We start from the raw sequence: 57,202 nt of genomic DNA on the forward strand, positions 1-57,202 counted from the left end.
TCGGTGACACGAGAGGCGGCGGACGGCATCCCACCCCGTGCGCGCCCGGATCTTCCCCCCGGACACGCCTCGTCCCGGCTCGGCACCGCGAACACTCCGCGGTCACCCCGGCACCATGGCCGGCTCGGACACCTCGGCCTCTCAGCCGTCGCGACGTCCTCCGCCTGCGGGGCACCTCGGGGTCCGGTCGCCGGGCGGGCGACCGTGAACGGCCCTCAGCCCACCGCCGCGTAGCGCTCGTACACCTCTTCCTCGTCCAGAGGGAGCAGGCCCGCCCCGCGCTCGTACTCGGTACGCGCGGTCTCCAGCAGGCGACGCCACGAGGTGACCGTCGGCCGGCGGCGCAGCAATGCGCGGCGCTCCCGCTCGGTCATGCCACCCCACACGCCGAATTCGACGCGATTGTCGAGCGCATCGGCGAGGCACTCCGTGCGTACCGGACATCCGGTGCACACTGCCTTGGCCCTGTTCTGCGCTGCTCCTTGAACGAACAGTTCATCCGGATCGGTAGTGCGGCAGGCCGCCTGCGCACTCCAGTCGGTTACCCAGCCCATACCGGCGCCGTCCTCTCCCGAATCGAGGCTCCCCCACGGCGGCAGCGGCATATTCACCGCCGCCAGTTGAGGACGTTACGGAAGGTGGGCACAGCGCAACACCCCCTTCGGGCCCAATCTTGAATGGCCCGAACGGACTATGCGTAAGCGGCAGATCACCCGGGGGAGTGAGCTGAGGACATGCGTGATGATCCCGGCAAACCGGGACAGTTCAGTTGAGTCACAACGGACGCCGGGTGACACACAAGGCTGATTCGGACACGCCCTCCACAACAATCGTGGAACGTCCGGAACGATTCGGGGTCGCCGGACGTATTGATACGTAGCCGCACTGCTGTGACAGTTGAGAGCAGCTTAGGCCAAGGCATATACGCGTGTCCGGCGAATGAGAACGTAGGCTGCCCTCATGCCAAAGAAGCGCTCGGGCGGTGGTCTGTCCCCTACGCAGCAGGCCGCCAAGTTCCTCGGTGTCAGCGTGCTCGCGGGCGCCGTCATGGCCGGAATCGCCCTGCCCGCCGCCGGCGCGCTCGGCCTCGCGGCCAAGGGTTCGGTCCAGGGATTCGACGACATTCCGGACAACCTGAAGAGTCCCGCGCTGAGCCAGCGGACGACGATCCTGGACAGCAAAGGCGGTCAGATCGCGACGGTCTACTCGCGCGACCGCACGGTGGTCGACCTCAAGGACATGTCGCCGTACATGCAGAAGGCGATCGTCGCGATCGAGGACTCGCGCTTCTACCAGCACGGCGCGGTCGACCTGAAGGGCATCCTGCGCGCGGTCAACCAGAACGCGCAGAACGGCGGAGTGGCCCAGGGCGCCTCCACCCTGACCCAGCAGCTGGTGAAGAACTACTTCGTGGAGGAGGCCGGCGACGACCCGACGAAGGTCGCGCAGGCCACCCAGCAGACCATCGGCCGCAAGATCCGCGAGCTGAAGTACGCGATCCAGCTGGAAGAGAAGCTGGGCAAGAAGAAGATCCTCGAGAACTACCTGAACATCACGTTCTTCGGCGAGCAGGCCTACGGGGTCGAGGCCGCCGCCCAGCGCTACTTCTCCAAGCACGCCAAGGACCTGAACCTCCAGGAGTCGGCGCTCCTCGCGGGCATCGTCCAGTCGCCCAGCCGGTACGACCCGGTGAACGACGAGGAGGAGGCCACCAAGCGCCGCAACACCGTGCTGCAGCGCATGGCCGAGGTGCACGACATCTCCCAGCAGGAGGCCGACAAGGCCAAGGCGGCCAAGCTCGGACTGCACGTCAGCGAGCCGAAGAACGGCTGCATCACGGCGGTCGCGGGCGCCAGCTTCTTCTGCAAGTACGTGGAGAACGTCTTCAAGAGCGACCCGGTCTTCGGCAAGACGCGGGAGGCCCGCGCCAAGGTCTGGAACCAGGGCGGTCTGACGATCCGTACGACGCTCGACCCGCAGGCCCAGGAGTCGATCCAGACCTCGATAAAGGATCACGTCAACAAGTCCGACAAGGTCGCGGCGGCGGGCACCCTGGTCGAGCCCGGCACCGGCAAGATCCTCGGAATGGGCCAGTCGAAGCCGTACGGCTACGGGAAGAACGAGACCGAGTACAACTACTCGGTGAACTACGGCATGGGCGGCTCGAACTACGGCTTCCCGACCGGTTCGACGTTCAAGCCGTTCGTGGCCGCGGCGGCGCTGGAGCAGGGCAAGCCGGCGACGCAGCAGTACTCGTCGCCGAACAAGATGCCGTACCCCAGCCCCGTGCAGACCTGCAGCAGCAAGCCCTGGACGAACCAGTCGAACGAGATCGTCCCGAACGAGAGCGCCTCCGAGGTCGGTCCCTACCGGCTGAAGGAAGCGATGGCGAAGTCGGTCAACACCTACTTCGTGCAGATGATCTCCGACATCGGCCTCTGCCCGGTGATCAACCAGATCGACAAGCTCGGCGTCGTGCAGGGCAACGGCGACAAGCTCCCCCAGGTGCCGTCCATCGCCCTGGGCGCCAAGGGCATCTCGCCGCTCACGATGGCCACGGCGTACGCCGCCTTCGCGTCCCGCGGCATGTACTGCACGCCGATCGCCATCGAGTCGATCAGCCAGCAGGTCGGTGAGCGCGAGAAGTCCCTCGAAGTGCCCAAGTCGACGTGCTCGCGGGCCATGTCGGAGAAGACCGCGGACACCGTCAGCACCCTGCTGAGCGGCGTGATCGACTCCGGCACGGGCCAGCAGGCCGGCCTCACGGACCGCGCCAACGCCGGTAAGACCGGTACCACCGACGAGCGCAAGAACGCCTGGTTCGTCGGCTACACGCCGAACCTGTCGGGCGCCGTCTGGGTCGGCAGCGCCTCCCAGCGGGTCCACATGGTGGGCATCTCGATCGGCGGCGTCTACCACGACAAGGTCTACGGCGGTGAGGTCCCCGGACCGATCTGGCGGGACCTGATGACGGGCGCGCTGGTCGGCAAGGACGCCCCGTCCTTCAACAAGGTCGACATCCCCGACCTCGACAAGGACAAGGACAAGAACCGCGACAAGGGCCGCGACGACGGCGGCAACGGCGACCAGAACGGCACTCCGGGCGGCACCGTCAACGGCGCCACCACCCTCGGAAACACCATCAGCGGCCAGAACGACGGGGGCGGTGGGACCATCCCGACGCCTTCCTTCTCCATTCCCGAGGGATTCATCCAGGGGACCAGCAACAGCGGTACCGGGAACGGCGGGAACGGCAACGGCGGCAATGGGGACGGCGGCCAGCGCTGACCCGTAGGCCCTGACGTCCCGGCGTCCCGACGTCGGTCAGGGAAAAGGGCACCTTCGTGGCGGAGGAAGCGGCACACGCGCTTCCCACTTCGCCTCGAAGGTGCCCTTTCCGCAGCCTGCCGACGTACTCGCACGCCACGCACCGCACCCCGCTTGTGGGATGACGACCCCCGCGACGGTGCGGCCCGGCTGCGGATCAGCCCGCGAGCAGCTGCTTCACGATGGCGGCGACACGACCGCCCTCGGCCTGACCGGCCACCTTCGGGTTCACGATCTTCATGACCTGGCCCATGGCACGCGGCCCCTCGGCGCCCGCGGCCTTCGCCTCCTCGACCGCCTGCGCGACGATCTGCTGGAGCTCCTCGTCGGACAGCTGCTTGGGCAGGTACGCGGCGAGCACCTCGCCCTCCGCCCGCTCCCGCTCGGCCGACTCGGCACGCCCGCCCTGCGCGAAGGCCTCGGCGGCCTCACGGCGCTTCTTGGCCTCGCGCGTGATCACCTTCTGCACTTCGTCGTCGGAGAGCTCGCGCTTGGTCTTGCCCGCGACCTCCTCGTTGGTGATCGCGGAGAGGGTGAGCCGGAGCGTCGAGGAGCGCAGCTCGTCGCGCCCCTTGATCGCGGCGTTGAGGTCTTCCTGCAACTTCGACTTGAGCGTGGTCATGCCGCCAAGTGTCGCAGGTGCGGTGAGGTGGCCGCCCGTTGATTTCGCAGCGTGCCCGCCGGTCCCCCAACGCCCTCCCGGCAGAAGCCACGCGCTTTCGTACGGGGTTGTCCACAGGGGGGCACGCGGACTTGGCGGGGTCTGACACGATGGACGTATGCGCGCGCGATACGGAGTACCCCTGGGAATCACGGCGGTGGGCGCCGCCGGTCTGCTCTACTCGGCAGGGTTCGAGGCCCGTTCCTTCCGCCTCCGGCGGGTGACGGTCCCGGTCCTGCCCCCGGGCATGCGACCGCTGCGCGTCCTGCAGGTCTCCGACATCCACATGGTCGGCGGGCAGAGCAAGAAGCAGCGCTGGCTGCGTTCCCTGGCCGGCCTGCGGCCCGACTTCGTGATCAACACCGGGGACAACCTCTCGGACCCCGAGGGCGTGCCCGAGGTCCTGGACGCGCTGGGCCCCCTGATGGAGTTCCCGGGGGCGTACGTCTTCGGTTCGAACGACTACTACGGCCCCAAACTCCGCAACCCCGCACGGTACTTGTTCGAGAAGGCCCAGGGCCGTCACGGACTGAACGGCAACAAGCCCGCGGTGAGCGCCATCCACAACCCGTGGGAGGACCTGCGGGACGGCTTCGACACCGCGGGCTGGCTCAACCTGACGAACACCCGGGGCACGCTGAAGATAGAGGGCTCCGAGATCGAGCTGACGGGCCTCGACGACCCGCACATCAAGCGCGACCGGTACGCACGCGTGGCCGGCGGCCCGTCCGAGTCCGCCGACTTCTCGATGGGCGTCGTGCACGCCCCGTACCTGCGCACCCTGGACGCGTTCACCGCCGACGGCTATCCCCTGGTCCTGGCGGGCCACACCCACGGCGGCCAGCTCTGCCTCCCCTTCTACGGCGCCTTCGTGACCAACTGCGACCTGGACACGGACCGCGTCAAGGGCCTCTCCACGCACACGGCGGAGGGCCGGACCTCCTACATGCACGTCTCAGCGGGCTGCGGCACGAACCGCTACACCCCGGTCCGCTTCGCGTGCCCGCCGGAGGCTTCGCTGCTCACGTTGGTGGCCCGCCAGTAGGGAGCGCGGGCGACGCGGGGCGGGACCGCTCCGCGGCCCGCCGGGGCACCTTCGGAGGACGCCCGCCGATCGTCCCGTACCGGAGCACGGGCAGCACAGCTAGCGGCCGGCCCGCCCCCTTGTACTGAAGCTCGCCCCGCTGCACTGGAGCCCGCTCCCCTGCACGGGAGCCAGCTCCGCGCTCGGTCCCGCCGGGCAGCTCCCTCCGCACCACTCCACTCCGACGACACCCACTCGCCGCATCCCATATCGCCCGATTCGACCGATCCGCTTAGCGTGGGGCCATGATCACCCCCATGCCCCGGGACATACCCGATCTCCCCGCGATACCGGGTATCTCTCCGCCGTTCGTCTCCTTCGTCCCGGCGACGGCGGTCGCCACGCCCACGCGCCGCCCGTTCACGGCGGTCTTCCGCATCCTGGTGGCGCTCGCGGCGGCGGCGGGCGTGGCCATCGACGTGAAGCTGGGCAGCCCGGTCCGGGTGCTGAGCTACTTCACCATCCAGACGAACCTGCTGGTCGCGCTGGTCTTCGCGGCATCGGCCCGGCGGGCCTGGTCGGCCCGGCGCCCCCTGCCCGGGGTCCTGACGGGCGGCACGCTGATCTACATCTCGATCACGGGCCTGGTGTACCACCTGCTCCTGGCGAACGAGTCGAGCCCGTTCTCCATGACCGGAGGAGGCGACACGCTCTCCGGCTGGCATGCGGCGGCCAACCATCTCCTGCACACGGTGACCCCGATCGCCGTGGTCCTCGACTGGCTCCTGCTGACACGACCGGCCCCGCTGGCGTTCCGGAACGCGGTGACCTGGCTGCTCTACCCGCTCGCCTACCTGGTCTTCTCCCTGGCCCGCGGGGCGGCGATCCCGCCGGGAAACCCGGTCCGCTACCTGTACCCCTTCGTCGACGTGGAGCGCCACGGCTACGCCGGCGTCCTCGGCAACACCGCCATCCTCGGCGTGGCCTTCTACGCCCTGGCCCTGCTCATCGTCGCGGTCGACCACGTCCGCCCGGACCCGGTCCGACGCCGCGTACGAGGCCTCGAAAACCGGATTTCGTCTCCGGGCACCAGTGGGCTAAAGTAAACGACGTCGCCGCGAGAGCAGCGACGATCGGGGTGTAGCGCAGCTTGGCAGCGCGCTTCGTTCGGGACGAAGAGGTCGTGGGTTCAAATCCCGCCACCCCGACAGCTAAATCACCGGAAGGACCCCCTGTACTCGCTTGAGTACAGGGGGTCCTTCTGCTTCTGCGGGCACTCCTGGGACGGCCCGGCGCCTGAGAGTCGTCGGCCAAAGGGCGACCGCCCTGACCTCCGGGGGCGGCCTGCCTCAGTCCGCCCCCATCACCCATCCCCCGTCCCCTCCCTCAAGCCTCCAGCCAGGTCCTCCGGTGGCGGGCGACGGTGTGGATGCGTGTGACCTGGGCCGGGGTCCAGACGCCGGTCAGCGGGGCCAGGGAGGAGACCTCGCGTTCTCGGTAGACCCTCACCCGGAGCTGGGTCGCTTCGACCTTCAGGTCGGTGATGCCGACGAAGACGAGGACCGGGTCGACCGGGACGGTGAAGCCGCAGTAGTGGCCGAGGACGCGTTGGACCCGCTCCGCTTCGGATCGGCTCCTGCGGGCGTACGGCCGGGGGTCCCCGTTGTCGACCTTCACGGCGTCGTCGCCGACCCAGACCGGCTTTCCCGGGTGGTCCTTGGTGTTGATGCTGAACACTCCGCCGGGCCCGATCAGGAGGTGGTCGAGGTCCACGTCCCCGGGCAACGGGATGGAGTGCAGGACGTACCATCCGTGCCGGCGCAGCCGGTCGAGTTCGGCGCCGACGCGGCGTTCGCCCCCCGCGCCCTTGCGCCACGAGTCCCCGTCGGCCGGGCGCCCGAGTATGCGGCCCAGGGCCCGTGCGACGGGACCCGCCGAGGACTCGTCGATCCTCGGCCGGCGTGCCGTGCCGGGCGCGTTCTCCGCCAGGTCGTCGAGTGGGGTCAGGGGTGGGAGAGGCGGAGTCAGGGGTGGGTGGAGCGGGGCCATGGGAGTCGTGGAGGCCGTGGGGCTCGTGGGGGTCATGAGGTGGGGCGTCGCCGCCGCCTCCGTCTCCGGCCCTGCATCCCGTACCGGCCCTGCCTCCGATGTCGGCGCCGCCGGCCCTGCCTCCGGTGTCGGAGCGTTGCGCAGGCCGCCCTGGCGGCCGCGGAAGTCCGGCACCGCCCGGCGGGACGGTGCGCCCCCGTGCGATGCCGACCCTTCGGAGAACGGTGCACCCCCGCGGGACAGCACTCCCCCGCGGAACGGTGACTCCGCACGCGACGGTTCCCCCTCGGGGGAGGGCCCGCCCCTGCGGGACGACGCTCCCTCACGGAGGGGTGCTCCCGCGTGCGACGGGGCTTCCGTTGCCGGTGAGTCCGGCCGGTTTCCCGGTAGGTGCGGTGCGAGGACGGACGTCACCGGGCCCAAATAGTCCGTGAGCAGGACGGTGATCGTGCCCGTCGTGCGGTCGGCCCAGCCTGCCGCCGTGCCGTCGGGAAGATTGGCGTAGAGACGGTCGTGTCCGAACCGATTCCATCGAACGACCGTGAGCTGAAGCATGGTTGCCCCCTCTGGCCTCGTCGGTGCCGATGTCGCCATGGCAGCAGCGCGGGGAGGACGCGCACAAGGGCGCGCTGGGGGCGGGCGGTTCCCCGCCCGGGGACCCGGGCGTGCGGGCGGGAGGAGAACGTACTGGGCAGGGGCCCCGTCGCACGGTGGCGACCGGGCCCCCCGCCGTGCCCCCTCAGGCGAACTGCCCCGGCCGGTAACCGCCCGCGGGCTGCTGGATCATGACGTTGCCCCGGTTGAAGGCGTTGATGAGGGAGATGACGCAGACCAGAGTGGCGAGTTGCTCCTCGTCGTAGTACTTGGCGGCGTTCGCCCAGCACTCGTCGGTGACGCCGCCCGCCGCGTCGGCGATGCGGGTGGCCTGTTCCGTCAGTTCCAGGGCGGCGCGCTCGGCGTCGGTGAACACCGTGGCCTCCCGCCAGGCCGCGACCAGGTTGAGGCGTACCGACGTCTCGCCGGCGTGTTCGGCGTCCTTGGTGTGCATGTCGGTGCAGAAGCCGCAGCCGTTGATCTGGCTGGCGCGGAGCTTCACCAGTTCCTGCGTCGCGGCCGGCAGGGTCGAGTCGGCGAGCGCCTTGCCCGCCGCGTTGAGGTGCTTCCCGAACTTCGCGGCGACCGGGCTGGCGAAGAGGTTCAGACGGGCTTCCATGGCTTCTCCTATGTCACGTGTGCCGCACATGCGGTGGCTTCCCGTGGTGCTTCAACCCCTTGGACGGGACGGACCCCGCCCGTTGTGACATCACCGCCTGTGACCCGCGTCTCGCCCCGGCGGACCGAGCGGCGACGGGCGGGTCTCATCCGGCACTGGAACCGCCCGCGCCCGTGCGGCAGTCTTCTCTCCCGTGGTGAACCTTCCGTCTCCGAGCGCCTCGCCCGACACCGCCGCCGCTCACATGGTGGTGGCCGGTGACGACGCCCTGGCGCACCGGCTGGCCGCCGAGTTGCGCGGGGTCTACGGCGAACAGGTCACCCTCGTCGTACCGCCCGCGCAGCGGAGCGTGCGGCCGCCGGTGGTCGGGCGGACGCGGGCCACCGCCCTGTTCGACCGCGTCTCCGCTGCCGTCAACCGGGCCTCCGGGACCGGCAACGGGAACGGCAATGGGGGGAACGGGGGCGGGGACGGCGCCGCCCTCGCGGGTGCGCGCGTCGGCGAGCCGCCCGGTTCCGAACGGGTGCTGGAAGCAGCGGAGTTGACCGAGGACGTGCTCGGCGACGCCGGGGTCGAGCGGGCCGCCGCGCTGGCGCTCGTGTACGACGACGACGAGACCAACATCCGTGCCGCCCTCACCGCCCGACGGCTCAACCCGCGGATCCGGCTCGTCCTGCGGCTCTACAACCGGCGCCTCGGACAGCACATCGAAGCCCTCCTCGACCAGGCCTCCGCCCTCGCCGGAGCCCCGCTCCGCACCGGGGCACCGGGGCCCGGCAGCTCAGGAGACCCCGGCGGTCCCGGCGACCCGGGCCGTGACGTGTACGACGCGTCCACCACCGTCCTGTCCGACGCCGACACCGCCGCCCCCGCGCTGGCCGCCACCGCCGTGGCCGGCACCAGCAAGGTCGTCCAGACCGACGGGCTGATGCTCCGCGCGGTCGAGCGGCCACCGCCGGCCCCAGGCGAGGTCGCCGATCCCGGACTGTGCACCCTCGCCCTGCTGTCCGCGACGGCCAACGACCCTGCCGGCGCGGATGGTTCGGAAGGCAGCGGATCCCAAGGACCTCAACTGCTGCCCGACGAAGGGGCGGTGGCCGGCGCCACCGGGCGCGGCACCGTCGTCCTGGAGAACGTCTCGTACGCCGGTCCCGAACTGTCCTCCGGTCGCGGCGTCGTCCCGTCCTTCGGTTCGCTGCTCTCGCGGCGGCTGCGCTGGTCGTTCGCCGGCCTCGTCGCGTGCGTGGTCGGGCTCGCCGTCGCCTCGATGCTGGTCACCGGCGAGAGACCGCTCCAGGCGACGTATCTGACGCTGCTCGATCTGTTCGCCATCAACGACCCGGCCATAGGCGAGCCACTGGGGCGCCAGATCCTCCAACTCTGCTCCGGCATGGTCGGGTTGCTGCTCCTGCCGGTGCTGCTGGCCGCCGTTCTGGAGGCGCTCGGTACGTTCCGCAGCGGGTCCGCGCTGCGCAAGCCGCCGCGCGGTCTGTCCGGGCACGTGGTGCTGCTCGGCGTCGGCAAGATCGGCACCCGCGTGCTGGCCCGGCTGCGGGAGCTGCACATCCCCGTGGTGTGCGTCGAGGCCGATCCGGAGGCACGTGGGCTGGCACTCGCCCGGCGCCTGCGCGTGCCGGTCGTGCTGGGCGACGTGACGCAGGAAGGCGTGCTGGAGGCCGCCAAGATCCGCCGGGCCCACGCGCTGCTGGCGCTGACCAGCGCGGACACCACGAACCTGGAGGCCGTGCTGTACGCCCGCAGCGTGCAGCCCGACCTGCGCGTCGTCCTGCGGCTGTACGACGACGACTTCGCGACCGCCGTGTACCGCACCCTGCGGGCCGCGCATCCCGGCGCGCTCACCCGCAGTCGCAGCGTGTCCCATCTGGCCGCGCCGGCGTTCGCCGGGGCGATGATGGGCCGGCAGATCCTCGGGGCGATTCCGGTCGAGCGGCGGGTGCTGCTGTTCGCCGCGATCGACGTGGGCGGCCATCCGCAGTTGGAGGGGCGCACGGTGGGTGAGGCGTTCCGGGCCGGGTCGTGGCGGGTCCTCGCCCTCGACACCGCGCCCCGGGGACAGCGCCGGGCGGCTTCTGCGGCCTCCTCGCGCGGCCCCAGTCTGGTGTGGGACCTGCCCGCCACCTACGTCCTGAAGCCCGAGGACCGTGTGGTCCTCGCGGCGACCCGACGCGGCCTCGCGGAACTGCTCGGACGGCGTCCCCGGCGGCGGGCCGGGACGTAGCCGGGTCGCCCCTGGGCGGGCGTAGCCGGGTCACCCTGGGCGAGCCGTGGCCGAGCCGCCCAGGGCGCATCCGTAGCCGTGCCCCAGCCAGAGCCACAAGGCACGAGGCACAGCTACAGCGGCGAGGTACAGCTCCAGCTCCGCCTACTTCCCCAAGTACCTCTCCGCGAAGTCCAGTTCCAGGCGGACCTGCTTGATGCGTTCGTCGACGACCAGGGAGCCGTGGCCCGCGTCGTAGCGGTAGACCTCGTGCGGGGCTTCGCGGGCGGCGAGGCGGGTGACGTAGTTGTCGATCTGGCGGATGGGACAGCGGGGGTCGTTCACGCCGGCCGAGATGTAGACGGGGGCCTTCACCGCGTCGACGTAGGTCAGCGGGGAGGACGCCTCGAAGCGCTCGGGGACCTCTTCCGGGGTGCCGCCGAGCAGCGTGCGGTCCATCGCCTTCAGCGCCTCCATCTCGTCGTGGTACGCCGTGACGTAGTCGGCGACCGGGACGGCGGCGATGCCGAGCGTCCACGCGTCGGGCTGCGTGCCGAGGCCGAGGAGGGTGAGGTAGCCGCCCCAGGATCCGCCGGTGAGGATCAGCCGCTCGGGGTCGGCCAGACCGGAGTCCACCGCCCAGGCGCGGACCGCCTCGATGTCCTCCAGCTCGATGAGGCCGACGCGGTGCTTGAGCGCGTCCGTCCAGGCACGGCCGTAGCCCGTGGAGCCGCGGTAGTTGACCCGGACCACCGCGTAGCCGTGGTCGACCCAGGCTGCCGGGCCCGCCGCGAACGAGTCGCTGTCGTGCCAGGTCGGACCGCCGTGGATGTCGAAGACGGTGGGGAGCGGACCGGTGGTGCCGGCCGGCTTCTGGATCAGGGCGTGGATGCGGCCGCCGGGCCCCTCGACCCAGACGTCCTCCACGGGGACCGACCCCGGGGACTTCAGGCCGGGCGGGTCCAGGACGACCGCGCCGGTCGTGGAGCGGACCGCCGACGGCTCGGCCGCCGAGGACCACAGGTACTCCACGGTGCCGTCGGGGCGCGCCGTCGCTCCCGAGACCGTGCCCGGCGGGGTCGGGACCTCGGTCAGCTCGCCGGTGGCGAGGTCGTACCGCCAGAGGTCGCTGCGGGCTTCGAAGCTGTGGGCGACGAGGAGGGCCGAGCCGTCCGGATACCAATCGGCGGCCACGTCACCGGGGAGGTCGAGGGCCAGGTCGGTCTGCTCGCCGGTCGACACGTCCCACACCAGGGGCTCCCAGCGGCCCCGTCGCTGATGTCCGATGAGCAGTCGGCTGTCCCCGTCCACCGGGGCGAAGCCCAGCACTTCGAGTCCCAGCTCGACGGTGCCGTCCTCGGTGTCGTCGAGCTCGGCGACGGCGGAGCCGTCCGGGCGCAGCACCCGCAGCGCTGAGTGCATCGCGTCGCCGTGCTCGGTGTGCTCGATCGCGATCAGCGAGCCGTCGTGCGCGAGGTCGCCGACGCCGGCCGACTCGCGGTGCCGGTAGATCTCCACCGGGGACTCGCCGGCCCGCGCCAGGTGGATCGTCGAACCGTCGTCGTCCGTCGAGCGTCCGACCACGGCCGTCCGTCCGTCGCGGCCGATGGCGAGGCCCGCGGGGTACGAGGCGTCGAGATCGGGGACGGCCGGTTCGTCGGTCTCGCCGTCGACCAGGGGGGCCTCGAAGGGGCGGCGGCGCCAGATGCCGAACTCGTCGCCGTCCTTGTCGTCGAACCACCAGATCCACGCGCCGTCGGGCGAGAGCACGCCGTCCGTCGTGCCGTTCGCCCGGTGGGTGACCTGGCGCTGCTCCCCCGTCGCACGGTCCCACGCGTACAGCTCGTACGTCCCCGTCGCGTTCGAGACGAACAGGGAGCGGTGCGGGGCGTCCTCCGCCCAGTCCGGCAGCGACACCCGGGGTGCCCGGAAGCGCTTCTCCCAGTCGGGCATGTCGGCCTGCTGCTGCTCGGTGGACCTGCTGCTCTCAGTCATGGCCCCATAGTGCCTGGCCCGGGCCGCAGCGCGCCGACGGGATCCCCAGCCTGTGGACAACTCCCCCGCCGCCGAGCACCACGCCTCCCGGCCGCGGACCGGACCGTGCCCCGCCGATGTCACGTCCCCGCAGGTCAGACGCTGTGTCAGTGGCGGGATGCAGACTTCTGGCATGACCGATCTGCGCACCACCGTCGAGAGCTACTGGGCCGCGGCCGACGCCCGGGACTGGGAGGCCTTCGCCGGCCTGCTCGCCGAGGACGTCATCTACACCCTGCCCCAGACGCGGGAGCGCATCAGCGGCAGAGAGCGCTACGTCGCGTTCAACCGCGAGTACCCGGGCGACTGGCACGCGCGGATCGAGCGGGTCGTGGCCGAGTCCGGTCACGCCGTCTCGTGGATCCGTCTCACGGTGGGCCCGGAGGAGATGCAGGCGGTCACGTTCTTCACCGCCGGCGAGGACGGCAGGATCACGACGGTCACGGACTTCTGGCCCGAGCCGTACGAGCCTCCGGCGGGCCGGGAGCGTCTCGTGGAGCGCTACTGAGCGGGCCCCACGGCCGAGTGCCGCGGGGCGGCACCGTACCGTGGACGATGTGTACCGGTTCCTGCTGACGCCCCGCTGGTGGGGGATCAACGTCTTCGTGCTGTTGGCCATCCCCTTCTGCATCTTCATGGGGTCATGGCAGTTGGGGCGCTTCGAGGACCGGGTGCAGGACCACCGGACGGCGGACAAGGCGGCCTCGGCGGCCAAGACGGACCCCGCCAGGCCGCTGGCCGGCATGCTGCCCGTGACCACGCAGACGTCCGGCAAGCAGACCCTCGCGACGGGCCGGTACGGCGAGCAGCTCCTCGTGCCCGACCGCGAACTGGACGGCAGGCAGGGCTTCTACGTCCTGACGCTGCTGCGTGTGGACGGCGGCAAGGCACTGCCCGTGGTCCGCGGCTGGCTGCCCGGTGCGGCCGACCCGGCGAAGGCCCCGGCCGCCCCCGGCGGCGAGGTCACCGTGACGGGCGCGCTGCAGGCCTCCGAGAGCCCCGGCTCGAACGGGGTCAGCACGGCCGGCGGACTTCCCTCGGGGCAGACCGCCGCGATCAGCGCCGCGTCCCTGGTGAACCTGGTGCCGTACACCCCGTACGACGCGTGGATCACCCTCGACAAGGCCGACGCCGGCATGAAGGCGGTGCCGCCGGCCGCCCCGCAGAACACGGGGCTCGACCTCAAGGCGTTCCAGAACCTCGGCTACACCGGCGAGTGGTTCGTCTTCGCGGGCTTCGTCGTCTTCATGTGGTTCCGTTTGCTGCGCCGCGAGGTGGAGTTCGCCCGCGACGCCGAGCTGGGCCTGTTCCCGGACGCCGGCCCCGAGGAGGGCGACGCCTCCGGATCCGCGTCCGTCCCGGAGACGGGTGCCGGCGACACCGACGGCGAGGGCGAGGTCACCACGGTCGACCGTGACGGAAACGGTGCTCGTGACGAAGCCGCCGCGGACGCCACACCCTCCACCACCGCGTAGCGACCGCGCGGGCCCCCGGAGGGGACGCCGGGCCCGTCCCGCGACCGCCGCCGGCCCGTGAACGCGAAGGCCCTTCGCACATCCGCCGCCGGGCGGGTGCAAAGGGCCGTCTGTCGAGTCTCGGGCGTCTGCGCCGTCGACGCCCGCGAGGGCGCCGGGCCCGTCCGCCGGTGTCCGCCGACGAGCAGCGGGTTCCCGCGCCGGCCGGTGGCCGGACGCCGCCACTGGTGGCGGCGACCGGTCAGGCGGACGTCAGGATTCCGGTGTGGATGACCGTGCCGGCGCAGGCGTTGGACACGCTCACCGAGGCCCCCGCGCCTCCCGTGGCCGCCGTGCTGGACACGGTGACGCTGCCGTCCTGCACACCGTCCTCGGTGTAGAGCTGCGGCGCGGCACCGACTCCCTCCGACGACGTGCCGCCGGTGTCGGTGGCCCCCTCGGTGGGCGTCGGGTCCGGGGACGGCGGGATGGTCGGGCACGTCTCCGAGGGCACCCAGGCGAACTTCACCACGTACGAGCCGCCCGGCTGCAGGACCAGGGAGGTCACCTCCGCCGAGGGGTCGGGCAGCCCGCCGGCCGCGTCGCCCGCGACGTGCGTCGCCACGCCGACCTTGCTCTGCTGCGCCGCGCCCTGGGCGGTGGCGTTGAAACTGCCCGCGCCGGTGACCGTGCAGGCGGTGGTGGACACGTTCGAGACGGTGAAGGAGCCGTAGACGGCGCCCGCGGCGTCCGGACCGGCGGTGGCGCCGGCGGCTCCGCCGAGCTGCTCCGTCGTGCACGCGGCCGCGCTCAGGGCCGACGCCGACGGGTCGGCACCGCCCGTGGCCGCACCGCTGCCCGCGCCCTTGCCCTTGTCCGGCTTCTCGGTCCGGCCGCCGGAGTCCTTGCCCTTGGACGTGCCGCCCGAGCCGCCGGCCTGCTTGCCGTCGCCGGTGCCCGTGCCCTTGTCCTGGCTCGCGCCGCCCTGGGCGGCGGAACTGTTGGCCGCGTTGGACGGGTTGACGTCCGACCCGGAGGAGTTGGAGACGTGCACCGCCGCCGGGATCGCCGTGCCCATGAAGAGCGCGGCGGCGGCCATACCGACCACGGCCTGGCGCTTGCGGGCCCGCCGGGCCGGCACGGCGCGGCGCAGGTGGGCCAGGGTGCCGTCGGTGGGTTCGATCGTGTCGACCGCCTGGTGCAGCAGTCGGCGCAGCGCCAGCTCGTCCGAGCCGAACCCCTCGGCTGCCGGGCCGTCCTGCCCGTGCGTGTCGGGCTGTTCGTCTGGGCCGTGGTTCACAGTTCCGTTCCCAGCGTGCGATTGCTTGTGCTCGGGTTCCGGGCGCCCCGGGTCGCCGGGACGCCACCGATCGTCGGAGGCGCTCATGCCTGGGCCTCCATGGCGACGCGGAGCGCGGCGATACCGCGCGAGCCGTACGCCTTGACGGAGCCCAGGGAGACGCCGAGGGTCTCGGCGACCTGGGCCTCCGTCATGTCCGCGAAGTAGCGCAGGACGAGGACCTCGCGCTGACGGCGCTGGAGTCCCTTCATCGCCTTGATCAGCGCGTCGCGCTCCAACTGGTCGTAGGCGCCTTCCTCGGCGCTCGCCATGTCGGGCATCGGCTTCGAGAGGAGCTTGAGGCCGAGGATGCGACGGCGCAGGGCCGAGCGCGACAGGTTGACGACGGTCTGCCTCAGGTAGGCGAGCGTCTTCTCCGGGTCCCGCACGCGCTTGCGCGCCGAGTGCACCCGGATGAAGGCCTCCTGGACGACGTCCTCGCAGGAGGCGGTGTCGTCGAGGAGGAGTGCCGCCAGACCGAGGAGCGAGCGGTAGTGCGCCCGGTACGTCTCGGTGAGATGGTCGACGGTCGTGCCCGCCGCCGCGATGTCCTCGGCGCCGTCACGCTGGTCCGGAATGCGGGTAGGCCGCGTCGCAGGCATGGGCGCGATCACCGGCATGCCGCCGGGCGCGCCGGGGCTGCGGAGTCGGCGGGGTGGACGCAGGGCGGTGCCCCTCGTCTGTACCGCGGTGAATTCGAGTACCTCTGCCACGCCAGTTGGACACACGTCCCCCCTGGAGGGTTGTACGCGACGGGCGTCACATTGGCGACGGATGTCATCTTGGCCTGAACACCACCTTCCGGTACGCCCGTTGGACCGCCCGCCGGAACGCCGTACGGCGTGCGCGACGATGCACCAGATGCCCTCATGCGTACCAGCTCTTCCCCTGTGCCCCGTTTGTCCGCTGCCCCGTCGCCCCTGAACGGCGACCGCAAAGACGCTCCCCGCCCTCCGCGCGGTTGCGGAGAGCGGGGAGGAAATCTTCGGACGCCGACACGGGTCGGTTCAAGTGGTCCGGACCATTAAATTGATCACTGAACCAACGCAGATCCTACAAAGGTCTCCCGGAACGGCCACCAAGATTCCGGCTGGTGGACGCCCGGGACGCAGAACCTGCGGAACGGCGCGGGTCCGGACGTCCGGGGTCAGGCGCCGACGATCTCCGCCGCCACCAGCTCCGCGATCTGAGCGGTGTTCAATGCAGCACCCTTGCGCAGGTTGTCGCCGCACACAAACAGTTCGAGGGCCGTCGAATCGTCCAGGGCCCGGCGGACCCGTCCGACCCACGTGGGATCGGTGCCCACCACGTCGGCGGGAGTGGGGAACTCGCCCGCGGCGGGGTTGTCGAACAGCACGACACCGGGCGCGGTGGCCAGAATCTCCCGCGCCTTGTCGACGGTGACCTCGCCCTCGAAACGGGCGTGGACGGTCAGGGAGTGCGTGGTGACGACGGGAACGCGGACACAGGTCACGGCGACCTTCAGCTGCGGCAGCGCGAGGATCTTGCGCGTCTCGTTGCGGACCTTCATCTCCTCCGAGGACCAGCCGTCCTCGGCGAGCGACCCGGCCCAGGGCACCACGTTCAACGCGACCGGCTCCGGGAAGGGGCCCGTGTTGTCACCGACGGCCCGGCGTACGTCACCGGGGCTCGTGCCCAGTTCCGTACCGGCGACCAGGGACATCTGCTGGCGCAGGGTGTCGATGCCCGCGCGGCCGGCGCCACTCACGGCCTGGTACGAGGAGACGACGAGTTCGCGCAGCCCGAACTCGGCGTGCAGCGCGCCGAGCGCCACGATCATCGAGAGGGTCGTGCAGTTCGGGTTCGCGACGATCCCGCGGGGGCGCACGCGCGCGGCGTGCGGATTCACCTCGGGGACGACGAGGGGCACTTCCGGGTCCATCCGGAAGGCGCCCGAGTTGTCGACGACGACCGCGCCCTTCGCGGCGGCGATCGGTGCCCACTGGGCGGCCACGTCGTCCGGGACGTCGAACATGGCGACGTCGACCCCGTCGAAGGACTCCTCCGACAGGGCCACCACCTCGACCTCCTCACCGCGCACGGCCAGCTTGCGGCCGGCGGAGCGCGGCGAGGCGATCAGACGGATCTCGCCCCAGATGTCCGCGTGCTGGGACAGGATCTGGAGCATGACCGAGCCGACGGCTCCGGTCGCACCCACGACCGCGAGCGTCGGTCGTCCGGTCATCGCCCGGTGCCTCCGTAGACGACGGCCTCGTCGCTGTCGGAGTCGAGCCCGAAGGCGCTGTGCACGGCGCGGACGGCTTCGTTCACGTCGTCGGCGCGGGTGACGACCGAGATGCGGATCTCGGAGGTCGAGATCAGCTCGATGTTGACGCCGGCGTCGGTGAGGGCCTCGAAGAAGCCCGCCGTGACACCCGGGTTCGTCTTCATGCCGGCGCCGACGAGGGAGATCTTGCCGATCTGGTCGTCGTAGCGCAGCGACTCGAAGCCGATCACGCCCTTCGCCTTCTCCAGGGCGTCGATGGCCTTGCGGCCCTCGGTCTTGGGGAGGGTGAAGGAGATGTCCGTCAGGCCCGTGGTGGCCGCCGACACGTTCTGCACGATCATGTCGATGTTGATCTCGGCGTTGGCGATGGCGCGGAAGATCGCGGCGGCCTCGCCCGGCTTGTCCGGGACGCCCACGACCGTGACCTTGGCCTCGGAGGTGTCGTGCGCGACACCGGAGATGATGGCCTGCTCCACCTTCTGGTCCCCTTGCTGGTTCTGTGCGCTGCTGACCCAGGTGCCCTGGAGCCCACTGAAGGACGAGCGCACGTGGATCGGGATGTTGTAGCGGCGGGCGTACTCCACACAACGGTGGAGGAGCACCTTGGAGCCGGACGCGGCGAGCTCCAGCATGTCCTCGAAGGCGATCCGGTCGATCTTCTGCGCCTTCTTCACCACACGCGGGTCGGCGGTGAACACACCGTCCACGTCGGTGTAGATCTCGCACACCTCGGCGTCGAGCGCCGCGGCCAGCGCGACGGCCGTGGTGTCGGACCCGCCGCGGCCCAGCGTGGTGATGTCCTTCTTGTCCTGCGAGACGCCCTGGAACCCGGCGACGATGGCGATGTTGCCCTCGTCGAGCGCCGTACGGATACGGCCGGGGGTGACGTCGATGATCCGGGCTTTGTTGTGGACCGAGTCGGTGATGACGCCTGCCTGGCTGCCGGTGAAGCTCTGGGCGCTGTGGCCCAGGTTCTTGATCGCCATGGCCAGCAGGGCCATCGAGATCCGCTCGCCGGCGGTCAGCAGCATGTCGAACTCTCGTCCGCTGGGCATCGGAGATACCTGCTCGGCGAGATCGATCAGCTCGTCCGTCGTGTCGCCCATCGCGGAAACGACCACGACCACCTGGTGGCCGTTCTTCTTCGCTTCCACGATTCGCTTGGCGACGCGCTTGATGCCCTCGGCATCGGCTACGGAGGAACCTCCGTACTTCTGCACGACAAGGCCCACGTGCGCTCCTCGCTCAATCCGTCTCTGCACCGCACAACTGCGGTCGGCTCAGTCTAACGAGCGGCCGGATTTCCCTTCCGAGGTATCGCATCGTGAGATGTCCCGCTCACGACGTGATCACTCGGGATGTCAGGTCAGCAAGGGACATCCGGCCGCTCCGAGACGGCACCTGCCCGTCCTTCGGCCCGGCCACTCCGAAAGTGCCCGGTGTCACATCGCGGCGGCACCGGGTGCGGGCGGACGAGCGGGCTACTTGACGGTGCGCAGGCCGAGCGGGCCGGCGATCTCCTGGGCCATGACCTGACCGGCCTCCTCCGCGAGGGCGTCCTCGCCGAGGTCCTGGTCGGTGTCGAGGCCGTTCAGGTCGTCGAGGGGCTGGTTCAGGCGGACGTGCGCCACCAGCGACTGGAGGGCGCGCAGGGCCCCGGAGGCGGTGGAGCCCCAGTTCGAGAAGTAGGAGAACTGCCACCACCACATGGCTTCCGTGGTGCGGCCGGCGCGGTAGTGGGCCATGCCGTGGCGCAGGTCGGCGATGACGTCGGCGAGGTCGTCGGAGATACGGCAGGCGACCGGCGCCTTGCGGGGCTCGTAGGGGTCGAAGACCTCGGAGTAGACGTCGATCGGCTCCAGCATCACCGCGAGCCGCTCGCGCAGCCCGTCGACGTCCGCCTCGGGACCCAGGTCGGGCTCGTAGCGCTCGTCGGGGACGATGTCCTCGTGCGCGCCGAGACGGCCGCCCGCGAGGAGGATCTGGGACACCTCCAGGAGGAGGAAGGGCACGGCCGAATCCGGCTCGTCGCCCTTGGCCACCTCGGTGACGGCGACCAGGAAGCTCTCCACCTGGTCCGCGATCTGGACCGAGAAGTCGTCGGGGTCGGGGCTCGTCGCGTGCAGCGTGGCGTCAGACATCTAGGAGTCGTCTCCCCTCGAAGGCACGGCCGAGCGTGACCTCGTCCGCGTATTCCAGGTCGCCGCCCACCGGGAGGCCGCTGGCCAGGCGGGTGACCTTGAGGCCCATGGGCTTGATCATGCGGGCGAGGTACGTGGCGGTGGCCTCGCCCTCCAGGTTCGGGTCCGTCGCCAGGATCAGCTCCGTGACCGTGCCGTCGGCGAGACGGGTCAGGAGTTCCCTTATCCGCAGGTCGTCCGGGCCGACGCCCTCGATCGGGCTGATCGCGCCGCCGAGGACGTGGTACTTGCCCCGGAACTCGCGGGTCCGCTCGATCGCGACGACGTCCTTCGGCTCCTCCACCACACAGATCACCGTGAGGTCGCGGCGCGGATCGCGGCAGATGTTGCACAGCTCCTCCTGCGCGACGTTGCCGCAGGTCGCGCAGAAGCGGACCTTCGCCTTGACCTCCATGAGGCACTGCGCGAGCCGGCGGACGTCCGTCGGCTCGGCCTGGAGGATGTGGAAGGCGATCCGCTGCGCGCTCTTGGGACCGACGCCGGGGAGCCGCCCCAGTTCGTCGATGAGGTCCTGGACCACGCCTTCGTACAACGGACTGCCTTTCCGAGTGCTTCGGTACCGCCTGGTTCCGTCTTACGTCTTTTCCCTGTGCGTACGGTAGTTGGCCGCCGCCGGTCTTAGAAAGGCAGACCGGGAATGCCGCTGCCGCCGCCGAGCCCCTGGGTGAGCGGGCCGAGCTTCTGCTGCTGGAGCGCCTGGGCGTTCTCGTTGGCCGCCTGGACGGCCGCGACGACGAGGTCGGCGAGCGTCTCGGTGTCCTCGGGGTCGACCGCCTTCGGGTCGATCACCAGACCGCGGAGCTCTCCGGAACCCGTCACGGTCGCCCGGACCAGACCGCCTCCCGCCTGGCCTTCGACCTCCGTCCGCGCCAGTTCCTCCTGGGCGTTCGCCAGGTCCTGCTGCATCTTCTGGGCCTGCTGCAGCAACTGCTGCATATTGGACTGGCCACCACCGGGAATCACGATCAGCTCCTGGTTTCGAGTACGGCTGTACGGACCGTTTTTCCTGTCCAGCACGAGCCTACGTGGTCGACCGGCCCGTCGCCCAAGCACTCTTTCGAGTGAGACCGTCTTGACGCCTATACCTGATCAAGGCCCTCTTCCGGGCGGAAAAGCGGTGAAACCCGGTCCATCGCCACCCATTGGGCGGTAGGAAGGGGGCGGCGCATTCGTACCACGCGTCACCTGGCGTCACGCACGGTCAGCTTCGTCGGCCGCGCCTGCGCGCTCCGCCGGTGCCGTCGTGCGCCGGCGTCCGCCGTCTTCGGGTGCCGGCGCCGTTGTCGTCAGTCGTCGTCACCGCCGTCAGTGAGGGAGTGCCGGGTGAGTCAGCCGGAGATGCAGCCCGAGGGTCCGCCCCAGGAGGGGCGGAGCGAGGGGGCGGGGCTGCGGCCGGGCGACCTGACGGGCCGGCCGTTTCCGCTGGGCGACTGGGGGGAGCCCGCCGACCGGCTCCACGAGCTGTACCGCTGGGTGGAGCAGGGCGCCCTCGACACGGCGTCCTGGTACCTCGGCGACCGGATGTGGAAGCGGTGGGGCGCGCGGCTGCTGCGGTGCGGGGCCGCGGTCGGCGCCGTAGCCGGCGCCGCGCTGCCGCTGCTCGACCTGACCGGGTCGGCGGGCGGGGTGGCGCCCTGGGGGTATCTGGCGCTGCTGCTCGCCGTCGCCTGTGTCGCCGTGGACCGGTTCTTCGGGGTGACCTCCGGCTGGATAAGGGACGTGGCCACCGCGCAGGCCGTGCAGCGCCGCCTCCAGGTGCTCCAGTTCGACTGGGCGTCGGAGAGCGTGCGGGAGGTGCTCGGCCCCACCGACGGGACCGCCGGCGAGGCGGCGGAGCGGTGTCTCGGGGTGCTGCGGAAGTTCTCGGAGGACGTCACGGAACTGGTGCGCACCGAGACGGCGGACTGGATGGTGGAGTTCCGCACGGGTCCGGCGCCGCTCGGCATCCAGTCGTCGACGGTCGGCGCGCCCCGGGTCGACGGGGCCCATCTCAACGGCCGGGTCCCGCTGCCGCCGGGCACCCGCCCGAACATGCCCCGCCAGCGCCCGCCGGAGCCCCGCTGAGGACGGCCCCCTGGTGAGGCCGGGATCGGCGCGGGAGGGTCAGCCCGCGCCGCAGATCCTCAGCCCCACCGGCGTCCCGCACGGCAGGTGGCCATGGGTGCGGACGACGTCCTGGCCGCTGCCCCGGCCGACGTACGACAGGAAGCTGGAGGCGAGCGAGTCGGCCGGCGGCTGCCCATAGGTGTAGGCGTACTCGATCTCGCGGTACGGGTAGTCCGAGGTGCCGTGTTCCAGATCCTCGACGGAGGCGGTGTGGCCGTCGAGGCCCAGCCGGTGCAGGCCCTGGTGCCCGATGGCGTTGTTGAGCTCGCTGTAGCCGATCGCGCCGGGCAGCCGGGCGACCGTGTTCAGCACCTGGTCGGTGGAGTCGAGTTCGCAGCGCACCAGCGGCGCCGTCGCGTCGTCCTTGTGGACGCAGTCCAGCGAGGAGTTGGCGATCTCGCCGCGCCCGAGCGCCCGCCGCTGGAACACCTGCCGGGTACCGGAGTTGGCGTCCCGGCTGACGAGCAGGACGGGCCGGTCGGGTCCGCCGAGCTGCTTCCAGTTCCTGATCTCGCCCCGGTACAGCCGTCGTACGTCCGTCAGCGACAGGTTCCGGAGCGGGATGGCGTCGTTGACGACCAGCGTGAAGACCGAGACCGCGACCCGGTTCTCCCGCAGCCGGGGGAAGTCGCCCGGCTTGGGGCCGTCGGAGAGGGCGACGACGGCCGGTGAGCCGTTCTTCGACTCCTGCCCCGCCGCGTCGAGTTCGCGCACCCCGGCGGTGCTGCCATGGGCGTCGACGGTGATCGTCGCGCCCGCGCAGTCCTCCTCGTACTTCTCGGCGAGTTCGCGCATCACGGGCTCGAAGGCGGTGGACCCGGTGACCGTCAGGGTGCCCTGCGCGCAGCCGATCGGGGGCGGCGAGTCGTCGCGCAGCACCACGATCAGCGCGAGGGTGACGACGCACACCGTGAGCAGCACGGTGATCAGCCGGGCGGCGCGGCTGAACAACGGCGGCTGGTCGTCCGGTGTCGTACTGCGGTTGGGCCGGACCTCGCCGTCGCGGATGCCGCCGATGAGCCGTATCGGGCATCCCACGTCGCCGCCGGACAGCAGGACGAGCACCTTGAAGTGCTCGCCCCGGTTGAGCGGGACCCGCGGGATGCGCAGGGTGCCGTCCGCGTAGCCGAGGCCCGCCGCGGCGGTGAAGTGGTCCATCAGGTGGTCGGTGCCGGGCGGCTGGGTCACGGACACACCCCGGATGGTCCGGTCGGTGAACACGGCGGTCAGGCCGTGCCGTTCGCGGCTCGTGTAGTCGTCCCCGGCGATGCTCTGCGCGCCGTCGTTCTCGATCCGCAGCAGCACGAGGGTGGCGTCGGACATGCCGGGGGTCTCGTCGAACAGGCCGAGCCGTACGTTCGCGCGCCCCGAGCGGACGTCGTCGCCGATCGGGTTGTCCATCTGCACGCGGTAGCCCAGCCGTTTCCGGCGGGGCACCCTGCGTTCGTACCAGACCATGACGGCGGAGGCGACGACACCGATGACGGCGGTCCCGACGGCCACGACGTTCTCTGCGCTCAGCCACTCCACTGCGAGTCACTCCCCCGGGCGCTGCGGTGCGGTCACCGTACGGCGCCGCCGGGGAACGGCCGACATACACGGGGTGAACTTCAACAGCCTTCGGGGAAAGGGGCGTTGACGGCACGCGTGACGGGTCCGCGAGGCCTCGGCCGCGGGTGCGCTCAGCCGTTCTTCTCGTAGACCAGCGCCTCGCCCGAGGTCGTGTTCACCCGGCGCAGGCCGCCGTCCGACAGGAGGGTGATCTCGGAGGCGGCGCCCGGGGAGCAGGAGGACAGCGGTTCGCCTGAGGTGACCTGGGAGGGGCCGATCGCCAGTGTTCCGCCGGCCGGCGCGCTCGTGAGGGTGGCCTGGAAGACGCAGTGGTAGGTGCCGCTGCCGGCGGGGCCGTCGGCGGTGAGGGTGAGCACGGGGTCGCCGACCTCGCCCTGCCGGATGGTCAGCCGACGGGTGTTGTGGCCGGTGGCGTTGTCGATGGTGGTGTCCCAGGTGCCGAGGAAGGCCTCGGGGACGGTGCCCGCGGCCGGGTCCCCGGCGCTCGGGGAGGCGGACGCGGCGGACGGCGCCCGTGAGGCGCTCCCGTCCGGTGACGCGGGCCCGGCGGAGGTCGCGGGGGACGCCTTGGAGTCGTCGTCGCCGCCGCTGCCGCCGCCGTTCATCAGCGCGTACACACTGCCGCCCGCGCCGAGCGCGACGACCAGGGCCACCACGACGAGGAAGGCGGTGGACCGGCCGCTGCGGCGCGCGGGTCCGGGTCCGGCCGGGACGGCGGTGGGCCCGTACGGCGGGGTCGGGCCGTAGGGCGGGGTGGAGCCGCCGGGGCCGTACGGGGGCGTCGAGCCGTACGGCGCCTGGGGGCCGCCCCAGCCGGCCTGCGGATAGCCGTACGCGGGAGCCGGGCCCTGGCCGGTCGGCTGCGGGTGCTGCTGCGGATAGCCGTACGCGGGGTGCGGGCCGGCGGGCGCCGGCGGAGGCGTGGTCCCCGGGCCGGCGACGACGGTGGGGAGATGGCCGACCGGGCCGGGGCCGACCGGTGCGGACGGGGCCGACCCGTCGTCGGGCGCGGCGGGGGCGTGCTCCGGGGACGCCTCCGCGGACGCGCCGGGCGTCGTGGAGGAGGGCGGGCCCGCGGGGACGGGCGGGGCGGCCGGCGGCTTGGACATGTCCGGTGCGGGGAGCGGCCGTTCGGGCGCGGGCGGCGGCAGAGCGGGGCGGGCCGGGGCGGCGGCGACGGCGGGCGCCTGCCGCTCGTCGGGGTCCTCGGTGTCCAGCAACTGCACGGCGTGACGGCCGAGTTGGGCGACCAGTGCGCTGGGCAGCCAGGGGTCACGGGTGCGGCCGTCGGCGACGGTGTCCTCCGCGCCGGTGCGGGCGAGGATCTCGTCGAGGCCGGGACGGGCCGCGGGGTCCTTGCGCAGGCAGGCGCGCACGAGGTCGGACAGGCTCTCGGGGACTCCCGACAGATCGGGTTCTTCCTGCGCGATGCGGAACATCATCGCGTGCACACCGCTGTTGGACGCGCCGAACGGCAGGGCGCCGGTGGCGGCGTACGACAGGACCGAGCCGAGGCAGAAGATGTCACAGGCGGGGGTGACGCGGTCGCCGCGCACCTGCTCGGGGGCCATGAAACCGGGGGATCCGACGAGCGCGCCGGTGCGGGTGAGCCCGCCGTCGGTCACCGTCTCCAGGGCGCGGGCGATACCGAAGTCGATGACGCGCGGGCCGTCGATGGTGACCAGGACGTTCGAGGGCTTGAGGTCGCGGTGGATGAGGTTCGCGGCGTGGATGTCCTGGAGCGCGTGCGCGAGTCCGGCGGCGAGGATGCGCACGGACCGCTCGGGCAGCGCGCCGTGGTCGTGCCCGACGACGGTCTGGAGCGAGGGGCCGGCGACGTAGCCGGTGGCCACCCACGGGATCACGGCCTCGGTGTCGGCGTCCAGGACGGGCGCGGTCCAGTACCCCCCGACGCGGCGCGCGGCCTGCACCTCCTGGCGGAACCGGGCCCGGAACTCCTCCTGTTCGGCGAGTTCCGCACGGACGAGCTTGACGGCGACGGTGCGTCCCCGGTCGGACCGGGCGAGATAGACGTGCCCCATGCCGCCGGCGCCGAGCCGTGCCAGCAGCCGGTACGCCCCGATCTGCCGCGGGTCCCCCGCCCCCAGTTTCTCCATGGCAGCGCCCACCCTCCCCCGTGTGTGTGCAACAGCCCGAGGATAGTGCGGCGCCCCGGGCCCGCGGGCGGGCCCCCGTCTACGGTTCCGTCACGGATCGTGCCGGTTCGGTAACAGGAAGCGCCGGTTCCGCGAGGTCCTCCGCGGCGAGCCCGTCGAGGACGGCGGAGAGGCGCTCCAGGGCCTGGACGGTCTCGGCGAGCGCTTCGGGGCCGAGCGCCTCGGCGATCCGGTCGGCGTAGGCGGCGTGACCGGGACCGATCGCGGCGATGGCCGCGCGGCCCCGCTCGGTCGGGGCGAGGAGCTTGGCGCGGCGGTGGGCGGGGTTGGGCCGGTACGCGGCGAGGCCCTTGTCGACGAGCAGGTCCGCGACGCGCTGCACGCTCTGCCGGGTGATGCCCATGACGCGGGCGATCCCGGAGACCGGCAGGGGTTCGCCGAGGACGGCGCCGAGGACCTGCCACCATGCGGCGGTGATGCCGGCCGGCCGGGCCAGGTCCTCGGCCACGGAGAGGTACTGCCCGTTGAGCCGGAACACCGCGAGGGCGCTGCGGCTGAACAGGTCCTGGCGCCGCCCGCTCACCGGCCCGCCTTCTCCAGCACGGCGTAGGCCGCGGCGTCGGAGTCGTGGAACAGCCGGTACAAGGCGTCCAGGACCTCTCCCTCGTAGACCCCGAGGAGGCCGAGGACCTCGCGGGCGAAGGCGACGGGTTCGGTGGGTCCGGCGGTGATCAGGAGCCCGTCGGTGACGGCGTCCGCGTCGACGTACCGCTCGCCGCCCGCGTAGCCCGTGGCGGCCAGGTAGAACGAGACCGCGCTGGTGTGCGCCCGGTCGTCGAGCAGACCCTCGCGCGCGAGGCCGGCGGTCGCTCCGCAGATGGCCGCGACGGGCACCCCGGCGTTGAGGAACGCGCGGGCGGCGCGGGCGAAGGGGGCCAGGTCGCCCGAGGTGTCCCAGAGGGAGGCGCCGGTGAGGACGAGCAGCGAGCTGTCCTCGGGGCGCAGCTCGTCGAGCGCGAGGTCAGGCATGACGCGCAGGCCGCCCATGGTGGTGACGGGTTCGCGGCCGGGGCCGACGGTGCGGACCGGGTAGCCGGCGCGGGCGAGGTGCGCGGTCGCGTGGCCCGTCTCCCAGTCGGCGAAGGTGTCGTAGACGGCGAGATGGACGGGCTTGCGGGGTGCGGTGCCGGCGTCGGTGTCCGTGGTGGCGTTCATGTCGGTCACTCCTCCTCGGCGGGCGGAAGCTTATGTGAGCATGCTGTCAATTGGACAGGATGTTGTCAAGAGAGGAGGGCGGGTCGGCCGGGCACGCCCCGGGGGCCGCCGCGAAGCCCGACAGACTGTCGCGGAAAGGCCCCGTCCACAGACAGGACGCCGATATCGCGTCCGGTCCGTGGACATTTACGCTGCGCGCATGACCCCTCAGCCCAACCCCCAGGCCGGCGCCGCAGTGAAGGCCGCGGACCGCGCGCACGTGTTCCACTCCTGGTCAGCGCAGGAGCTCATCGACCCGCTCGCCGTCGCAGGCGCCGAGGGGTCGTACTTCTGGGACTACGAAGGCAAGCGGTATCTGGACTTCACCAGCGGCCTCGTCTTCACCAACATCGGCTACCAGCACCCGAAGGTCGTCGCCGCGATCCAGGAACAGGCCGCGACCCTGTCCACGTTCGCGCCCGCCTTCGCCGTCGAGGCCCGCTCGGAGGCCGCCCGGCTGATCGCCGAGCGGACCCCCGGCGACCTGGACAAGATCTTCTTCACCAACGGCGGCGCGGAGGCCGTCGAGAACGCCACCCGGATGGCCCGGCTGCACACCGGCCGCCCGAAGGTGCTCTCCGCCTACCGCTCGTACCACGGCGCCACCTCCACCGCGATCAACCTCACCGGCGACCCCCGGCGCTGGGCGAACGACAACGGCGCGGCCGGTGTCGTGCGCTTCTGGGCGCCGTTCCTGTACCGCAGCCCCTTCCACTCGGACACCGAGCGGCAGGAGTGCGAGCGCGCCCTCACGCACCTGGAGGACACGATCGCCTTCGAGGGCCCGGGAACCATAGCGGCCCTCATCCTGGAGACGATCCCGGGCACGGCGGGCATCATGACGCCGCCCGCCGGCTACCTCGCCGGGGTGCGGGAGATCTGCGACCGCTACGGGATCGTCTTCATCCTGGACGAGGTCATGGCCGGGTTCGGGCGCACCGGCAAGTGGTTCGCCGCCGACCACTTCGACGTGACGCCGGACCTGATGACCTTCGCCAAGGGAGTGAACTCCGGCTACGTCCCGCTGGGCGGCGTGGCGATCTCCGCCGAGATCGCCGAGACCTTCGCCAAGCGGCCCTACCCCGGCGGCCTCACCTACTCGGGGCACCCGCTGGCCTGCGCCGCCGCCGTCGCGACGATCAACGTCATGGAGGAGGAGGGCATCGTCGACCAGGCCGCCGCCATCGGCGAGACCGTCATCGGACCGGGCCTGCGCGAGCTGGCGGAACGCCACCCGAGCATCGGCGACGTGCGCGGCACGGGCGTCTTCTGGGCGCTGGAGCTGGTGAAGAGCCGCGAGACCCGCGAGCCGCTGGTCCCGTACAACGCGGCGGGCGAGGCGAACGCGCCGATGGCCGCGTTCGGCGCGGCGGCCAAGGCCCGCGGTCTGTGGCCCTTCATCAACATGAACCGCACGCACGTCGTGCCGCCGTGCAACGTCACCGAGGCCGAGGCCAAGGAAGGGCTCGCGGTGCTGGACGAGGCCCTGTCGGTCGCGGACGAGCACACGGTCTGAGGCCGTAGCGGCCCCCGCCCCCTCCGCCCCCGCCCTGCCCCGTCCTCCACGGGGACGAGGGGGACGGGCGGCGGGGGCCGGTCGCGTGACGCCCCGCTCCGCCACGGCGGCGGGGGAGCCGCCCGCCGAATCCCACCGCGTATGGTGTCCTGCTCGGGGAGACACGCGACGGGGAGTGAGACCACCACCATGGCCGGCACCGGCCGCACGGGCGGCGTTACCCGCAGCACCCTGCGCCAGCAGATCGCGGACGCGCTCCGCGACGAGGTGCTCGGGGGCCGGCTCCAGCCGGGCCAGGAGTTCACGGTCAAGGAGATCGCCGAGCAGTACGGCGTCTCCGCCACCCCTGTCCGCGAGGCCCTGGTCGACCTCTCGGCGCAGGGCCTGCTGGACGCCGACCAGCACCGCGGCTTCCGGGTCCACGAGTACTCGGCCGCCGACTACCGCGGCATGATCGAGGCGCGCGGTCTGGTCACGGAGGGCATGTTCCAGGCCCTCGTGGCCGGCGGCCTACGGCAGTTCGACGATCCGCGCGCGGTCGCCCTGCTCGCCGGCGTCCGGCGCCGCGGCGAGGAGGCCCAGCGCGCGGCCTCGGCCGGCGACCTGAACATCCTCATCGGGTACGACCTGCGGTTCTGGCGCGAGCTCAGCAGCCTCTACGGCAACCCCTACCTCGGCGACTTCCTGCACCGGCTGCGGGTCCAGTCCTGGGTCTGCACGGTCCAGCACCTGCGCCACGTCGCGGACCTCAAGGGCCACCTGTGGTCGGCCCACACGGAGCTCGTGGACGCCCTCGCCCGCCGCGACCCCGGGACGGCGCGGGCGATCGTGACGGCGTACAACGAGCACGCGCTCGGCCTCGTCGAACACCTCGACGCGGAATGAACCCACGGGTCCGCCGGGTACGGACTTGCGTACGGCCCCCTTCACAGGACCGCCACGCGCACTACGCTGCCCTGACCACCGTGCACCCCAAGGAGCAAGAGGAGCCGTCTGTTGGCCTGTGACCTGTGGTTGGTCCCGCTCGTCGACGTGCTGTGCCACACCCCCGACAACCCCTTCGCCGAGGAACTCGCGCTCTACGACAAGGTGCTCGCCGAGGCCGGACTCCCACCCGTCCCGGTGTACGCGTACATGCCCGGCCTCTCCGGTGACGTCGCCCCGGTCGCCGGATTCGACTACGACGCGCTGCACTTCCTGCGCCGCGCCTACCTCCTCCAGATGTGCGGGCTCGCCGTCACCCCGGTCGACGAACTGGGCGGCGACTACGAGCAGTTGCTGGAGATGTTCGAGACGAACGCCCAGCAGTCCCATCTGGTCTGGCACTACGACCACGCGGGCGCCTATGTCCCGGTCGACTTCCCGCATCCGCTGGCCAACGACGAACTCCTCGCGGGCGGCGGCCCCCTGGGCTCCTCCCACGCCCTGCTGCGCGAGCTGGAGTTCGTGGCTCCCGTCATCGGCATCGACCCGGCGAACCCGCCGGCCCCGCCGCAGCCCCCCAGCGCTCCCACCGAGCTGGAGGAGCCGGCCGCCCCCGCTCCCTACGACGCCAGCCCCTTCGCCCGCGAGCGGCACGTCTGGCTGGGCCTCCACGCAGCGGCCACCCGCAGCCTCGCCCAGGGCTCGATGATCATCTTCAGCTGACCGGGGCTTCCTGGTGCGGTCCTCCGGCGCGTCCGGACCCGCACCGGGCCCCGCCCCCACGCTCACCCGGCGGTCCGGCACGGGACGCGTCGGGACACGTCGGGGCACGCGAAACGTCACCGCAGCCGCCACCCTCCGGGGAGGAGGAGGGGGCGGCGGCGGAGTGCGGGGCGGGGGCGGACGGGTGGTCAGAAGACCGGGGTGCCGTTCTGGGTCAGCTGCCAGTTGGCGGCGGCGAAGTCCGCCGGGTCCAGGGAGCCCTTGGCCGTCACGTAGTCGATCATCAGCTGGCGGATCTCGTTGGTGGAGCTGTAGGCGATGTCGGCGGCCGCGATGTGCGGGTAGCCGCTGCCGCCGTTGGCCCGGTAGTTGTTCACGGCGACGACGAACACCTGGTCGTCGTCGACCGGGGTGCCCGCGTGGGACAGGTTCTTGATCCGGGAACCCTCGGGCTGCGCGATGTCGATGTCGTACGAGACGCCCGCCGCCGTGTCGTACATGTAGTCCCAGAAGCTGTTGGCGTTGGTGAGGGTCGCGGTGTCGACCTTCGTGCCGGCCGGGACCTGGTGGTAGTACTTCGCCGCGTACTCCAGGTAGTCCTTGAGCTGCGCGCCCGTGAGCTTCTTGCCGTACAGGGTGTTGTCGTAGATGTAGAGCCCGGCCACGTCGCGGATGGTGACGTCGCCCCGGGGGATGTCGGCGGTGCGGCTGAAGGGCGCCGCGACGGAGATGAGGGGCAGCGCCGCGTCGGCCGCGGACAGCCCGGTGGCGACGGCGGCCGTCTGGACCTGGTGGATGAAGTCCATGACGGGGACGTCCTTCCAGCACGCCTCCGCCGCGGAGAGGTCGGCGGTGCAGGTGCCGACCGGGGTGTTGACGTACGTGACGACCAGGTCGTGGTCGGCCGTCAGGAGCCCGGTGATCTCGGCGTCCTCCTCGACGGTGTTGCTGTTGAGGGTCTGCGCCTTGGTGCTCGTCACCTTCCACTGCCCGTGGACGAGTTCGAGCTCGAAGTCGAAGACGGTCAGTCGCATGCCGTAGCAGTACGGCTCGGAGAGGACGACGTCCTTGCCGGTCTCGGTGTTCGTCACCGTGTAGGAGGAGACCTCGGTGTGGGTGTGGCCGACGAGGATCGCGTCGATGCCGGGGACCTGCTGGGCGACGAGGTTGGAGGCGTTCTCCACGTAGGGCAGTTCGTCGCCTACGACGAACTGCCGTCGAGGCCCGAGTGGTCGGTGAGGAACACGACGTCGCAGCCGAGCGCCCGCATCCGCGGCACGTACTTCTTCGCCTGCTCGACGAGCCCGGTGAACGCCATCTTCCCGGAGACGTTGTCCTTGTCCCACAGGGCGATCCCGGGGTTGGTCAGACCGAGGATGCCGACCTTGATGTCCGGGGCGCCGGGCACCCGGACCCGCTTCACGGTGTACGGCTGGAACGCCGGCCGCAGGGTCTTCGCGTCCAGCGCGTTGGCGCCGAGCAGCGGGAAGTGGCACTGCTCCTCGAAGCGGCGCAGCGTCTCGATGCCGTAGTTGAATTCGTGGTTGCCTAGCGCGGCGGCGTCGTACCGCATGGCGTTCATCGCGATCGCCATCGGATGCCTGGGCCCCCGCTTGCCGCCGGTGCCGACGATGGGGTCGACGCGCGCGTAGTAGTACGCCAGCGAGGTGCCCTGGATGATGTCGCCGGCGTCGACGAGCAGGACACGGTCCTCGCCCTTCGCGGCGCGCTGCTGCTTGACCAGGGTCGCGACGCGGGCGACACCGACCGAGTTGCCCTTGCTGTCCTGGTAGGCCGCGTCCGTGTAGTAGTCCCAGTCGAAGACGTGGCTGTGCAGGTCGGTGGTGCCGAGGATCGAGAACGACCAGGTGCGCGGCGGCTTCGGCGGCTTGCGGTGGGCCGCCTGCGCGGGGGTCGCCGCGACCGTGCCCGCGACGGCCACGGCCGCACCGGTGACGGCCGACTTCTTGACGAACTCCCGGCGGTTCAGGGGAGGGACGGGCATGGGGAACACTCCTGGGAGGGGGCGAAGGGGCGGACGTACAGGCCGAACGTGGTCGAACGAGGTCTGCGAGCCGTGCGGGACTACACGCGTAGAGCGTGGTCTCCCACCGGCCCCTCCGGAACCAGGAGCACCCCATCTCCCGGTCAAGTAACGGTCAGTTCACGCCGGCCGCGGTCACCCCGCCTTCCGGCCTCGGGGCGTGTCCACTCCCCCGTCGCGTCCCCGGACACGACAGCGCCCCCGGCCGGAGATCCGGCCGGGGGCGCTGGTCCGCCTGATGTCCCGTACTAGATGAACGAGTTGATCTCGATCGTCTCGTCACGGCCCGGGCCGACGCCGATCGCGGAGATCGGGGCGCCCGACATCTCCTCCAGGGCCCGGACGTACGCCTGGGCGTTCTTCGGGAGGTCGGCGAAGGTCTTCGCCTTGGTGATGTCCTCGGACCAGCCGGGGAGCGTCTCGTAGATCGGCTTCGCGTGGTGGAAGTCGGTCTGGGAGTACGGGAGTTCCTCGACGCGCTTGCCGTCGATCTCGTAGGCCACGCAGACCGGGATCTCCTCCCAGCCGGTCAGCACGTCCAGCTTGGTGAGGAAGAAGTCGGTCAGGCCGTTCACACGGGTCGCGTAGCGGGCGATGACCGCGTCGAACCAGCCGCAGCGCCGGTCGCGGCCGGTCGTCACACCACGCTCGCCGCCGATGCGGCGCAGCGCCTCGCCGTCCGCGTCGAACAGCTCGGTCGGGAACGGGCCCGAGCCGACCCGGGTCGTGTACGCCTTGAGGATGCCGATGACCCGGCTGATCTTGGTCGGGCCGACACCGGCGCCGGTGCAGGCGCCGCCCGCGGTCGGGTTCGACGACGTCACGAACGGATACGTGCCGTGGTCGATGTCCAGCAGCGTGCCCTGGCCGCCCTCGAAGAGCACGACCTTGTCCTGCTCCAGCGCCTGGTTCAGCACCAGCACGGTGTCCGCGACGTACGGCTGGAGCCGGTCCGCGTAGGCCAGCAGCTCCTCGACGACCTGGTTCACCTCGATGGCGCGCCGGTTGTAGAGCTTGGTGAGGAGCTGGTTCTTGACCTCCAGCGCCGCCTCGACCTTCTGGATGAGGATCGACTCGTCGTAGAGGTCCTGGATACGGATCCCGACGCGGTTGATCTTGTCCGCGTAGGTCGGGCCGATGCCGCGTCCGGTGGTGCCGATCTTCCGCTTACCGAGGAAGCGTTCCGTCACCTTGTCCACGGTGACGTTGTACGGCGTGATGACGTGAGCGTTTCCGCTGATCAGGAGCTTGGATGTGTCGACACCGCGCTCGTTCAGTCCGTTCAGCTCGGAGAACAGGACCGACGGGTCGACGACGACTCCGTTGCCGATCACCGGAGTGCACTCCGGTGTGAGGATTCCGGAAGGGAGGAGGTGGAGGGCGTACTTCTGATCGCCCACGACTACCGTATGGCCGGCGTTGTTGCCGCCCTGGTAGCGCACCACATAGTCCACGGATCCACCGAGCAGGTCGGTGGCCTTTCCCTTGCCTTCGTCACCCCACTGAGCACCGAGCAGCACAAGTGCGGGCACAGGCGTACACCCCTTCCGGGCGGGGCATGTCCAAGGTCGGGGACGTACGCGGCTGCTTCTGGACACAGCTGAGTACGCCGGCGACCACCTTTGGCCGCGACCGTCGGACCGGATGCCCCGGAATAGACGAAGCCCCTGGCGCAATAGCGCAAGGGGCTCTTGCACAAAGATGCTACCCGAGGAAGCGAGGCAGGACCGAGGTGGCGGCTTCCGACCAGCTTCTGGTGGTCATCGACCCGGTCGCCCGACGGACGGACGGCGAGTCCGTGCGCATCGCGAAAGACGTGCTCAGCGCGGGTGCGGCGACCAAAGTGTGCCTTCCGGAGGGACCCGAGGAATTCGCCCGGGCGCTGATCCGCCGGGGCGCGCGGCGACCCGTCGTCATCGGGGACGACGGCGCCCTGCTGCGGGCGGTGGCCCTGCTGCACCGGCAGCGGGAGCTGGCCGGATGCGGCCTGGCGCTGGTGCCCGTGGGCGGCGTGCTGTCGCTGTCCCGGGCGCTCGGGGTGCCGACGGGCGCCGTCGCCGCGGCCCGGGCGGTTCTCGACGGCGCCGAGCGCCGTCTCGACCTGCTCGTGGACGACAGCGACGGCGTGGTGCTCGGCGCGCTGCGCATCCCGTCCCTGCCCGCCCGGCCGGCCGCCTCGCTGGGCACGGTCCCCGGAGAGGCGGGGGAGCACGGCGCCCACCCCTGGCTGCGCACCTGCCAGTCGCTGGTGCGCACGCTCGCCTCCCGCCCCGCCCGGCCGGCCGCCGGCCCCGCCCACGGACCCTCCCGGCTGCGGATCGAGGTCGACGGCGTGTGCGTGGTGGACCTGGACCAGCCCGTGGAGGCCGTGTCGGTGACTCCCGGGGCGTCGGGGACCGGTGCCGAGATCGAGGTCCGTCCCGTGTCCGTGGGCGCCGAGGCCGCCCCGCTCCGGCTGACCGGGCACCGGGTCACGGTCTCCGGCGCCGACTTCCGCTACCGCGCGGACTCCGTGGTGAGCGGCCCGGTGCGGACCCGGACGTGGACGGTCCGGGAGTCCGCCTGGGGGCTGACGCTGCCCATGGTCCGCTGAGGACCCCCGGGCGGACCGCCCGGGCAGGGTCCGGACGCGTCAGGCGTCTCCGTAGAGCTTCTCGCGGTGGGCGCGCCAGCGTTCCATCATCGCGGCGATCTCACCGTCGACGAACTCGAAGAACGCGAGGGTCTCGGAGAGCCGGCGCCCGGCCGGGCTGGCCGGGCCGAGGCTGTCGACGCCGGAGCGCAGGGCCTGCTCCCAGCGCTTGAGCACCGCGTCCCGGTTGGTCAGCGCCTCGTACCACTGGTTGCTGTGCACGCGGTAGCGCTCGCGGCGTGAGCCGGGTTCCCGCTCGCGCGAGACCATGTGCTGCTGGGCGAGATAGCGCACCGCACCGGAGACCGCGGCCGGGCTGACCTGGAGCTGCTCACCGAGCTCGGCGGAGGTCATCGCGCCCGCGTCGGAGGCCAGCAGGGCCGCGAAGACCCGCGCGGGCATCCGCTGCATCCCAGCCTCGACGAGCTGCGCCGCGAAGCCCTCGACGAACTGCGAGACCGCCTCGGGATCCCGGTCCGCCCTGCTCGGTTCCGCCATCGGTCGATCATCTCCCCTGCTCGCGCGTCACCGTCGAGTGTATCCGGGGTTCATACGTTTCCTTAACTTCACAAATTTCTGAAGTAAGCGTACGTTCTGAAACATGACGAAGGCAATCAGCGTCTCCGGGCTGCGCAAGGCGTTCGGCAGGACACACGCGCTGGAGGGGCTCGACCTGGAGGTCGAGGCCGGCGAGGTGCACGGCTTCCTCGGTCCGAACGGCTCCGGGAAGTCCACCACCGTCCGGGTCCTGCTCGGTCTGCTGCGCGCCGACTCGGGCGCGGCGCAGATGCTCGGCATGGACCCCTGGAGCGACGCGGTCGAACTGCACCGCCGGGTCGCCTACGTCCCGGGCGACGTGACCCTGTGGCGCAACCTCTCCGGCGGCGAGGTCATCGACCTGTACGGACGGCTGCACGGGGGCCGGCGCGGAGGCCTCGACCCGGCACGGCGGGCCGGCCTCGTCGAGCGCTTCGAACTGGACCCCACCAAGAAGGGCCGCGCCTACTCGAAGGGCAACCGCCAGAAGGTCGCGCTCGTCGCCGCGTTCGCCTCCGACGTCGACGTGCTGATCCTCGACGAACCCACCTCGGGCCTCGACCCGCTGATGGAGGAGGTCTTCCGCCGGTGCGTCCAGGAGGAGCGTGCGCGGGGCCGCACCGTCCTGCTGTCCTCGCACATCCTCAGCGAGGTCGAGGAACTCTGCGACCGCGTCAGCATCATCCGGGCCGGCAGGACCGTGGAGAGCGGCTCCCTGGCGGAACTGCGGCACCTGACCCGCACCAGCGTCACGGCCGAACTCACCGGCCCGCCGGGCGCGTTGGCGGGGCTGCCCGGAGTGCACAGCCTCGACGTCCAGGACACCGGGCCCCTTCCCGACGGCGTCCACAGCCGGGTCCGGCTCCAGGTCGACACCGAGCGGCTGAACGCCGTCCTGCGCTCACTCACCGACTCCGGCGTACGGTCGCTGACCTCCGCCCCGCCGACCCTGGAGGAGCTGTTCCTGCGGCACTACCAGGACGACGGATCGGACGACGGCCCCGGCGACCGATCGGGCCAGGGAGCGGACGGGGGCTCGGACGGGAGCGGAACCGGGGGCCGACGGGCCGCGGCCCGGGGCGCGTCCGAAGGGGCGGCACGATGACCGCCACGACCGCCGGAGCGTTCGCCGCCCGTGGCGGCGGTGCGCGTCCGCTGGCCGGCACCGGCACGCTGCTGCGGCTCGCGCTGCGCCGCGACCGCGTGACCCTGCCCGTGTGGATCGGTGTGACCGGCCTGTTGGTGCTCTCGCTGCCCGGCTCGCTGAAGAGCGTGTACGCCACCCCGGCCGAACGGGCCGACGTGGCACGGCAGATGCTCACCAACAGTTCCCTGCGCGCCACCTACGGGCCGGTGTTCGCGGACTCCCTCGGCGGGCTCACCGCCTGGCGCGTCGGCTGCTTCGCCGGTGTGCTCGCCGCCGTCATGAGCCTGATCGTCGTCGTCCGTCACACCCGCGACGAGGAGGAGAGCGGACGGCAGGAACTCGTCTCGGCCGCGATGGTCGGGCGGCGCGCCCCGCTGACCGCGGCGCTGCTCGCGGCACTGGTCGCGAACGGTGTCCTCGCGCTGCTCGTCGCGGCCGGCCTCGCCGGTCAGGGCCGGGCCGGCGCGCTGGCGCTCGGACTGACCGTCGGCGGGGTCGGCATGGTCTTCGCGACCGTGGCGGCCGTCGTCGCCCAGTTCACCGAGAGCGCCCGGCTCGCCAGGGGCCTGACCGGCGCGTTGCTCGGCGCCGCGTTCGTCCTCAGGGCGGCGGGCGACGCGGCGAGCGACGACGGCTCCTCCGCGCTGACGTGGATCTCCCCGATCGGCTGGCTGGAGAACACCCGCGCCTTCGCGGACGAACGGTGGTGGGTGCTCGCGCTGTTCGCCGCCGCCGTCGCCGCACAGGGCGCCGTCGCCTACGCGCTCGCCGGTCGCCGTGACGTCGGCATGAGCTTCCTGCCCGCCCGTCCCGGCCCCGCGACCGGCCGCCTCGGCACGGCCGGAGCCCTGGCCTGGCGCCTGCAACGCGGGGCCGTGCTCGGCTGGAGCCTCGGCTTCCTCGCCGCGGGCGCCGCCTTCGGAGCCATCACCCGGGGCGCCGCCGACCTGGTCGGCGACAACGCCGCGACCCGCGCCGTCATCGAGCGGATGGGCGGCCGGAACGGCATCACCGACGCCTTCCTCGCCACCATGGTGAACCTGTTGGGCATGGTCGCCGCCCTGTTCGTCGTCTCCTCCGTGCTCCGGCTGCACGGCGAGGAGACCTCGCAGCGCGCCGAACCCCTGCTCGCGGCGGCGGTCGGCCGGCTGCGCTGGGCCGCCGGCCACCTCGTCCCCGCCTTCGGCGGCACGGTCCTCGTCATGCTGCTCGGCGGACTCGGTCTCGGCGTCGGCCACGGAGCGGAGCTGGGTCCGGTCCTCGGCGCCTGCCTGGTCCAGATCCCGGCCGTCTGGACGCTCGGCGGCCTCGCCGTCCTCCTGTACGGCCTCTCCCCCCGGCTCGCGCCCGGTGCCTGGGCTGCGGCCGGCCTCGCCCTGCTGCTCGGCTGGATCGGCCCCGCCCTGGACGTGCCCCGGGCCGTCCTGGAGCTGTCCCCCTTCGGCCACCTCCCGAAGCTGCCGGGCGACGCCATGGCGTGGCCCCCGGTCCTCGCCCTCACCGGGCTCGCGGCGGTCCTGACGGCTGCCGGACTGGTGGCCCTGCGGCGGAGGGACCTGACGACGTGACGTGATCACGCCTCACCACGTGACGACGTGGTGAGGCGCGTCCGAGCCGTGCTCGGACCTCGGGCCCGGGCCGGCTCAGACCTCGACCTTCAGGCCCTCCAGGCCGCGGATCACGAAGCCCGGCTTGCGGACCGGCTCCTCGGTGAGCCGGAGTCCGGGAGCCCTGGTCAGCAGCGCGCTCATGGACGCGGCCAGCTCGATGCGGGCCAGCGGGGCGCCGATGCAGTAGTGGATGCCGGCGCTGAAGGAGATGTGCGGGTTCTCCGCCCGCGACAGGTCCAGCGTGTCCGGGGACGCGAACACCTCGGCGTCACGGTTCGCCGAACCGAAGAGCATCGCGATCTCCGCGCCCCGCGGCACCGTCGTCCCGTCGATCTCGATGTCGTCGAGGACCCACCGCTCGAACAGCTGGAGCGGGGTGTCGTAGCGCAGCAGTTCCTCGACCGCCGACGGGATCAGCGTGTGGTCCGCCCGCAGATCGGCCAGTTGGGCGGGGTGCCGGAACAGGTTCCACCAGCCGGTGACCGTGGAGTTGACCGTCGCCTCGTGCCCCGCGTTCAGCAGCAGGACGCAGGTGGAGATCATCTCCTGCTCGGTGAGCCGGTCGCCCGCGTCGTGCGCCGCGATCAGCCCCGAGATCAGGTCGTCCGCCGGCTCCTTGCGCCGGGCCTCGATCAGCACGCGCAGATACTCGGTGAACTCCACCGACGCGCGGACCGCCCGCGCCGCGACCTCCTCGGACGGGTTCAGCTCGTACATCCCGCAGATGTCCGCCGACCAGGGCCGCAGCGGCGCGCGGTCGGACTCCGGGATGCCCAGCATCTCCGCGATCACGGCCACCGGCAGCGGCTCCGCCACGTCGGTCAGCAGGTCGCCGCCGCCGGCCTCCACCAGCCGGCCGACCAGTTCCCCGGCCAGCCCCTCCACGTACGGCTTCAGCCGCTCCACCGTGCGCGGGGTGAACGCCTTCGACACCAGCCGGCGGATCCGGGTGTGGTCCGGGGGCTCCAGGTCCAGCATCCCGTGGTCGTTGAGCACGTGGAACGGCTCCTGCTCCGGCGGCGGTGCCGTCCGGCCGAAGTCCTCGTGCGTGAACCGGTGCTGGTAGGTCCGGCCGAGCCTGCGGTCCCGCAGCAGCGCCGACACGTCCGCGTGACGCGGCACCAGCCACTGGTTCGTCGGCTCGTAGTGGTGCACCCGGCCCCGTGCGCGCAGTTCCTCGTACGCCGGGTACGGATCCGCCACGAACGCCGGGTCCCACGGGTCGAAGGCCCCCGGGGCCGGGGTCTGCGCGGCGGACGTCTCCAAAGCTGCCATGACCGGACGCTAGCCCGAGGAGACCCCCGCTGAACAGGGGTGACCCGGGGCGAGGTGCCCGAGGCGGGGCGGCGAGGGGAGCGGACCGGAGGGCGTCAGCGCGGGGTGACCAGACGGGCCTCGTACGCGAACACCGCCGCCTGCGTACGGTCCCGCAGCCCCAGCTTCACCAGGATGCGGCTCACATGGGTCTTGATCGTCGACTCCGCCACGACGAGCCGCGCGGCGATCTCCGCGTTCGACAGGCCCTGCGCGATCAGCACCAGCACCTCCGTCTCCCGGTCGGTCAGGTCCCCGTACGCCGCGTGCGCCGTCGCCGACATCCGGGGCGTGTCCGCGAGCTTGGAGAACTCCGTGATCAGCCGCCGGGTGACCGAGGGGGCCAGCAGCGCCTCACCGGCGGCCACCACCCGTACCCCGTCCGCGAGTTGGCGGGCCGAGGCGTCCTTCAGCAGGAAGCCGGACGCTCCCGCGCGCAGCGCCTGGTACACGTACTCGTCGAGGTCGAACGTCGTCAGCACCAGCACCTTCGCGGTGCCGTCCGCGGCGACGATCTCCCGGGTCGCCTCGATGCCGTTCATCTCCGGCATGCGGATGTCCATCAGGACGACGTCCGGGGCCAGTTCGCGGACCCGGTCCACCGCCTCGCGGCCGTTGACCGCCTCCCCGACCACCTCGATGTCCGGCATCGCGCCGAGCAGCACCGAGAAGCCCTCGCGGACCATCATCTGGTCGTCCGCGATCAGCACCCGGATCGGGCCGGCGTCCGTGCCACCGTTTGTGCCGGCGTTCGTGCCACCGTTCGTGGCCCCGCCGAACGTGTCCCGTGTCATCCCGTCTCCTCCGCCGACGGCACCGGCAGGAACACCGCCACCTCGTAGCCCCCGTCGTCCGTCACCCCCGCCGTCATCTCGCCGTCCAGCATCGTGACCCGCTCGCGCATGCCGGTGATGCCGTGCCCCGCGCCGTGCGAGGACTTCACCGACGACGTCACCGGCGCGGGACCGTTGACTATCCGCAGGCCGAGCCCGCCGAGGACGTAACCGATCTCCACCCGGGCCGACGCCCCCGGCGCGTGCCGCAGGGCGTTGCTCAGCGCCTCCTGCACGATCCGGTACGCCGACAGCTCGACCCCCTGCGGCAGTTCGCGCACCGCTCCGGTGACCGCCTTCTCCACGGTCAGGCCCGCCTCCCGCACATTGGCGAGGAGCGCGTCCAGGTCGGCGAGCGTGGGCTGCGGGGCGTCCGGGGCCTCGTAGTCCTCGGCGCGCACCACGCCCAGCACCCGGCGCAGCTCGGTGAGCGCGGCGACGGCGTTCTCGCGGATCGTGACGAAGGCCTGCTCCAGCTCCGGCGGCGGATTCTGCACGCGGTAGGGAGCCGCCTCCGCCTGGATGGCGACCACCGACATGTGGTGCGCGACGACGTCGTGCAGCTCGCGGGCGATCGTCGTGCGCTCCTCCAGCAGCGTGCGCCGGGAGCGCTCCTGCGCCGTCTCCGACTGGTGCGCGGTCACCTCCTCGTCCGCCGCGCGGCGGACGGTGCGGACCGTGACGACGAGCAGGGCCAGCGCGGAGACGAACAGCAGCGGGAACGTGTTGGAGCCGTAGTAGCCGCCGCCGAACAGGGCCTCCGAGAACATGCTGAACGCCGCCGTCAGCAGCCACATCCACGCGGCGACGCGGGGGCGGCTGCGCAGTGCCACGACGGTCATCACCGTCACCTGGGCGATGAAACTGCCCGGCGCCCACGGCCAGTCGCCCGAGGCGCCGCCGAACACGGCGACGACCGGGGCCGCCGCCATCGAGAACCAGAACGCTCCGATCGGGCGGATCAGCGTGACCAGTACCGGGAGCAGGGCGAGGAGGCCGCACAGCAGGGGCCCGAAGCCGTCGTCGCCGTCGGCGGCGGTGTAGCCCGCCGCCATCGCGATCAGACCGGCGGCCACCACGGTCGCGTGCGGGGTCCAGGAGGCGTACGCGCGCAGGGTGCCGGAGAGACGGCGGGTGAGGGGGCCGTCCGTGCGCATCGGGGGCAGCGGGCGGTAGGCGAAGACGTCGCGGAACATGTCCTGCCGCAGGTCCGCGACGAGGCGGTACTCCGGGCCGGGGTGGCTGGTGTCGGTCACGTTCGAAACGGTAGGCGGCGGCCGCGCCGCGGTCGTCACCTCCGAGGAGGGTCCTTCGGGGTCCGTCTCAGGTACTACAGGTACGACAGGGTGCGGGTATCTCCGGCTCCGGTCCGGTGGGGGCGGGATAGATCAGCCCCTCCGGCGTTTGAGGAGCGGGGTCCGGGGCGGAGCCCCGGGGGACGGGAAGGGCAGGGGCGGAGGGGGCGAGGAGAGGTCGTGGCCGACCAGGAGGGACAGGGAGCCCCGGGGCCAACCGGGCCGGCTACCAGGCCAGTTGGGCGATCTCCTCGGCGACGACCGCGCAGGCGTCCGCCGCCGGATCGATGAGAGGGAAGTGGCCGACGTCCTCCAGGAGCGTCAGACCGACCACCTCGCCCGCCTTCGCCGCCGCATCGGCATACGCCTCGGCGACCGCCTGCGGCACCACGACGTCGTTCCGCCCCTGGACCAGGGTGGTGGCGATCCCGGTGGGCAGCAGCCGGACGGGGTCGGCGTACGGCAGACGCTCGTCGAATCCGACCTCCCCACCGAGCAGCTGCCGCGCGGCGCCACCGCAGACACCCAGCTTCTCCGCGACCTCGAAGTCCGCGATCGGGGCGAGCGCCACGACCCCGCGCAACTGCGCGGGACGCTCGGTGCGCCAGGGGGCGTCGGCGGGCAGCAGGTGACGCGCCGCGGCCCACAGCGCGAGGTGTCCGCCCGCCGAGTGCCCGACGACCACGATGCGGCGGGGATCGGCCCCCGGCACCGCCTCGCGCACCAGCGCGGGCAGCGCGTCCAGCGCGGCGGCCACGTCGTCGAAGGTGTCGGGCCAGCGTCCGGCGACCGGACCCGCGGGGTCCGCCGGCCCGCCCTGCGCGGGGATCGGACCACCCGACGCCTGCGCCGGAGCCTCGCCCCGGCGGTACTCGACGTTCGCCACGGCGAAGCCCCGCCGGGTCAGGAAGTCCGCGAACGGGGTGACGTGCCGCCGGTCGTACGGGGCCCGCCACGCGCCGCCGTGCAGGACGACCACGAGCGGCGTGGGGATCGCCGGGTCGGGATCGCGCGGGGCGTAGAAGTCGATCACCTGGTCGGGGTGGTCGCCGTACGCCACCGTGACGTCGGGGTCCACGGCCGGGTGGGAGAAGGCCGACGCCTCTTCGGCGTCGGAGCCGTCCTGGGGTGCGGCGTCGTCCTGCATGCTCCAACCTCTCAGCGGTGAAACGGATTTGGCGGACCAGGGAAGAATTCGGCCGTTGGCCGGGACGGTATCAGGCCGGTGACGTGCGTCGACACGGGGTTGTCACGCTCGGTGAGGGTTAAACGGTTCTGCCGTTTCGTTACGCTGGCGGTCCGCGGCCCCGCCGCCGCCCTTGATCCGCGAAGGAGACCGACATGTCCGCCGAGTCCGCCGAGCCCGGCACCGTACGTCCCGGCGGGCGTACCGCACGTGTCCGCGCGGCCGTCCTGCGGGCCGCCGGGGACGTGCTCGCCGAGGAAGGTTTCGCCCACCTCGACCTCGCCGACGTCGCCCGGCGGGCCGAGGTCGGCAAGACGACCGTCTACCGCCGGTGGGGCACCGTGACGGCCCTGGTCGCCGACCTGCTCGGCGACATGGCCGAGCAGTCGCTCCCCCGCGCGGACACCGGCAGCGTGCTCGGCGACCTGCGCGCCAACGCCGACCTCGTACGGCGGACGCTCGCCGATCCCCGGCAGGGAGCCCTGTTCCGGGCGGTGATCGCCGCCGGGGCGTGCGACGCGCGGACGGCGGAGGCGTTGCGCCGGTTCTACGCGGTGCGGGTCGCCGAGTGGGCACCCTGCGTCGAGCAGGGCGTCTCCCGGGGGGAGTTGCCGGTGGGGACGGACGCGGGGGCGGTCGTGCGGGCCGTTTCGGCGCCGCTGTACTACGGGTTGCTCACCGGCGGTGCGGTGCCGAGTGCCGCCGATGCCGAGCTGGCCGCGTCCGCCGCGGTGGCCGCCGCGGTGGCGGGGGTGTTCGTCGTCGCCGGGTGAACCCCGGTGACCCCTGGATGGCCGGGTGGCGCTGGGTGGTCGGGTGGCCCCGGTGGCCCTGGGTGCCGATGGCGGCCCTGGGTGCCGATGCTCCCGCAGGGCGGTGGGGCGGACGGGGTTTTCGCCCCCGCCGCCCCTGCCCTTCCCGCCCCCGGGGCTCCGCCCCGGACCCCGCTCCTCCAACGCCGGAGGGGCTCAAACCTCCTGGCCCAGCACCTCCGCCAGCACGCGTGCCGCTCGTTCCGTCTCCTTGAAGCCGACGTACAGCGGGGTGAAACCGAAGCGGAGGATGTCCGGGTGGCGGAAGTCGCCCACGACGCCCCGGTCGATCAGCCGCTTCATGACCGGGCCCGCGTCCGCGCAGCGCAGGGCCACCTGGCTGCCCCGTTCCGCGGCGGCGGCCGGGGTCACGGACGCGACGCGGCCCTCCGGCACGTACGCCTCGACGCACTCCAGGAAGAAGTCCGTCAGGGCGAGGGACTTGGCGCGGACGGAGTCGATCGGGACGCCGTCCCAGACCTCCAGGGCCGCTTCGAGAGCCAGCATCGAGAGGATGTCCGGGGTGCCGACCCGGCCTCGCAGCGCACCCGGCGCGGGCTCGTACGACGGGCTCATGCCGAAGGGTTCGGCGTGCGAGTTCCAGCCGGGCAGCGGCGAGTCGAAGCGGTCCTGGAGGTCGGACCGCACGTACAGGTACGCGGGCGAACCGGGGCCGCCGTTCAGGTACTTGTAGGTGCAGCCGATCGCCAGGTCCACTCCGTGCTCGTCGAGGCCGACGGGCAGGGCGCCCGCGCTGTGGCACAGGTCCCACACCACCAGCGCGCCCGCCGCGTGGATCGCGGCGGTCAGGGCGGGGAGGTCGTACTGCCGGCCCGTGCGGTAGTCGACGTGGTTGAGCAGGACGGCCGCCGTGCGCGGGCCGAGCGCCGAGGGCACCTCGGCCGGATCGACCGGGCGCAGTTCACAGCCGGTCAGGCGGGCGGCCGAGGCCGCGATGTACCCGTCGGTCGGGAACGTCGTCGCGTCGACCAGGATCTCGTCCCGGCCCTCCGGGGCGAGCCGTACCGCTCCCACCAGGGCCTTGAACACGTTGACGCTGGTCGAGTCGCCGACCACGATCTGGCCGGGGGCGGCGCCGACGAGCGGGGCGATCCGGTCGCCGATCCGCTCGGGCGCGGTCCACCACCCGCTCTCCTCCCAGGAACGGATGCGGAGTTCGCCCCACTGACGGCGGACGACGTCCTCGACCCGGCCGGGGACGTCGACCGGCAGCGCGCCGAGCGAGTTCCCGTCCAGGTACACCACGTCGTCGAGCACGAACCGCTCACGCAGCTTGCCGAGTTCGTCGGCGGCGTCCAGCTCCGCCGCCCGCTCGGCCAGGGACCCGGGGGCTCGCTCAGACATGGGACCTCGCTGTCCACAGCTCGGGGAACACGTTCTTCTGCGCGCGCTTCTCCAGCCAGGCCACCCCGGCGGAGCCGCCCGTGCCGGTCTTCGAGCCCATCGCCCGGCGCGTGGCGACGAGGTGGTCGTTGCGCCATCGCCACACCAGCTCGGCGACATCGGTCAACGCCTCGCCGAGACGGGCGAGTTCGTCGCTGTCGTCACCGGCGTACAGCGCGGTCCAGACGGCCTCCACCTCGCGGGCGGGCTCGTACCGCCGGGACACGTCGCGCTCCAGCACGGCGGCCGGGATCGCGTGGCCGCGGCGGGCGAGGAGCCGCAGCACCTCGTCGTACAGGCTCGGCTCGTGCAGGGCCTTCTCCAGCTCGGCGTGCACGCGCGGCGCGCCCCGGTGCGGGACGAGCATCGACGCGGACTTCTCGCCGAGCAGGAACTCCATCCGCCGGTACATCGCGGACTGGAAGCCCGAGCCCTCGCCGAGGGCCGACCGGTAGGAGTTGAACTGGGCGGGGGTCAGCTGTCCGAGCGGCCGCCACGAGGCGTTCAGCGCCTCCAGCTCCCGTACCGAACGCTTCAGCGCGGCCACCGCGACGGGGATGTCGTCCGAGCGCAGGGCGCGCGCCGCCGTCTCCCACTCGTGGACGATGACCGTGAACCACAGCTCCATGACCTGGGTCGTCACCAGGAAGACCATCTCTCCGGGGTCGTCGGAGAGGGTGTGCTGGAGGTGGGTGAGCACGTCGGCCTGTACGTAGTCCTCGTACGGCGTCGTGCCCTGGAAGTCGAGATGCGGGGTCTCGGGCTCCTGAGCCTGCGGGGGCTGAGCCTGGTGGGACATCGCTGTCTCCTGCGTTGTGCTCCGGGTAGCGGTCCGCCCCTGCCGTTACCGACACGGGGGCCCCGGTCCCCACCGGGCATCCTCCACAATCGTCCCCCGAAACCGCAAGGTCCGCCTGGTCACACCAGGCGGACCCGCATCAGGGCCCCGTGCGGACGGGGTCCGGTACTAGCCCAGCGTCTGGGCCGCCGTCGGCGAGGAGTCCTTCAGGAACTGGCTGCAGCGCTCGTACTCCTCCTGCTCGCCGATCGCTCCGGCGGCGCGGGCGAGGGCGTGCAGGGCACGCAGGAAGCCACGGTTCGGCTCGTGGTCCCACGGCACCGGGCCGTGGCCCTTCCAGCCGCTGCGGCGCAGGGAGTCCAGACCGCGGTGGTAGCCCGTACGGGCGTAGGCGTACGACTCGACGACGCTGCCCCGCTCGAACGCCTCGTCGGCGAGCTGCGCCCAGGCGAGTGAGGAGGTGGGGTACTTGGCGGCGACGTCGGCGGGGGCCGTGCCGTTCGCGAGGAGCTCACGCGGCTCCGGGTCGTCGGGGAGATGGGTCGGGGGCGGTCCCCCGAGGAGGTTCTCGTGAATCGTCATGGGTTCCAGTCTGGCGCATCCCGCACCCGGCCCACCGCCCGGCGGAGCGGCGGCGGCACCTTTCCGGGGCGAGGCCGGCCCGGACGGCGCGCGGGCCCGGGCGGTCAGGGGGTCGGGCCCGGGCCCGGGCCGGGAGTGTCCGGGCCCGCCGGGCGTGCGGGGCCTGCGGGCCCCAGGGTGCCGTGGCTGGTGCGGCGGGGTTCCAGCGGCGGCGCCAGGATCGAGCCGTGGGTCCGGCACTCGGGGCGCCGGCAGTCCGGGGCGGGACGGCGCACGGTCGTGAACGCGAGCACCGCCCCGACCACCAGCACGCCCGCGCACAGCGGCATCGCCCGCCGGAACGCGGCGTCGAAGGCGTCCGCCGAGCGGTACGCCTCCGAGCCCATCCCGGTGAGCACGGGCAGCGCGGCCACGGCGACGAGACCGGCGGCACGGGCCGCCGCGTTGTTGATGCCGCTCGCCAGCCCCGCCCGCCCGGTGTCCACCGAGGCCAGCACGGTCGCGGTCAGCGGCGCGACCAGGGTGACCATGCCGAGGCCCATCACCACCAGCGCGGGCAGCACGTCCGCGACGTACGAGGCGTCCTCGCCGACCCGCAGCATCAGCAGCATGGCCGTCGCGCACAGCAGGGGGCCGACCGTGAGCGGGATGCGCGGCCCGATCCGCTGGGCGAGCTCGCCGGAGCGTGCGGAGAACAGCAGCATCAGGGCCGTGGTCGGCAGCAGGGCGGTACCGGCTTCGAGCGCGGAATACCCCGCCACCACCTGGAGCTGGAGCGCGGTCAGGAAGAAGAAGCCGCCGAAGGCCGCGTAGACGCACAGGGTCACCAGGTTCACGGCCGTGAACTGGCGTGACGCGAAGATGTCCGGCGGCATCATCGGATCGGACCGCCGCCGCTCGACCTGTACGAAGGCCACGCCCGCCGCCACACCGGCGACCGCCGTCACCGGCACGAGCACGGAACCGCTCCGGGCCTCGATCAGGGCGTAGGTCACCAGGGCGAGGGCCGCCGCGCCGAGGACCGCCCCGAGGACGTCGAAGCGGCGGTGCGCCGCGGCCTCCCCGCTCCCGGCCTTCCCCCCGTCGAAGGTGCCGGAGGACTCGGGGACGTGCCGCAGGGCGACGGGCACGCAGACCAGCGCGGCGGGGATGTTCAGCAGGAAGACCCAGCGCCAGCCCGGCCCGTCCACCAGCCAGCCACCGAGGAACGGTCCGACGGCGGCCCCGACGCCGCCGAAGCCCGACCACAGGCCGACGGCCCGGGCCCGGTCGGCGGGGTGGAAGGAGGCCTGGATGATCGCCAGCGAACCGGGAGTGAGCAGCGCCCCGCCGACGCCCTGGAGCACGCGGGCCGCGATGAGGATGCCGACGTTCGGGGCCAGCCCGCAAATCAGCGACGCGGCGGCGAACCACACCACGCCGACGACGAAGATCCTCCGGCGCCCGAAGCGGTCGCCGAGCGAGCCGCCGAGCAGGATCAGCCCGGCCAGCGAGAGCATGTAGCCGTTGACGGTCCACTGGAGCGCGGCGAGGCTCGCGTCCAGGTCACGGCCGATGGCCGGCAGGGCGACGTTGACGACCGTCGAGTCCAGCAGGGCCATGCTGGACCCGAGGACCGTCGTCAGCAGGACCCACTTCCCCGCCGGGGAGGAGATCCGCAGGGCAGGTCCGACGGCGGTGTCGGGTCCGTCGTCCGATGCGTCCCGCTCGGGCACAGCCATACCCCGGAGCATACGGAAGGGCCCGGCACCGCGTGGGGTGCCGGGCCCTTCCGTGTGCGACGAGCGGGCGCGCCCGCGTCCGCGGGCACAGGGCCGCGCGAGCGGGGCGGCGCCTACTTGAGGCGGGTGCCCGTGGAGCGCAGGGCGGCGCAGGCCTCGGTCACGCGCGTGGCCATGCCGGCCTCGGCGAGCTTGCCCCAGGTGCGCGGGTCGTACTTCGACTTGGTGCCGACCTCGCCGTCGACCTTCAGGACAGCGTCGTAGTTGCGGAACATGTGGTCCACGACCGGGCGGGTGAACGCGTACTGCGTGTCGGTGTCGAGGTTCATCTTCACGACGCCGTTCTCCAGCGCGGTGGCGATCTCCTCGGCGGTGGAGCCGGAGCCGCCGTGGAAGACGAAGTCGAACGGGCTCGCCTTGCCGTACTTGGCGCCCACACCCTCCTGGAGGTCCTTGAGGAGCTCGGGGCGGAGCACGACGTTGCCCGGCTTGTACACGCCGTGCACGTTGCCGAAGGACGCGGCCAGCAGGTAGCGGCCCTTCTCGCCCAGGCCGAGGGCCTCGGCGGTGCGCAGCGCGTCGTCGACGGTCGTGTACAGCGAGTCGTTGATCTCGTGGCTGACGCCGTCCTCCTCACCGCCGGTGGGGGTGATCTCCACCTCGAGGATGATCTTCGCGGCGACGGCCTTGGCGAGCAGCTCCTGGCCGATGGCCAGGTTGTCGGCGAGGGTCTCGGCGGAGCCGTCCCACATGTGGGACTGGAACAGCGGGTCGCGGCCCTGGGCGACGCGCTCGGCGGACACCTCGATCAGCGGGCGCACGTAGGCGTCCAGCTTGTCCTTCGGGCAGTGGTCGGTGTGCAGCGCGACCGTGATGTCGTACTTGGCGGCGACGATGTGCGCGAACTCGGCGAGGGCGACGGCGCCGGTCACCATGTCCTTGTTGTGCTGGCCGCCCAGGAACTCCGCGCCACCGGTGGAGATCTGGATGATGCCGTCGCTCTCCGCCTCCGCGAAGCCGCGCAGCGCAGCGTGCAGGGTCTGCGACGAGGTCACGTTGATGGCCGGGTAGGCGAACTTGCCTGCCTTCGCCCGGTCGAGCATCTCGGCGTAGACCTCGGGGGTTGCGATGGGCATCTGTCCGCTCCTTGTATGTGCGGGTCTGCGTACTGCTGCTGCCGTACGACGGGACTGGTGCTATGGCCCTGACCTAGGGGGGCGACGTCATCGTCGGCCCCATCTTTCCAGACGTGCCCGGATGGTCCGCACCCCCTGTCCGGCATGCGGGACCCCACGCCCGGCGGGGTCCCGCGGGGGCGTCGTCAGTCGAGGCCCAACTCGTCCTTGGAGTAGGCGAAGAGGTACGGGACACCGGCGCCCGCCTCGATCTTCTCGGCGGCTCCGGTGGCACGGTCGACGATCGTGGCGACGCCGACGACCTCGGCGCCGGCCTCCCGGACCGCCTGGACCGCTTCGAGGGGGGAGCCGCCCGTGGTCGAGGTGTCCTCGACCACGAGCACGCGCCGGCCCTTGATCTCGGGGCCCTCGACGCGACGCTGGAGGCCGTGCGCCTTCGCGGCCTTGCGGACGACGAACGAGTCGAGCTTGCGCCCGCGCGCGGCGGCGGCGTGCAGCATGGCCGTGCCGACCGGGTCGGCGCCCATCGTCAGGCCGCCCACCGCGTCGTAGTCCAGCCCCTCGGTCAGGTCGAGCAGGACCTGACCGACGAGCGGGGCGGCCTCGCCGTCCAGCGTGATGCGGCGCAGGTCCACGTAGTAGTCGGCTTCCAGACCCGAGGAGAGGGTCACCTTGCCGTGCACCACGGCCTTGTCCTTGATCTGCTGCAGCAGCTCGCCGCGTACGTCACTCATGCCCGCCAGCTTAGAGGCGCCGCCAGCTCCAGGTCATGGTGGCTTCGAGGGGCTCGATGGGGGTGACCAGGCGGGGGTGGGTGTTGAGCCCGTTCGGCGGACCGGTCTGCGGCTCCACGCACACGGCGGCCTCCTGCTCGTCGTAGACGACGGCCCACTCCTCGCGGCTGGTGACCTTCAGCTCCAGCCGCTCCGGCCAGGTGAGGGTGACGTCGACGCCGTCCGGCATGCCGAAGCAGTCGTCCCAGGGGCCCGGCTGCGGGTCGAGGCGGCGGCCGGTGGGCAGGTGGTCGTCGCCGCGCTCCTCCTGCCACGCGGGCAGGAAGTCGACCCGCACGTCCGCGCCGCCGTCGCCCAGGTTCCGGTGGAACCAGGGGTGCCAGCCGATCTGGGCGGGGAACGAGTCCCCGTACGTCTCCACGGACATGGTGACCGTCAGACCGTCCCCGGTGAGGGCGAACGCCTGGGTGACCCGGCCGGGGTGCGGCCAGGGCTCCACCAGGTCGTACGTGATCACGGCCTCGTCGGCGGTGGCGCGGGCGGTCTTCCAGGCGCCGTCGCGGGCGGTGCCGTGGATGGCGTGCGGCGGGGAGTTCAGCGGCATCTGCCGGACGGTCGCGCCGTCGAGGAAGCGGCCGTCCCGGATGCGCCCGCACCACGGGACCATCGGGAAGCACCCGAACTTGGCGCCCTGCCGCAGCAGTTCGACGCCGCCGACCCGCAGACTCCCGATCCGTCCGCCGTTGCCCGGCGTCACGGTCACCTCCGCGTCACCCGCGGTCAGCGTGATCTCTTCGTCACTCACACAGCGACCCTACTGGTCCGCTCCCGTCCCCCGCCGTCCCGTCTCCGGACCCACCGCACACGGTGCGGCGATCGTCCGGGCCGCGTCGCACCTCGGCGCCGCCTGCTCCGAACGACAGGCCTAGCGGCGCCGGCGCAGGGCGCGGGTCACGGCGATGGCCGAGGCCACGGCGATGGCCGCGGCGGGGGCCGCCCAGCGGAGGGTGGCGCGGGCGGCGGTCGCCTCCGGGGGCGGGACGGGGGCGTAGCGGCCACGCGGCGGGGCGTGGTCCACCTCCTCCGCGCTGCGTCCGATCATCGTCCGCCGCGCGTGGGCCGCCTCGGCCATCGCGTCCTCGGCCCCCGGCTCCTCGCCCTCCACGGCGAAGGCCTCTCCCCCGAAGTCCCCGAAGTCGTCGTCCTCGGCCCCCGGGTCGAGCGACGAGGGCGGTACGTCGGTCTCGAAGAGGGCGGACGGCCCGGAACCCTCACCGGGGTCCGCCGCTTCGGTCCGCTCCGCGGCGTCCGTTCCGGCGTCCGGGTCGGGGGCGGTGCCGGCCGGCGGGTCACCCTCCGTCCCGGCCGGCGTGGCGTCCCCGGGCTCACGCTCTGGTCTGGGTTCGCCGGCGGCGGTGCGCGGCTCGGTCCCGGCACGGGGCCGGGCCTCCGGCTCCTCGTTCTCCGCCGTGAGCCCCGCCGTCAGGGACTCCGTGAAGCGGGTCAGCAGCCGGCGGGCCGCCGCGGCGACCGAGTCCTCGGAAAGTTCGGTGAGCCGCCCGTCGGCGGACGCCGTGCCGCCGTAGGCGAGCGTCGTACCGCCCTCGGCGGGCGCCAGACGCAGGGTGAGCGCGAGTTTCACCACGCCCCTGCCGCGCACCTCCGTGCCGTCGCCCTCGACGGCGTACGCACCGTCCTCCCGGGCGGTCAGCCGCAGCGCCCCGCGGTAGGTGATCGTGTGCCCGGCGACACGGACCTTCAGGCGTCCGGCGACCCGGACGGGCCGCGGGTGCGCGGCCCCGGCGGGGTCCTGCCCGGCGTCGGGGCCGGCCGACGCGTCCTGTTGGAGCCCCGGGACGGCGCGGGCGACCCGGACGGGGTCGGCGAGTGCCTCCCTGAGCGGCCCGGCCGGAAACGGAACGAACACCTCATGCTCCATGTCAGCCGAGCCTACCCAGCGCGCCCCGGACCGCACCCGGGTATCACGGGATTCCCGCACCTCCTGCTCAGTCGGAGTACCGCGGGTGCACCAGCGTGGACGGTGCGAGGGGCCGGTGCGGGCGGCTGCGGTCCGCGGCCCTGGCGTCGGCGGCCAGGGCCGCGCGGGTGAGGGTGCGCAGCCGCGGCCCGGAGGCGGGCAGCCGCAGCGGCTCGGCCGAGCGGGCGGCCAGCACGAAACCCCAGTCGCCCGGGGCACCCACGGAACCGCCGGTGGTGCGGTCGGGTCCGGCGGCGAAACCGGAGTCCCGTCCGGCGACCCGGTAGGGCGTGGTGCGCAGACCCGCCGCGCGGAGCGTCGCCTCGACCGTCCAGAACACCCGCTGCCGCCCGTCGAGCGGCCCGGCGTGGACGACCAGACGCCCGCCGGGGGCGAGGACGCGCCGGGCCAGGCCGTAGAACTCCTGCGAGTACAGCTTGGTGCTCGCGGTGATGCCCGGGTCGGGGAGGTCCGAGACGACCACGTCGTACGTCGACGCCGCCCCGCGCAACCAGGTGAAGGCGTCCTCCGTGACCTCGTGCACGCGGGGGTCGTCGTACGCGTGGTGGTTGAGGGCGGTGAGCGCGGCGTCGTGGCGGGCGAGCCGGACGACGTCCGCGTCGATCTCGACGACGTCGAGCCGGCGCACCCCGGGGTGGCGCAGCACCTCACGCGCGGCGAGCCCGTCACCGCCGCCGAGGATGAGCACGCGGGCGTGCGGTCCGTTCATCGCGGGGTGCACGAGCGCCTCGTGGTAGCGGTGTTCGTCGTGGCCGCTGAACCGCAGGCGGCCGTCGAGGAAGAGGTGCAGCGGGTGCCCTCGGGTGCCGCCCGCGAGGACGACCTCCTGGACACCGCTGCGCAGGGCCACGCGCACGTCCCCTCCGTACACGGCGTGCCGCGCCGCCCGCTCGAAGTCGTCGACCAGCACGGCGGCGGAGGCGAGCAGCCCGAGCACGACGACGTTGGCGACGAGCAGGGTCCAGCGCGCCCGGCGGGTCAGGTCCTTGCGGAACAGGCCGAGGACGAGGGCGCCGCCCGCGACCGCGTTGACCGTGCCGGTGAGCAGTGCGCCGGTGAGCTGGCCGAGGAGGGGCAGCAGCAGGAAGGGGAAGGCGAGGCCGCCGACGAGGGCGCCCACGTAGTCGGCGGCGAACAGGTCGGCGACCGCGCCGCCGGGGTCCTGGCGGCGGATGCGCTGTATCAGCTCCATCAGGAGGGGGACCTCGGCGCCGATGAGCAGGCCGATGGCGAGCGAGAAGGCGACCAGCAGCCAGCGGGACCCGTCCGCCCACAGGCCGCCCCAGCCGCCGGTCCAGGCGAACACCGCGTACAGGGCCATCGCGCTGCATCCGCCGACCAGGGCGAGCGCCGCCTCGACCGCGCCGAAGCCGGCCGCGGCGCGCGGCCGCAGCCGTTTCGCGGCGAGGGAGCCGACCCCCATGGCGAAGACCATGACGGACAGCACCACGGAGGCCTGCGTGACGGAGTCGCCGATCAAGTAGGAGGCGAGGGCCACGAGTTCCAGTTCGTACACCAGTCCGCAGGCCGCGCAGACGAACACGCCGGCCAGGACGAGGAACCGGCCGACGCCCGGGCGGACGGGCAGCCGCGCCTGGCCCTGGACGCCCCAGGGCGGCGGCGCGCCGGGTGGGGCAGGCGCGTGCGGTTCGATCACGCTGCGAACGCTACGTCACGGCACCACTGCGCTTCGTCACCCACACGTGTGGAAAGCGTTGCGCTTCATGGCACATGGGCCCGGCGCGGGCATCTTCCCCCCGGACCCGGCAGCCATGCGCGGCCCGCGGCCCGCTTCCTCAGACCCCGGACGCGCTGAGGGCGTCCGCGCGCACACCGACCCGGGTACGCGTCGCGACCAACTGCCCGTCCTGCGGGTACGCGTGCCACGTACGCCAATGGACCTGGCCGTCGTGGCGCTGGGCGAGCATCGCGGTGAAGGCGTGCGGACTGCCGGGGAAGACGCCGGCGAGCCCCTGGGGGTGGTCCGAGACCAGCGCGAGCAACTCCTGGGCGCGGCCCGCGAAGGAGCCGGGCGACAGGACCTCGACGCGGGCCGCGAACTCGTACTCCCAGTCGCCGAACTGCTTGGCCACGCCGAGGGGCAGGGGCGTGCTGCTGCCGGGGATGCAGGCGACGGTCTCCGAACAGCTGCCCCGCTCCTCCTCCAGGAGCACCTGGTGGGACGCGCCGAGCAGTCTCAACTGCAGGTTCGCCCCGTTCAGTTCGAGATCGAGGGTGGCGAGGGCCGGCAGCGGTTCGCGGCCCAGTGTCCAGGCGAGATCGGCCGCGCGCGTGTCGGTGTACGAGGTGTTCAGGGTCGTGAGCATGGGTCGGCTCCGCTAGCACGCAAAGGTGAGGTGGGGTTCCGGCGCAGCCGGTCGGCACCGGGGGAACGGCCCGGTCGGCCCGGCCGGAAGGACTTCCGGAGGACGGTTCCGATAGGACCATCCGATGGACTTCCGAAAGCCTGTCGGCCCAGGGCCGCTTCGGTGATGTACCAGGGCTGCTGTGGTGGTTTAGAGGGAATCATGAACAGTGGCGCCGCCACAGCGTTTTTACCCAACTTCGTAGGGTTTCCATCCCCCCGAGGGCTGCACAGCTCAACTGTTCAACTACGGCGTACGCCCGGGGGTACGGAAGTGCCCGCCGGCAGAGGTCTGCCGACGGGCACTTCCGTGCGCCGGATGCGCGTTCCCCGCGCGGAGCTCAGCTGCCCCGTGTCAGCTGCCTCCGCCGCATCCGCCGCCGCCTCCGCACGAGGACCCGCCGCCGCAGGACGAGCCTCCGCACGACGAGTGACCCCCACAGGAGTGACCCCCGTGGCCGCCGTGGTGACCGCCGGACGAACCGCCCGACGAACAGGACGCGCTGCTGCCGCCGGCCGCGGCCCCGCCACCGGCCCACCAACTGCTGTCACTGCCCCCCGACCCGCTTCCCGAGCGGCCCCCGGACCGGCGCTTGCGCTTGCTGCCCCCGCTCACGGCCTTCACGAACACGACGAGCAGGACGACCGCCAGGATGATGCCGAAGATCATGGCGTCACCCTCCTTTCGTTCCCCCGAAGCGGCCCCCCGTGGGCCGTGCTTCTCGATTCCGGTCTTGCGTGACAGGGGGATGCCCTCACGCGTCACGCCCCAAAGCAGAGTTGAGCAACTCCTGAGCATCCGGAAATGGGGATGCCTCCGGGCGCCGCTCCTCCCTACGGTGGCCCGATGACGTCGATCAAGAAGTTCCAGGTCACCTTCGACTGCGCGGAGCCCGAGCGCCTGGCGCGCTTTTGGTGCGAGGTGCTCGGGTACGTCGTCCCGCCGCCGCCGGAGGGGTTCGCCACCTGGGAGGCGTTCAAGGCCGCGCAGCCGCCCAAGGAGCGGGACGCGTGGTTCGCCTGCGTCGACCCGTCGGGCGTCGGCCCCCGGTTGTACTTCCAGCGCGTCCCCGAGGGGAAGGCCGTCAAGAACCGGGTGCATCTCGACGTACGGGTGGGCACCGGGCTCGTGGGCGAGGAGCGCCTCGCGGCACTGGAGGCCGAGCGCGCACGGCTGGAACCGCTCGGGGCCGTCCACGTGCGGACGCTGTACGACGGCGACGACGCGTGCATCCCGATGCTGGACATCGAGGGCAACGAGTTCTGCATCGACTGAGGGACCGGCCGGGGGACGGGCCGGCGGACCGGCGGGAGGGGCCCGCGGACCCCGGCCCGGCAGGGGTGCCCGTCGGCGGCGGTGAGTTGAGGACTGCGGGGCTTGGGCGGAGGATGGCGCGCATGACCTCCAGCGCGCGACCCCTGTTGAACCGCCGGCTCGCCGAGTTCGGGACGACGATCTTCGCCGAGATGTCCGCCCTCGCGACGAGCACCGGGGCGATCAACCTCGGCCAGGGTTTCCCCGACACCGACGGTCCCGAGGAGATCCGGGAGGCGGCCGTCCGCGCGCTGCGGGACGGCCGCGGCAACCAGTACCCGCCGGGGCCGGGCGTCCCCGAACTGCGCGCCGCCGTCGCCGCGCACCAGGAGCGCCGCTACGGCCTGTCCTACGACCCCGACACCGAGGTGCTGGTGACGGCGGGCGCCACCGAGGCCATCGCCGCCTCCCTGCTCGCGCTGCTGGAACCGGGCGACGAGGTGATCGCCCTGGAGCCGTACTACGACTCGTACGCGGCCTCCATCGCCCTGGCGGGCGGCACCCGGGTGCCGGTGACCCTGCGCCCCGACGAGGAGGCCGCCGCCGACACCCCGGGCGGGGTCCCGCACCGCCGCTTCCGGCTCGACCTCGACGAGCTGCGGGACGCGGTCACCGACCGGACCCGGCTGCTGCTGCTCAACACCCCGCACAACCCGACGGGCACCGTCCTGACCCGGGCCGAGCTGACCGAGATCGCCCGGCTCGCCGTCGAGCGGGACCTGCTCGTGGTGACCGACGAGGTCTACGAACACCTGGTCTTCGACGACGCCGAGCACATCCCCCTGGCCACCCTGCCCGGCATGCGCGAGCGGACGGTCACCATCGGCAGCGCGGGCAAGACGTTCTCCTTCACCGGCTGGAAGGTCGGCTGGGTGACGGCGTCGCCCGATCTGGTGACGGCGGTCCGCTCGGCGAAGCAGTTCCTCACGTACGTGTCCTCCGGGCCCTTCCAGTACGCGGTCGCCGAGGCGCTGGCGCTGCCCGACACGTACTTCGACGCGTTCCGCGCGGACATGCTGCGCAAGCGGGACCTGCTGGCGGCGGGGCTCACCGACGCGGGGTTCTCGGTGTTCCGGCCGCAGGGCACGTACTTCGTCACCACCGACATCCGGCCGCTCGGCGAGTCCGACGGCTTCGCGTTCTGCCGCGCGCTGCCCGAGCGGGCCGGCGTCGTCGCCATCCCGAACGCCGTCTTCTACGACCACCGGGAGGCGGGCGCGCCGTTCGTGCGGTTCGCGTTCTGCAAGAAGGTGAGTGTGCTGGAGGAAGCCGTGGGACGGCTCCGCAAGGCGTTCGCGGGCTGACCGTCGCCCTGCGGGACTGCTCGACGCGTCCCCCACCGCCCCGCCTGCCCGGCACTTTCGCGCCGGAGGCCGCCATTTTCGGCGCTTGCCGCACCGACGGAGGTCGACGTACAATATTCTGTACGTGGAAGGAGGGTCGATTGTGAAGACCATGACGTATTCCGAGTCGCGCGCGCGGTACGCCGAGGTGCTCAACTCCGTCACCGACGACCGCGAAGAGGTCGTCATCACCCGGGCCGGACATGAGCCGGTCGTCATCGTCTCCCTTGAGGACTACGAGTCCCTGAAGGAGACGGCGTACCTGCTGCGCAGTCCGGCCAACGCCCGGCGCCTGCTCGCGTCCATCGACGAGCTGGAAAACGGCGGCGGCATCGTGCGCGAGCTGGCAACCGACGCGTAGGGCCGCGAGTTGAAGATCACCTTCTCCTCCCGTGCCTGGGAGGACTACCTGTG

The 57,202-nt window shown here is 72.3% G+C and carries 51 protein-coding genes, 1 tRNA gene and 1 pseudogene (1 of these 53 cut by a window edge); 19 read left to right on the forward strand and 34 right to left on the reverse strand.

All coding sequences use genetic code 11. The annotated features are described in order from the left end of the window. Positions 1-215: 215 nt before the first annotated feature. A complete protein-coding gene (wblA, locus tag OG406_RS19295; RefSeq protein WP_028799159.1) occupies positions 216-554 on the reverse strand; it encodes a transcriptional regulator WblA in 339 nt (112 codons plus the stop codon). Positions 555-960: 406 nt separating this feature from the next. On the opposite strand from wblA, the gene OG406_RS19300 reads away from it, so the two are divergent. Further along, positions 961-3,288 (forward strand): transglycosylase domain-containing protein, encoded by a 2,328-nt coding sequence (locus OG406_RS19300; protein ID WP_164372859.1) that lies wholly within the window; start codon positions 961-963, stop codon positions 3,286-3,288. 196 nt (positions 3,289-3,484) lie between these two features. Here the strand turns inward: OG406_RS19300 and OG406_RS19305 are convergent, their stop codons facing one another. Continuing rightward, positions 3,485-3,949 carry a GatB/YqeY domain-containing protein gene (locus tag OG406_RS19305; protein WP_164372858.1) on the reverse strand — a complete coding sequence of 155 codons (465 nt, stop codon included), beginning with the start codon at positions 3,947-3,949 and terminating at the stop codon, positions 3,485-3,487. Between the two features lie 157 nt (positions 3,950-4,106). Between OG406_RS19305 and OG406_RS19310 the strand changes: the two genes are divergently transcribed. From OG406_RS19310 to OG406_RS19320, 3 genes are all read left to right on the forward strand, one after another. Then, entirely contained in the window at positions 4,107-5,033 is a 927-nt protein-coding gene (locus OG406_RS19310) for a metallophosphoesterase (RefSeq protein WP_329186877.1), read from the forward strand. 284 nt (positions 5,034-5,317) lie between these two features. After that, entirely contained in the window at positions 5,318-6,118 is an 801-nt protein-coding gene (locus OG406_RS19315) for a Pr6Pr family membrane protein (protein ID WP_329186879.1), read from the forward strand. A gap of 28 nt (positions 6,119-6,146) precedes the next feature. Next, positions 6,147-6,220, forward strand: a tRNA-Pro gene (locus tag OG406_RS19320). Positions 6,221-6,398: 178 nt separating this feature from the next. Here the strand turns inward: OG406_RS19320 and OG406_RS19325 are convergent. Both OG406_RS19325 and OG406_RS19330 read right to left on the reverse strand, forming a co-directional pair. Continuing rightward, entirely contained in the window at positions 6,399-7,097 is a 699-nt protein-coding gene (locus OG406_RS19325) for a nuclease-related domain-containing protein (RefSeq protein ID WP_329186880.1), read from the reverse strand. Positions 7,098-7,800: 703 nt separating this feature from the next. Beyond that, complete coding sequence (locus OG406_RS19330) at positions 7,801-8,274, reverse strand: carboxymuconolactone decarboxylase family protein (RefSeq protein ID WP_266615333.1); 474 nt, start codon at positions 8,272-8,274, stop codon at positions 7,801-7,803. Positions 8,275-8,518: 244 nt separating this feature from the next. Here OG406_RS19330 and OG406_RS19335 point away from each other — a divergent pair, with 244 nt between their 5' ends. Then, the gene (locus OG406_RS19335; protein WP_329190880.1) at positions 8,519-10,513 is read left to right on the forward strand and encodes an NAD-binding protein; all 1,995 of its coding nucleotides are present in this window, start codon (positions 8,519-8,521) and stop codon (positions 10,511-10,513) included. 144 nt (positions 10,514-10,657) lie between these two features. On the opposite strand, the gene OG406_RS19340 is transcribed toward OG406_RS19335, so the two are convergent. After that, positions 10,658-12,487 (reverse strand): S9 family peptidase, encoded by a 1,830-nt coding sequence (locus OG406_RS19340; protein ID WP_329186883.1) that lies wholly within the window; start codon positions 12,485-12,487, stop codon positions 10,658-10,660. A 172-nt stretch (positions 12,488-12,659) separates the two neighbouring features. Between OG406_RS19340 and OG406_RS19345 the strand changes: the two genes are divergently transcribed. Then, positions 12,660-13,034 carry a nuclear transport factor 2 family protein gene (locus tag OG406_RS19345; protein ID WP_329186884.1) on the forward strand — a complete coding sequence of 125 codons (375 nt, stop codon included), beginning with the start codon at positions 12,660-12,662 and terminating at the stop codon, positions 13,032-13,034. Between the two features lie 49 nt (positions 13,035-13,083). Beyond that, positions 13,084-14,001: an SURF1 family protein gene (locus OG406_RS19350; RefSeq protein WP_327411048.1), complete on the forward strand. Its 918-nt coding sequence runs from the start codon at positions 13,084-13,086 to the stop codon at positions 13,999-14,001. A gap of 241 nt (positions 14,002-14,242) precedes the next feature. Here OG406_RS19350 and OG406_RS19355 read toward each other — a convergent pair whose 3' ends face one another. The 7 genes from OG406_RS19355 to OG406_RS19385 all read right to left on the reverse strand — a co-directional run bounded on the left by OG406_RS19355 (position 14,243) and on the right by OG406_RS19385 (position 20,731). Then, complete coding sequence (locus tag OG406_RS19355) at positions 14,243-15,280, reverse strand: hypothetical protein (RefSeq protein WP_329186886.1); 1,038 nt, start codon at positions 15,278-15,280, stop codon at positions 14,243-14,245. A gap of 83 nt (positions 15,281-15,363) precedes the next feature. Then, the gene (locus OG406_RS19360) at positions 15,364-15,939 is read right to left on the reverse strand and encodes a SigE family RNA polymerase sigma factor (RefSeq protein WP_239155489.1); all 576 of its coding nucleotides are present in this window, start codon (positions 15,937-15,939) and stop codon (positions 15,364-15,366) included. A 527-nt stretch (positions 15,940-16,466) separates the two neighbouring features. Continuing rightward, positions 16,467-17,525 carry an aspartate-semialdehyde dehydrogenase gene (locus OG406_RS19365; protein WP_266615325.1) on the reverse strand — a complete coding sequence of 353 codons (1,059 nt, stop codon included), beginning with the start codon at positions 17,523-17,525 and terminating at the stop codon, positions 16,467-16,469. After that, complete coding sequence (locus OG406_RS19370; RefSeq protein WP_081218505.1) at positions 17,522-18,799, reverse strand: aspartate kinase; 1,278 nt, start codon at positions 18,797-18,799, stop codon at positions 17,522-17,524. The genes OG406_RS19365 and OG406_RS19370 overlap by 4 nt, the downstream gene beginning before the upstream one ends. A gap of 249 nt (positions 18,800-19,048) precedes the next feature. After that, complete coding sequence (locus OG406_RS19375; RefSeq protein WP_164372849.1) at positions 19,049-19,708, reverse strand: DUF5063 domain-containing protein; 660 nt, start codon at positions 19,706-19,708, stop codon at positions 19,049-19,051. Next, positions 19,701-20,300, reverse strand: coding sequence for a recombination mediator RecR (gene recR / locus OG406_RS19380; protein WP_081218503.1), 600 nt, complete (start codon positions 20,298-20,300; stop codon positions 19,701-19,703). Before recR ends, OG406_RS19375 begins: the two co-directional genes overlap by 8 nt. Positions 20,301-20,386: 86 nt before the next feature. Beyond that, positions 20,387-20,731, reverse strand: coding sequence for a YbaB/EbfC family nucleoid-associated protein (locus OG406_RS19385; protein ID WP_329186889.1), 345 nt, complete (start codon positions 20,729-20,731; stop codon positions 20,387-20,389). A 360-nt stretch (positions 20,732-21,091) separates the two neighbouring features. Between OG406_RS19385 and OG406_RS19390 the strand changes: the two genes are divergently transcribed. Further along, a complete protein-coding gene (locus tag OG406_RS19390; protein ID WP_329186890.1) occupies positions 21,092-21,832 on the forward strand; it encodes an SLATT domain-containing protein in 741 nt (246 codons plus the stop codon). A 39-nt stretch (positions 21,833-21,871) separates the two neighbouring features. Here OG406_RS19390 and OG406_RS19395 read toward each other — a convergent pair whose 3' ends face one another. From OG406_RS19395 to OG406_RS19410, 4 genes are all read right to left on the reverse strand, one after another. Continuing rightward, the gene (locus OG406_RS19395) at positions 21,872-23,404 is read right to left on the reverse strand and encodes a substrate-binding domain-containing protein (RefSeq protein WP_329186892.1); all 1,533 of its coding nucleotides are present in this window, start codon (positions 23,402-23,404) and stop codon (positions 21,872-21,874) included. A gap of 152 nt (positions 23,405-23,556) precedes the next feature. Then, a complete protein-coding gene (locus tag OG406_RS19400; RefSeq protein WP_329186894.1) occupies positions 23,557-25,563 on the reverse strand; it encodes a serine/threonine-protein kinase in 2,007 nt (668 codons plus the stop codon). 79 nt (positions 25,564-25,642) lie between these two features. Next, positions 25,643-26,146, reverse strand: a complete 504-nt coding sequence (locus tag OG406_RS19405) for a MarR family winged helix-turn-helix transcriptional regulator (RefSeq protein WP_329186896.1) — start codon at positions 26,144-26,146, stop codon at positions 25,643-25,645. Continuing rightward, positions 26,143-26,778, reverse strand: coding sequence for a DJ-1/PfpI family protein (locus tag OG406_RS19410; protein ID WP_329186898.1), 636 nt, complete (start codon positions 26,776-26,778; stop codon positions 26,143-26,145). The genes OG406_RS19405 and OG406_RS19410 overlap by 4 nt, the downstream gene beginning before the upstream one ends. 199 nt (positions 26,779-26,977) lie before the next feature. Here OG406_RS19410 and OG406_RS19415 point away from each other — a divergent pair, with 199 nt between their 5' ends. From OG406_RS19415 to OG406_RS19425, 3 genes are all read left to right on the forward strand, one after another. Beyond that, positions 26,978-28,333 carry an aspartate aminotransferase family protein gene (locus OG406_RS19415; protein ID WP_164372843.1) on the forward strand — a complete coding sequence of 452 codons (1,356 nt, stop codon included), beginning with the start codon at positions 26,978-26,980 and terminating at the stop codon, positions 28,331-28,333. A 189-nt stretch (positions 28,334-28,522) separates the two neighbouring features. Further along, complete coding sequence (locus OG406_RS19420; RefSeq protein WP_266615315.1) at positions 28,523-29,218, forward strand: GntR family transcriptional regulator; 696 nt, start codon at positions 28,523-28,525, stop codon at positions 29,216-29,218. Positions 29,219-29,329: 111 nt separating this feature from the next. Then, on the forward strand, positions 29,330-29,980 hold the full coding sequence (locus OG406_RS19425) for a hypothetical protein (protein ID WP_081218495.1): 651 nt from the start codon (positions 29,330-29,332) through the stop codon (positions 29,978-29,980). Between the two features lie 188 nt (positions 29,981-30,168). On the opposite strand, the pseudogene OG406_RS19430 reads toward OG406_RS19425, so the two are convergent. After that, positions 30,169-31,985: pseudogene (locus tag OG406_RS19430) on the reverse strand (bifunctional metallophosphatase/5'-nucleotidase). Positions 31,986-32,272: 287 nt separating this feature from the next. After that, positions 32,273-33,556: an adenylosuccinate synthase gene (locus OG406_RS19435; protein ID WP_164372841.1), complete on the reverse strand. Its 1,284-nt coding sequence runs from the start codon at positions 33,554-33,556 to the stop codon at positions 32,273-32,275. Positions 33,557-33,756: 200 nt separating this feature from the next. On the opposite strand from OG406_RS19435, the gene OG406_RS19440 reads away from it, so the two are divergent. Next, the gene (locus tag OG406_RS19440; RefSeq protein WP_329186902.1) at positions 33,757-34,617 is read left to right on the forward strand and encodes a diacylglycerol kinase family protein; all 861 of its coding nucleotides are present in this window, start codon (positions 33,757-33,759) and stop codon (positions 34,615-34,617) included. Positions 34,618-34,656: 39 nt separating this feature from the next. Here the strand turns inward: OG406_RS19440 and OG406_RS19445 are convergent, their stop codons facing one another. Beyond that, positions 34,657-35,154 carry a GbsR/MarR family transcriptional regulator gene (locus OG406_RS19445; RefSeq protein ID WP_164372839.1) on the reverse strand — a complete coding sequence of 166 codons (498 nt, stop codon included), beginning with the start codon at positions 35,152-35,154 and terminating at the stop codon, positions 34,657-34,659. Positions 35,155-35,257: 103 nt separating this feature from the next. Between OG406_RS19445 and OG406_RS19450 the strand changes: the two genes are divergently transcribed. Together OG406_RS19450 and OG406_RS19455 are read left to right on the forward strand one after the other, a co-directional pair. Next, on the forward strand, positions 35,258-36,298 hold the full coding sequence (locus OG406_RS19450) for an ABC transporter ATP-binding protein (protein WP_329186905.1): 1,041 nt from the start codon (positions 35,258-35,260) through the stop codon (positions 36,296-36,298). Beyond that, the gene (locus tag OG406_RS19455; RefSeq protein WP_329186907.1) at positions 36,295-37,908 is read left to right on the forward strand and encodes an ABC transporter permease; all 1,614 of its coding nucleotides are present in this window, start codon (positions 36,295-36,297) and stop codon (positions 37,906-37,908) included. Before OG406_RS19450 ends, OG406_RS19455 begins: the two co-directional genes overlap by 4 nt. A gap of 75 nt (positions 37,909-37,983) precedes the next feature. Here OG406_RS19455 and OG406_RS19460 read toward each other — a convergent pair whose 3' ends face one another. The 4 genes from OG406_RS19460 to OG406_RS19475 all read right to left on the reverse strand — a co-directional run bounded on the left by OG406_RS19460 (position 37,984) and on the right by OG406_RS19475 (position 42,539). After that, positions 37,984-39,225, reverse strand: coding sequence for a cytochrome P450 (locus tag OG406_RS19460; protein WP_266847647.1), 1,242 nt, complete (start codon positions 39,223-39,225; stop codon positions 37,984-37,986). Positions 39,226-39,320: 95 nt separating this feature from the next. Continuing rightward, positions 39,321-39,974 carry a response regulator gene (locus tag OG406_RS19465; RefSeq protein WP_081221702.1) on the reverse strand — a complete coding sequence of 218 codons (654 nt, stop codon included), beginning with the start codon at positions 39,972-39,974 and terminating at the stop codon, positions 39,321-39,323. An 80-nt stretch (positions 39,975-40,054) separates the two neighbouring features. Beyond that, positions 40,055-41,392 carry a sensor histidine kinase gene (locus OG406_RS19470; protein ID WP_443067089.1) on the reverse strand — a complete coding sequence of 446 codons (1,338 nt, stop codon included), beginning with the start codon at positions 41,390-41,392 and terminating at the stop codon, positions 40,055-40,057. 226 nt (positions 41,393-41,618) lie between these two features. Continuing rightward, on the reverse strand, positions 41,619-42,539 hold the full coding sequence (locus tag OG406_RS19475; protein ID WP_329186908.1) for an alpha/beta hydrolase: 921 nt from the start codon (positions 42,537-42,539) through the stop codon (positions 41,619-41,621). 194 nt (positions 42,540-42,733) lie between these two features. On the opposite strand from OG406_RS19475, the gene OG406_RS19480 reads away from it, so the two are divergent. Continuing rightward, positions 42,734-43,351, forward strand: coding sequence for a TetR/AcrR family transcriptional regulator (locus tag OG406_RS19480; protein ID WP_266847649.1), 618 nt, complete (start codon positions 42,734-42,736; stop codon positions 43,349-43,351). A gap of 195 nt (positions 43,352-43,546) precedes the next feature. On the opposite strand, the gene kynU is transcribed toward OG406_RS19480, so the two are convergent. The 11 genes from kynU to OG406_RS19535 form a co-directional block, all read right to left on the reverse strand. Then, positions 43,547-44,755 carry a kynureninase gene (gene kynU, locus OG406_RS19485; protein WP_164372833.1) on the reverse strand — a complete coding sequence of 403 codons (1,209 nt, stop codon included), beginning with the start codon at positions 44,753-44,755 and terminating at the stop codon, positions 43,547-43,549. Next, positions 44,748-45,593: a tryptophan 2,3-dioxygenase family protein gene (locus OG406_RS19490; RefSeq protein ID WP_164372832.1), complete on the reverse strand. Its 846-nt coding sequence runs from the start codon at positions 45,591-45,593 to the stop codon at positions 44,748-44,750. The genes kynU and OG406_RS19490 overlap by 8 nt, the downstream gene beginning before the upstream one ends. A 168-nt stretch (positions 45,594-45,761) precedes the next feature. Continuing rightward, a complete protein-coding gene (locus OG406_RS19495; RefSeq protein ID WP_164372831.1) occupies positions 45,762-46,175 on the reverse strand; it encodes a DUF3151 domain-containing protein in 414 nt (137 codons plus the stop codon). 104 nt (positions 46,176-46,279) lie between these two features. Further along, positions 46,280-47,896: an MFS transporter gene (locus tag OG406_RS19500; RefSeq protein WP_329186910.1), complete on the reverse strand. Its 1,617-nt coding sequence runs from the start codon at positions 47,894-47,896 to the stop codon at positions 46,280-46,282. Between the two features lie 113 nt (positions 47,897-48,009). Then, positions 48,010-49,032, reverse strand: coding sequence for a class II fructose-bisphosphate aldolase (fbaA, locus tag OG406_RS19505; RefSeq protein ID WP_164372829.1), 1,023 nt, complete (start codon positions 49,030-49,032; stop codon positions 48,010-48,012). Positions 49,033-49,217: 185 nt separating this feature from the next. After that, positions 49,218-49,766: an orotate phosphoribosyltransferase gene (gene pyrE, locus OG406_RS19510; RefSeq protein ID WP_326842714.1), complete on the reverse strand. Its 549-nt coding sequence runs from the start codon at positions 49,764-49,766 to the stop codon at positions 49,218-49,220. Between the two features lie 10 nt (positions 49,767-49,776). Further along, complete coding sequence (locus OG406_RS19515; protein ID WP_266615280.1) at positions 49,777-50,571, reverse strand: aldose epimerase family protein; 795 nt, start codon at positions 50,569-50,571, stop codon at positions 49,777-49,779. Between the two features lie 120 nt (positions 50,572-50,691). Next, the gene (locus OG406_RS19520) at positions 50,692-51,705 is read right to left on the reverse strand and encodes a carbon monoxide dehydrogenase (protein WP_329186913.1); all 1,014 of its coding nucleotides are present in this window, start codon (positions 51,703-51,705) and stop codon (positions 50,692-50,694) included. 67 nt (positions 51,706-51,772) lie between these two features. Next, a complete protein-coding gene (locus OG406_RS19525) occupies positions 51,773-53,422 on the reverse strand; it encodes a polyamine aminopropyltransferase (protein ID WP_329186915.1) in 1,650 nt (549 codons plus the stop codon). A gap of 139 nt (positions 53,423-53,561) precedes the next feature. Continuing rightward, positions 53,562-54,092 (reverse strand): DUF2617 family protein, encoded by a 531-nt coding sequence (locus OG406_RS19530; protein ID WP_164372825.1) that lies wholly within the window; start codon positions 54,090-54,092, stop codon positions 53,562-53,564. 393 nt (positions 54,093-54,485) lie between these two features. Continuing rightward, positions 54,486-54,800, reverse strand: a complete 315-nt coding sequence (locus OG406_RS19535; RefSeq protein WP_164372824.1) for a hypothetical protein — start codon at positions 54,798-54,800, stop codon at positions 54,486-54,488. Positions 54,801-54,977: 177 nt separating this feature from the next. On the opposite strand from OG406_RS19535, the gene OG406_RS19540 reads away from it, so the two are divergent. The 4 genes from OG406_RS19540 to OG406_RS19555 form a co-directional block, all read left to right on the forward strand. After that, on the forward strand, positions 54,978-55,406 hold the full coding sequence (locus OG406_RS19540) for a VOC family protein (protein WP_266615274.1): 429 nt from the start codon (positions 54,978-54,980) through the stop codon (positions 55,404-55,406). 113 nt (positions 55,407-55,519) lie between these two features. Then, entirely contained in the window at positions 55,520-56,749 is a 1,230-nt protein-coding gene (locus OG406_RS19545; protein ID WP_266615272.1) for a pyridoxal phosphate-dependent aminotransferase, read from the forward strand. 142 nt (positions 56,750-56,891) lie between these two features. Continuing rightward, positions 56,892-57,149 carry a type II toxin-antitoxin system Phd/YefM family antitoxin gene (locus OG406_RS19550; RefSeq protein ID WP_266615270.1) on the forward strand — a complete coding sequence of 86 codons (258 nt, stop codon included), beginning with the start codon at positions 56,892-56,894 and terminating at the stop codon, positions 57,147-57,149. A gap of 9 nt (positions 57,150-57,158) precedes the next feature. Continuing rightward, positions 57,159-57,202, forward strand: partial view of a Txe/YoeB family addiction module toxin gene (locus OG406_RS19555; RefSeq protein ID WP_266615268.1) — the 5' end (the start) only. It continues 217 nt past the right edge of the window; 44 of the gene's 261 nt are visible here — the first part of the coding sequence; it begins with the start codon at positions 57,159-57,161; its stop codon lies beyond the right edge, outside the window.

It is taken from the genome of Streptomyces sp. NBC_01428, from assembly GCF_036231965.1.
Taxonomy (GTDB): domain Bacteria; phylum Actinomycetota; class Actinomycetes; order Streptomycetales; family Streptomycetaceae; genus Streptomyces.

Coding starts and splice junctions, on each gene's coding strand:
- wblA (WP_028799159.1), bottom strand. CDS start 554: ATGGGCTGGGTAACCGACTGGAGTGCGCAGGCGGCCTGCCGCACTACC.
- OG406_RS19300 (WP_164372859.1), top strand. CDS start 961: ATGCCAAAGAAGCGCTCGGGCGGTGGTCTGTCCCCTACGCAGCAGGCC.
- OG406_RS19305 (WP_164372858.1), bottom strand. CDS start 3,949: ATGACCACGCTCAAGTCGAAGTTGCAGGAAGACCTCAACGCCGCGATC.
- OG406_RS19310 (WP_329186877.1), top strand. CDS start 4,107: ATGCGCGCGCGATACGGAGTACCCCTGGGAATCACGGCGGTGGGCGCC.
- OG406_RS19315 (WP_329186879.1), top strand. CDS start 5,318: ATGATCACCCCCATGCCCCGGGACATACCCGATCTCCCCGCGATACCG.
- OG406_RS19325 (WP_329186880.1), bottom strand. CDS start 7,097: ATGACCCCCACGAGCCCCACGGCCTCCACGACTCCCATGGCCCCGCTC.
- OG406_RS19330 (WP_266615333.1), bottom strand. CDS start 8,274: ATGGAAGCCCGTCTGAACCTCTTCGCCAGCCCGGTCGCCGCGAAGTTC.
- OG406_RS19335 (WP_329190880.1), top strand. CDS start 8,519: ATGGTGGTGGCCGGTGACGACGCCCTGGCGCACCGGCTGGCCGCCGAG.
- OG406_RS19340 (WP_329186883.1), bottom strand. CDS start 12,487: ATGACTGAGAGCAGCAGGTCCACCGAGCAGCAGCAGGCCGACATGCCC.
- OG406_RS19345 (WP_329186884.1), top strand. CDS start 12,660: ATGACCGATCTGCGCACCACCGTCGAGAGCTACTGGGCCGCGGCCGAC.
- OG406_RS19360 (WP_239155489.1), bottom strand. CDS start 15,939: ATGCCGGTGATCGCGCCCATGCCTGCGACGCGGCCTACCCGCATTCCG.
- OG406_RS19365 (WP_266615325.1), bottom strand. CDS start 17,525: ATGACCGGACGACCGACGCTCGCGGTCGTGGGTGCGACCGGAGCCGTC.
- OG406_RS19375 (WP_164372849.1), bottom strand. CDS start 19,708: ATGTCTGACGCCACGCTGCACGCGACGAGCCCCGACCCCGACGACTTC.
- OG406_RS19400 (WP_329186894.1), bottom strand. CDS start 25,563: ATGGAGAAACTGGGGGCGGGGGACCCGCGGCAGATCGGGGCGTACCGG.
- OG406_RS19410 (WP_329186898.1), bottom strand. CDS start 26,778: ATGAACGCCACCACGGACACCGACGCCGGCACCGCACCCCGCAAGCCC.
- OG406_RS19415 (WP_164372843.1), top strand. CDS start 26,978: ATGACCCCTCAGCCCAACCCCCAGGCCGGCGCCGCAGTGAAGGCCGCG.
- OG406_RS19420 (WP_266615315.1), top strand. CDS start 28,523: ATGGCCGGCACCGGCCGCACGGGCGGCGTTACCCGCAGCACCCTGCGC.
- OG406_RS19445 (WP_164372839.1), bottom strand. CDS start 35,154: ATGGCGGAACCGAGCAGGGCGGACCGGGATCCCGAGGCGGTCTCGCAG.
- OG406_RS19450 (WP_329186905.1), top strand. CDS start 35,258: ATGACGAAGGCAATCAGCGTCTCCGGGCTGCGCAAGGCGTTCGGCAGG.
- OG406_RS19455 (WP_329186907.1), top strand. CDS start 36,295: ATGACCGCCACGACCGCCGGAGCGTTCGCCGCCCGTGGCGGCGGTGCG.
- OG406_RS19460 (WP_266847647.1), bottom strand. CDS start 39,225: ATGGCAGCTTTGGAGACGTCCGCCGCGCAGACCCCGGCCCCGGGGGCC.
- OG406_RS19475 (WP_329186908.1), bottom strand. CDS start 42,539: ATGCAGGACGACGCCGCACCCCAGGACGGCTCCGACGCCGAAGAGGCG.
- OG406_RS19480 (WP_266847649.1), top strand. CDS start 42,734: ATGTCCGCCGAGTCCGCCGAGCCCGGCACCGTACGTCCCGGCGGGCGT.
- kynU (WP_164372833.1), bottom strand. CDS start 44,755: ATGTCTGAGCGAGCCCCCGGGTCCCTGGCCGAGCGGGCGGCGGAGCTG.
- OG406_RS19490 (WP_164372832.1), bottom strand. CDS start 45,593: ATGTCCCACCAGGCTCAGCCCCCGCAGGCTCAGGAGCCCGAGACCCCG.
- OG406_RS19495 (WP_164372831.1), bottom strand. CDS start 46,175: ATGACGATTCACGAGAACCTCCTCGGGGGACCGCCCCCGACCCATCTC.
- OG406_RS19500 (WP_329186910.1), bottom strand. CDS start 47,896: ATGGCTGTGCCCGAGCGGGACGCATCGGACGACGGACCCGACACCGCC.
- fbaA (WP_164372829.1), bottom strand. CDS start 49,032: ATGCCCATCGCAACCCCCGAGGTCTACGCCGAGATGCTCGACCGGGCG.
- pyrE (WP_326842714.1), bottom strand. CDS start 49,766: ATGAGTGACGTACGCGGCGAGCTGCTGCAGCAGATCAAGGACAAGGCC.
- OG406_RS19520 (WP_329186913.1), bottom strand. CDS start 51,705: ATGGAGCATGAGGTGTTCGTTCCGTTTCCGGCCGGGCCGCTCAGGGAG.
- OG406_RS19530 (WP_164372825.1), bottom strand. CDS start 54,092: ATGCTCACGACCCTGAACACCTCGTACACCGACACGCGCGCGGCCGAT.
- OG406_RS19535 (WP_164372824.1), bottom strand. CDS start 54,800: ATGATCTTCGGCATCATCCTGGCGGTCGTCCTGCTCGTCGTGTTCGTG.
- OG406_RS19540 (WP_266615274.1), top strand. CDS start 54,978: ATGACGTCGATCAAGAAGTTCCAGGTCACCTTCGACTGCGCGGAGCCC.
- OG406_RS19545 (WP_266615272.1), top strand. CDS start 55,520: ATGGCGCGCATGACCTCCAGCGCGCGACCCCTGTTGAACCGCCGGCTC.